51 protein-coding genes and 3 tRNA genes (2 of these 54 running past the window's edge) are annotated in these 55,206 nt (G+C 71.0%); 25 read left to right on the forward strand and 29 right to left on the reverse strand.

Going from position 1 to position 55,206, the window contains the following annotated elements; all coding sequences use genetic code 11:
* Positions 1 to 123, forward strand: the 3' end of a protein-coding gene (locus ACGFR9_RS19215; RefSeq protein ID WP_393209801.1) for a DUF6412 domain-containing protein. It extends 186 nt beyond the left edge of the window; 123 of the gene's 309 nt are visible here — the last part of the coding sequence; its start codon lies beyond the left edge, outside the window; it ends in the stop codon at positions 121 to 123.
* Positions 124 to 221: 98 nt separating this feature from the next.
* Positions 222 to 938: a YidC/Oxa1 family membrane protein insertase gene (locus ACGFR9_RS19220; RefSeq protein WP_393209804.1), complete on the forward strand. Its 717-nt coding sequence runs from the start codon at positions 222 to 224 to the stop codon at positions 936 to 938.
* 139 nt (positions 939 to 1,077) lie between these two features.
* On the opposite strand, the gene ACGFR9_RS19225 is transcribed toward ACGFR9_RS19220, so the two are convergent.
* Together ACGFR9_RS19225 and ACGFR9_RS19230 are read right to left on the reverse strand one after the other, a co-directional pair.
* Positions 1,078 to 1,557 (reverse strand): heme-degrading domain-containing protein, encoded by a 480-nt coding sequence (locus ACGFR9_RS19225; protein ID WP_393209807.1) that lies wholly within the window; start codon positions 1,555 to 1,557, stop codon positions 1,078 to 1,080.
* Positions 1,554 to 2,627: a Gfo/Idh/MocA family oxidoreductase gene (locus tag ACGFR9_RS19230; protein ID WP_393209810.1), complete on the reverse strand. Its 1,074-nt coding sequence runs from the start codon at positions 2,625 to 2,627 to the stop codon at positions 1,554 to 1,556. Before ACGFR9_RS19230 ends, ACGFR9_RS19225 begins: the two co-directional genes overlap by 4 nt.
* A 55-nt stretch (positions 2,628 to 2,682) precedes the next feature.
* Here ACGFR9_RS19230 and ACGFR9_RS19235 point away from each other — a divergent pair, with 55 nt between their 5' ends.
* Positions 2,683 to 3,846 carry an ROK family protein gene (locus ACGFR9_RS19235; protein ID WP_393209813.1) on the forward strand — a complete coding sequence of 388 codons (1,164 nt, stop codon included), beginning with the start codon at positions 2,683 to 2,685 and terminating at the stop codon, positions 3,844 to 3,846.
* A gap of 280 nt (positions 3,847 to 4,126) precedes the next feature.
* Here ACGFR9_RS19235 and ACGFR9_RS19240 read toward each other — a convergent pair whose 3' ends face one another.
* Positions 4,127 to 4,906 (reverse strand): HAD-IIA family hydrolase, encoded by a 780-nt coding sequence (locus ACGFR9_RS19240; protein ID WP_311645332.1) that lies wholly within the window; start codon positions 4,904 to 4,906, stop codon positions 4,127 to 4,129.
* A gap of 135 nt (positions 4,907 to 5,041) precedes the next feature.
* Here ACGFR9_RS19240 and ACGFR9_RS19245 point away from each other — a divergent pair, with 135 nt between their 5' ends.
* Positions 5,042 to 5,653, forward strand: coding sequence for a sortase domain-bontaining protein (locus ACGFR9_RS19245; RefSeq protein ID WP_393209816.1), 612 nt, complete (start codon positions 5,042 to 5,044; stop codon positions 5,651 to 5,653).
* Positions 5,654 to 6,040: 387 nt separating this feature from the next.
* Positions 6,041 to 7,042: a glycoside hydrolase family 6 protein gene (locus ACGFR9_RS19250; RefSeq protein WP_393209819.1), complete on the forward strand. Its 1,002-nt coding sequence runs from the start codon at positions 6,041 to 6,043 to the stop codon at positions 7,040 to 7,042.
* A 153-nt stretch (positions 7,043 to 7,195) separates the two neighbouring features.
* Here the strand turns inward: ACGFR9_RS19250 and ACGFR9_RS19255 are convergent, their stop codons facing one another.
* The 3 genes from ACGFR9_RS19255 to ACGFR9_RS19265 form a co-directional block, all read right to left on the reverse strand.
* Positions 7,196 to 9,136 (reverse strand): galactose oxidase-like domain-containing protein, encoded by a 1,941-nt coding sequence (locus ACGFR9_RS19255; RefSeq protein WP_393209822.1) that lies wholly within the window; start codon positions 9,134 to 9,136, stop codon positions 7,196 to 7,198.
* Positions 9,133 to 11,244 carry a glycosyltransferase family 2 protein gene (locus ACGFR9_RS19260; RefSeq protein ID WP_393209825.1) on the reverse strand — a complete coding sequence of 704 codons (2,112 nt, stop codon included), beginning with the start codon at positions 11,242 to 11,244 and terminating at the stop codon, positions 9,133 to 9,135. Before ACGFR9_RS19260 ends, ACGFR9_RS19255 begins: the two co-directional genes overlap by 4 nt.
* Before the next feature lie 464 nt (positions 11,245 to 11,708).
* Positions 11,709 to 11,782, reverse strand: a tRNA-Lys gene (locus ACGFR9_RS19265).
* A 206-nt stretch (positions 11,783 to 11,988) separates the two neighbouring features.
* Between ACGFR9_RS19265 and ACGFR9_RS19270 the strand changes: the two genes are divergently transcribed.
* From ACGFR9_RS19270 to ACGFR9_RS19280, 3 genes are all read left to right on the forward strand, one after another.
* Positions 11,989 to 13,302: a peptidoglycan-binding protein gene (locus tag ACGFR9_RS19270; protein WP_393209828.1), complete on the forward strand. Its 1,314-nt coding sequence runs from the start codon at positions 11,989 to 11,991 to the stop codon at positions 13,300 to 13,302.
* Positions 13,303 to 13,391: 89 nt separating this feature from the next.
* Positions 13,392 to 14,549, forward strand: coding sequence for an SPFH domain-containing protein (locus ACGFR9_RS19275; protein ID WP_393209831.1), 1,158 nt, complete (start codon positions 13,392 to 13,394; stop codon positions 14,547 to 14,549).
* 120 nt (positions 14,550 to 14,669) lie between these two features.
* A complete protein-coding gene (locus tag ACGFR9_RS19280) occupies positions 14,670 to 15,275 on the forward strand; it encodes a lytic polysaccharide monooxygenase (protein ID WP_393209834.1) in 606 nt (201 codons plus the stop codon).
* A 50-nt stretch (positions 15,276 to 15,325) separates the two neighbouring features.
* Here ACGFR9_RS19280 and ACGFR9_RS19285 read toward each other — a convergent pair.
* The 6 genes from ACGFR9_RS19285 to ehuB all read right to left on the reverse strand — a co-directional run bounded on the left by ACGFR9_RS19285 (position 15,326) and on the right by ehuB (position 19,496).
* Positions 15,326 to 15,399, reverse strand: a tRNA-Lys gene (locus tag ACGFR9_RS19285).
* A gap of 87 nt (positions 15,400 to 15,486) precedes the next feature.
* The gene (locus ACGFR9_RS19290; RefSeq protein WP_393209837.1) at positions 15,487 to 16,245 is read right to left on the reverse strand and encodes an IclR family transcriptional regulator; all 759 of its coding nucleotides are present in this window, start codon (positions 16,243 to 16,245) and stop codon (positions 15,487 to 15,489) included.
* Positions 16,246 to 16,440: 195 nt separating this feature from the next.
* The gene (gene ehuA / locus ACGFR9_RS19295; protein WP_393209840.1) at positions 16,441 to 17,232 is read right to left on the reverse strand and encodes an ectoine/hydroxyectoine ABC transporter ATP-binding protein EhuA; all 792 of its coding nucleotides are present in this window, start codon (positions 17,230 to 17,232) and stop codon (positions 16,441 to 16,443) included.
* Positions 17,222 to 17,872, reverse strand: a complete 651-nt coding sequence (ehuD, locus tag ACGFR9_RS19300; protein WP_030216979.1) for an ectoine/hydroxyectoine ABC transporter permease subunit EhuD — start codon at positions 17,870 to 17,872, stop codon at positions 17,222 to 17,224. Before ehuD ends, ehuA begins: the two co-directional genes overlap by 11 nt.
* Positions 17,869 to 18,585: an ectoine/hydroxyectoine ABC transporter permease subunit EhuC gene (ehuC, locus tag ACGFR9_RS19305; RefSeq protein ID WP_393209843.1), complete on the reverse strand. Its 717-nt coding sequence runs from the start codon at positions 18,583 to 18,585 to the stop codon at positions 17,869 to 17,871. Before ehuC ends, ehuD begins: the two co-directional genes overlap by 4 nt.
* Positions 18,582 to 19,496, reverse strand: a complete 915-nt coding sequence (gene ehuB, locus ACGFR9_RS19310) for an ectoine/hydroxyectoine ABC transporter substrate-binding protein EhuB (protein WP_393209846.1) — start codon at positions 19,494 to 19,496, stop codon at positions 18,582 to 18,584. The genes ehuC and ehuB overlap by 4 nt, the downstream gene beginning before the upstream one ends.
* A gap of 97 nt (positions 19,497 to 19,593) precedes the next feature.
* Between ehuB and ACGFR9_RS19315 the strand changes: the two genes are divergently transcribed.
* Positions 19,594 to 20,091, forward strand: coding sequence for a DUF3830 family protein (locus tag ACGFR9_RS19315; protein ID WP_393209849.1), 498 nt, complete (start codon positions 19,594 to 19,596; stop codon positions 20,089 to 20,091).
* A gap of 261 nt (positions 20,092 to 20,352) precedes the next feature.
* On the opposite strand, the gene ACGFR9_RS19320 is transcribed toward ACGFR9_RS19315, so the two are convergent.
* Complete coding sequence (locus tag ACGFR9_RS19320) at positions 20,353 to 21,735, reverse strand: amidase (RefSeq protein WP_393209852.1); 1,383 nt, start codon at positions 21,733 to 21,735, stop codon at positions 20,353 to 20,355.
* Between the two features lie 24 nt (positions 21,736 to 21,759).
* Complete coding sequence (locus ACGFR9_RS19325) at positions 21,760 to 22,707, reverse strand: D-2-hydroxyacid dehydrogenase (RefSeq protein WP_393209855.1); 948 nt, start codon at positions 22,705 to 22,707, stop codon at positions 21,760 to 21,762.
* Positions 22,708 to 22,868: 161 nt separating this feature from the next.
* On the opposite strand from ACGFR9_RS19325, the gene ACGFR9_RS19330 reads away from it, so the two are divergent.
* From ACGFR9_RS19330 to ACGFR9_RS19345, 4 genes are all read left to right on the forward strand, one after another.
* Positions 22,869 to 23,711 carry an aspartate/glutamate racemase family protein gene (locus ACGFR9_RS19330; protein ID WP_393210421.1) on the forward strand — a complete coding sequence of 281 codons (843 nt, stop codon included), beginning with the start codon at positions 22,869 to 22,871 and terminating at the stop codon, positions 23,709 to 23,711.
* The gene (locus ACGFR9_RS19335; protein WP_393209858.1) at positions 23,708 to 24,445 is read left to right on the forward strand and encodes an aspartate/glutamate racemase family protein; all 738 of its coding nucleotides are present in this window, start codon (positions 23,708 to 23,710) and stop codon (positions 24,443 to 24,445) included. The genes ACGFR9_RS19330 and ACGFR9_RS19335 overlap by 4 nt, the downstream gene beginning before the upstream one ends.
* A 102-nt stretch (positions 24,446 to 24,547) precedes the next feature.
* Positions 24,548 to 25,351 (forward strand): hypothetical protein, encoded by an 804-nt coding sequence (locus ACGFR9_RS19340; RefSeq protein WP_393209861.1) that lies wholly within the window; start codon positions 24,548 to 24,550, stop codon positions 25,349 to 25,351.
* Between the two features lie 458 nt (positions 25,352 to 25,809).
* Positions 25,810 to 26,901 carry an LLM class flavin-dependent oxidoreductase gene (locus ACGFR9_RS19345; protein WP_393209864.1) on the forward strand — a complete coding sequence of 364 codons (1,092 nt, stop codon included), beginning with the start codon at positions 25,810 to 25,812 and terminating at the stop codon, positions 26,899 to 26,901.
* Here ACGFR9_RS19345 and ACGFR9_RS19350 read toward each other — a convergent pair.
* Positions 26,877 to 28,805 carry a putative bifunctional diguanylate cyclase/phosphodiesterase gene (locus ACGFR9_RS19350; RefSeq protein ID WP_393209867.1) on the reverse strand — a complete coding sequence of 643 codons (1,929 nt, stop codon included), beginning with the start codon at positions 28,803 to 28,805 and terminating at the stop codon, positions 26,877 to 26,879. The two genes, ACGFR9_RS19345 and ACGFR9_RS19350, sit on opposite strands and share 25 nt — an antisense overlap.
* Before the next feature lie 556 nt (positions 28,806 to 29,361).
* Between ACGFR9_RS19350 and ACGFR9_RS19355 the strand changes: the two genes are divergently transcribed.
* Entirely contained in the window at positions 29,362 to 30,579 is a 1,218-nt protein-coding gene (locus ACGFR9_RS19355) for a M6 family metalloprotease domain-containing protein (protein WP_393209870.1), read from the forward strand.
* A gap of 46 nt (positions 30,580 to 30,625) precedes the next feature.
* On the opposite strand, the gene ACGFR9_RS19360 is transcribed toward ACGFR9_RS19355, so the two are convergent.
* From ACGFR9_RS19360 to ACGFR9_RS19385, 6 genes are all read right to left on the reverse strand, one after another.
* Positions 30,626 to 30,699 (reverse strand) — tRNA-Lys (locus ACGFR9_RS19360).
* Positions 30,690 to 31,268: a bifunctional DNA primase/polymerase gene (locus ACGFR9_RS19365; RefSeq protein ID WP_393209873.1), complete on the reverse strand. Its 579-nt coding sequence runs from the start codon at positions 31,266 to 31,268 to the stop codon at positions 30,690 to 30,692. Before ACGFR9_RS19365 ends, ACGFR9_RS19360 begins: the two co-directional genes overlap by 10 nt.
* A 107-nt stretch (positions 31,269 to 31,375) precedes the next feature.
* Positions 31,376 to 31,753: a hypothetical protein gene (locus tag ACGFR9_RS19370; RefSeq protein WP_393209876.1), complete on the reverse strand. Its 378-nt coding sequence runs from the start codon at positions 31,751 to 31,753 to the stop codon at positions 31,376 to 31,378.
* A 23-nt stretch (positions 31,754 to 31,776) separates the two neighbouring features.
* Positions 31,777 to 32,073, reverse strand: a complete 297-nt coding sequence (locus tag ACGFR9_RS19375; RefSeq protein WP_393209879.1) for a hypothetical protein — start codon at positions 32,071 to 32,073, stop codon at positions 31,777 to 31,779.
* Between the two features lie 49 nt (positions 32,074 to 32,122).
* On the reverse strand, positions 32,123 to 32,314 hold the full coding sequence (locus ACGFR9_RS19380) for a DUF397 domain-containing protein (protein ID WP_393209882.1): 192 nt from the start codon (positions 32,312 to 32,314) through the stop codon (positions 32,123 to 32,125).
* 7 nt (positions 32,315 to 32,321) lie between these two features.
* The gene (locus tag ACGFR9_RS19385; protein ID WP_393209885.1) at positions 32,322 to 33,173 is read right to left on the reverse strand and encodes a helix-turn-helix domain-containing protein; all 852 of its coding nucleotides are present in this window, start codon (positions 33,171 to 33,173) and stop codon (positions 32,322 to 32,324) included.
* Between the two features lie 223 nt (positions 33,174 to 33,396).
* Between ACGFR9_RS19385 and ACGFR9_RS19390 the strand changes: the two genes are divergently transcribed.
* The 5 genes from ACGFR9_RS19390 to ACGFR9_RS19410 all read left to right on the forward strand — a co-directional run bounded on the left by ACGFR9_RS19390 (position 33,397) and on the right by ACGFR9_RS19410 (position 38,308).
* On the forward strand, positions 33,397 to 33,831 hold the full coding sequence (locus ACGFR9_RS19390; RefSeq protein WP_393209887.1) for an ATP-binding protein: 435 nt from the start codon (positions 33,397 to 33,399) through the stop codon (positions 33,829 to 33,831).
* Between the two features lie 29 nt (positions 33,832 to 33,860).
* Complete coding sequence (locus ACGFR9_RS19395; RefSeq protein WP_393209889.1) at positions 33,861 to 36,779, forward strand: polymorphic toxin-type HINT domain-containing protein; 2,919 nt, start codon at positions 33,861 to 33,863, stop codon at positions 36,777 to 36,779.
* 4 nt (positions 36,780 to 36,783) lie between these two features.
* Positions 36,784 to 37,035 carry a hypothetical protein gene (locus ACGFR9_RS19400; protein WP_393209892.1) on the forward strand — a complete coding sequence of 84 codons (252 nt, stop codon included), beginning with the start codon at positions 36,784 to 36,786 and terminating at the stop codon, positions 37,033 to 37,035.
* 201 nt (positions 37,036 to 37,236) lie between these two features.
* Positions 37,237 to 37,752, forward strand: a complete 516-nt coding sequence (locus ACGFR9_RS19405; protein ID WP_393209895.1) for a winged helix-turn-helix domain-containing protein — start codon at positions 37,237 to 37,239, stop codon at positions 37,750 to 37,752.
* A gap of 49 nt (positions 37,753 to 37,801) precedes the next feature.
* Positions 37,802 to 38,308 carry a transposase gene (locus tag ACGFR9_RS19410; protein WP_393209897.1) on the forward strand — a complete coding sequence of 169 codons (507 nt, stop codon included), beginning with the start codon at positions 37,802 to 37,804 and terminating at the stop codon, positions 38,306 to 38,308.
* Positions 38,309 to 38,866: 558 nt separating this feature from the next.
* Here the strand turns inward: ACGFR9_RS19410 and ACGFR9_RS19415 are convergent.
* The 4 genes from ACGFR9_RS19415 to ACGFR9_RS19430 are packed head-to-tail and all read right to left on the reverse strand — an operon-like array spanning position 38,867 to position 43,854.
* A complete protein-coding gene (locus tag ACGFR9_RS19415; RefSeq protein ID WP_393209900.1) occupies positions 38,867 to 40,216 on the reverse strand; it encodes an AAA domain-containing protein in 1,350 nt (449 codons plus the stop codon).
* On the reverse strand, positions 40,213 to 41,814 hold the full coding sequence (locus ACGFR9_RS19420; protein ID WP_393209903.1) for a hypothetical protein: 1,602 nt from the start codon (positions 41,812 to 41,814) through the stop codon (positions 40,213 to 40,215). Before ACGFR9_RS19420 ends, ACGFR9_RS19415 begins: the two co-directional genes overlap by 4 nt.
* Complete coding sequence (locus tag ACGFR9_RS19425; RefSeq protein ID WP_393209906.1) at positions 41,805 to 42,944, reverse strand: hypothetical protein; 1,140 nt, start codon at positions 42,942 to 42,944, stop codon at positions 41,805 to 41,807. The genes ACGFR9_RS19420 and ACGFR9_RS19425 overlap by 10 nt, the downstream gene beginning before the upstream one ends.
* Positions 42,895 to 43,854 (reverse strand): phosphatase PAP2 family protein, encoded by a 960-nt coding sequence (locus tag ACGFR9_RS19430; protein ID WP_393209909.1) that lies wholly within the window; start codon positions 43,852 to 43,854, stop codon positions 42,895 to 42,897. The genes ACGFR9_RS19425 and ACGFR9_RS19430 overlap by 50 nt, the downstream gene beginning before the upstream one ends.
* Before the next feature lie 187 nt (positions 43,855 to 44,041).
* Here ACGFR9_RS19430 and ACGFR9_RS19435 point away from each other — a divergent pair, with 187 nt between their 5' ends.
* The gene (locus tag ACGFR9_RS19435) at positions 44,042 to 44,638 is read left to right on the forward strand and encodes a histidine phosphatase family protein (protein WP_393209912.1); all 597 of its coding nucleotides are present in this window, start codon (positions 44,042 to 44,044) and stop codon (positions 44,636 to 44,638) included.
* Between the two features lie 330 nt (positions 44,639 to 44,968).
* Here the strand turns inward: ACGFR9_RS19435 and ACGFR9_RS19440 are convergent, their stop codons facing one another.
* Positions 44,969 to 46,420, reverse strand: coding sequence for a hypothetical protein (locus ACGFR9_RS19440; RefSeq protein ID WP_393209915.1), 1,452 nt, complete (start codon positions 46,418 to 46,420; stop codon positions 44,969 to 44,971).
* 256 nt (positions 46,421 to 46,676) lie between these two features.
* Here ACGFR9_RS19440 and ACGFR9_RS19445 point away from each other — a divergent pair, with 256 nt between their 5' ends.
* Positions 46,677 to 47,063, forward strand: coding sequence for a hypothetical protein (locus tag ACGFR9_RS19445; protein ID WP_393209918.1), 387 nt, complete (start codon positions 46,677 to 46,679; stop codon positions 47,061 to 47,063).
* Positions 47,064 to 47,216: 153 nt separating this feature from the next.
* On the forward strand, positions 47,217 to 48,077 hold the full coding sequence (locus ACGFR9_RS19450) for a spermidine synthase (RefSeq protein ID WP_393209921.1): 861 nt from the start codon (positions 47,217 to 47,219) through the stop codon (positions 48,075 to 48,077).
* A gap of 195 nt (positions 48,078 to 48,272) precedes the next feature.
* Here ACGFR9_RS19450 and ACGFR9_RS19455 read toward each other — a convergent pair whose 3' ends face one another.
* Positions 48,273 to 48,824 (reverse strand): hypothetical protein, encoded by a 552-nt coding sequence (locus tag ACGFR9_RS19455; RefSeq protein ID WP_393209924.1) that lies wholly within the window; start codon positions 48,822 to 48,824, stop codon positions 48,273 to 48,275.
* Positions 48,825 to 48,933: 109 nt separating this feature from the next.
* Here ACGFR9_RS19455 and ACGFR9_RS19460 point away from each other — a divergent pair, with 109 nt between their 5' ends.
* From ACGFR9_RS19460 to ACGFR9_RS19470, 3 genes are all read left to right on the forward strand, one after another.
* A complete protein-coding gene (locus ACGFR9_RS19460; RefSeq protein WP_393209927.1) occupies positions 48,934 to 49,641 on the forward strand; it encodes a response regulator transcription factor in 708 nt (235 codons plus the stop codon).
* Complete coding sequence (locus ACGFR9_RS19465; protein ID WP_393209930.1) at positions 49,638 to 51,050, forward strand: sensor histidine kinase; 1,413 nt, start codon at positions 49,638 to 49,640, stop codon at positions 51,048 to 51,050. The genes ACGFR9_RS19460 and ACGFR9_RS19465 overlap by 4 nt, the downstream gene beginning before the upstream one ends.
* A gap of 109 nt (positions 51,051 to 51,159) precedes the next feature.
* Positions 51,160 to 52,614, forward strand: coding sequence for a cellulose binding domain-containing protein (locus ACGFR9_RS19470; RefSeq protein WP_393209933.1), 1,455 nt, complete (start codon positions 51,160 to 51,162; stop codon positions 52,612 to 52,614).
* 189 nt (positions 52,615 to 52,803) lie between these two features.
* On the opposite strand, the gene ACGFR9_RS19475 is transcribed toward ACGFR9_RS19470, so the two are convergent.
* Positions 52,804 to 54,243 (reverse strand): GH1 family beta-glucosidase, encoded by a 1,440-nt coding sequence (locus ACGFR9_RS19475; RefSeq protein WP_393209935.1) that lies wholly within the window; start codon positions 54,241 to 54,243, stop codon positions 52,804 to 52,806.
* 110 nt (positions 54,244 to 54,353) lie between these two features.
* Positions 54,354 to 55,206, reverse strand: the 3' portion of a protein-coding gene (locus ACGFR9_RS19480; RefSeq protein ID WP_393209938.1) for a carbohydrate ABC transporter permease. Its footprint extends 53 nt past the window's final position; the window shows 853 of its 906 coding nt (coding positions 54-906); its start codon lies off the right edge, out of view — the gene reads right to left on this strand; it ends in the stop codon at positions 54,354 to 54,356.

Below are 55,206 nucleotides of genomic sequence, written 5' to 3' on the forward strand. Positions count from 1 at the left end.
GTGCGTACCGCGATACGGGAGCGGGATCGGCGTACGGCCTTCCTGCCGCAGCGCGATCCCGATGCCAAGGGGCGGACGCGGCCCCGGGCGCCCGGACACGCCCTCCTGGCGACCGCCGCGTAGGGCATCTTCCTTTTCTCGTACGTTCACCGTGCCCCGCTGCGGGTCGTCATGCCGTTCTTCGTACTTCCGGCACGACGAGACCCTCGGAGGGCTCACCCATGTCCGTGTTCGCCAGCGTGGTCGGGCAACTGGCCGATCTGCTCCAGCCGTTGTTCGGTCTCTCCGCCGCAGCAGCGGCGATCGTGCTGTTCACCGCGTTCGTACGCCTTCTCGGCCACCCCCTCTCCCGGGCCGCCGCGCGTGGCCAGAAGGCCCGAGTCGCGCTCCAGCCGCGTATCGCGGAGCTGCGCCGCAAGCATGCACGCAACCCCGAGAAGCTCCAGAAGGCGGTGCTGGAACTGCACACCGAGGAGAAGGTGTCGCCGCTGTCCGGATGTCTGCCGAGCCTGCTCCAGCTGCCCGCGTTCTTCGTGCTGTACCACCTGTTCTCCAGCGAGACGATCGGCGGACGCGCCAACGAACTGCTCGCCCACCGGCTGTTCGAGGCGCCGCTCGGCGGCCGGTGGGCGGACGCGCTCGGCGACGGCGGGGTGTTCGGCGGGGCCGGGCTGGTGTACGTCGGCCTGTTCGCGGTCGTCACCGTGGTCGCCTGGTTCGGGTACCGGCTGTCCCGGCGGACGATGGCGGCTCAGCCTGTGCCGGGTGCGGGCGGTGAGGGGGAGCAGGTGCCGGGGCTGGCGGCTGTGACCAGGGTGATGCCGTTCATGTCCTTCCTCACCCTGGTCACCGTCGCCGTCATGCCGCTGGCGGCCGCGCTGTACGTGGTGACCAGTACGACGTGGAGCGTGGTGGAGCGGGCGGTGCTGTACCGGTGAGCAGGGGAGGGGCGGGAGTGTGCTTTTCGCCCCCGCCGCCCCTTCCCGTCCCTGGGGGCGCTGCCCCCAGACCCCCGTTCGCGCCCCGCGGCGGAGCGGCACGTCAGCTCAGCCCCGCGCCCCTGACGATGCGCGGTTCCTACGACAGCTTCAGGAAGCGCTCCAGGGCTTCCACCACCATGGCGTGGTCCTCCAGTTGGGGGAGGCCCGAGACCGTGACCGCGCCGATCACGCCCGCGCCCTCCACCGTGATCGGGAAGGAGCCGCCGTGGGCCGCGTACGTGTCGGGGTCCAGGCGGGAGGACGCCTCGAACGTGGTGCCCTTGGCCCGGTGGCGGGCGCCCACCAGGTAGGAGGCCGAGTTGTAGCGTTCGACCACCCGGCGCTTGCGGGCGATCCACGCGTCGTTGTCCGGGGCCGAGCCGGGGAGGGCCGCGTGGAAGAGCTGCTGGCCCGCGCGGTGGATGTCGATGGCGACCGGGGCCCGGCGTTCGCGGGCCATCTCCACCAGCAGGGAGCCGAGGGTCCAGGCGTCGTCGTGGGTGAAGCGGGGGAAGACCAGGCGGCGTTCCTGGGCTTCCAGCTCGGCCACGCTCGGGGTGGGTTCGGGGGTGGTCACAGTGTCACCGTCACCTTCTCCAGGGCCGAGCGGCGCGCGGCCTCCAGTACGTCCAGGGTGGCGGCCGCCTCCCGCGCGGTCACCGGGTTGGGGGCGCCGGCGAGGAGGGCCTTCGCCACGGCCGCGTAGTAGGCGGGGTAGTCGCCCGGGAGGGTCGGTACGGGGTTTCCGCCGCCCGTCACCGGGGATTCGCCCGCGCCGAGGCGGCCCCACAGGTCCTCCGGCTCCGTACCCCAGCCGGGGCCGGGACGCGCGCCGTCGCGCAGGGCGGCCTCCTGGGGGTCCAGGCCGTGCTTCACGTAACCGGCCTTCGAGCCCAGGACGCGGAAGCGCGGGCCCAGCTGGGCGGTGGTCGCCGAGACATAGAGGTGCGAGCGGACGCCGCTCGCGTGCGTCAGCGCGATGAACGTGTCGTCGTCCGTCCGCGCGCCGTCACGGCGGATGTCCGCCTCGGCGTAGACGGCCGTCACCGGGCCGAAGAGGACCAGCGCCTGGTCGACGACGTGGCTGCCGAGGTCGTAGAGCAGACCGCCGATCTCCGCCGGGTCGCCGGACTCCCGCCAGCCGCCCTTGAGCTGCGGGCGCCAGCGCTCGAAACGCGACTCGAAGCGGTAGACGTCGCCGAGCCCGCCCTCGTCGATCAGCTTCCGCAGGGTGAGGAAGTCGTTGTCCCAGCGGCGGTTCTGGAAGACGGAGAGAAGCAGACCGCGATCGTCCGCGAGGGCGGCCAGTTCGCGCGCCTCGGCCGCCGTCCCGGAGAGGGGCTTGTCGACGACCACCGGCAGACCGGCCTCGAGGGCGGCGGTGGCGAGCGGGACGTGCGTCCTGTTCGGGGACGCGATGACGATCAGGTCCAGTTCGCCGGCGCGGGCGAACAGCTCGTCCGGGGTCGCCGCGACGCGTACGTCCGGGAACCCGGCGCGGGCCTGCCGCTGCCGCTCGGGGTTGGAGGTGACCACCGTGTCGAGCGCGAGGCCCTCGGTCGCGGCGATCAGCGGGGCGTGGAACACGGAGCCCGCGAGGCCGTAGCCGACGAGTCCGACGCGGAGGGGAGTGCTGCTGCCAGTCATGGTCCTACTTTCGCAACGCTGTTGCCAAAGTGCAAGCAGAAGGGACAATGGGCGGGTGAACAGGACGTACGACGGTATCGGCGGGGCGCATGCGCGGGGGGTGGCACGCGGGGTGGCACGCGGGGTGAATCTGCCTGCCCTGCGGAGCCACAACGCCGCGCTCGTGCTCGAGCTGCTGCGGACCGCGGGGGCGGAGGGGATCAGCCGGCTGGAGCTCGCCGAGCGGACCGGGCTCACTCCGCAGGCGGTCAGCAAGATCACCGCCCGGCTGCGGGAGGACGGGCTCGCGGCGGAGGCGGGGCGGCGGGCGTCCACGGGGGGCAAGCCGCGGACCGTGCTGCGGCTGGTGCCGGAGGCGGGGCATGCGGTGGGGGTGCATCTGGACCGGGACGCGGTGCGGGTGGTCGTCGTCGACCTCGACGGGTGTGTGGTGGGGGAGCGACGGTCGGCGCTGGGGCTCGGGGCGGGGGCCGAGGCGGTCGTGGACGGGGTGGTGAACGTGCTTCGGAGGCTGGCGGCGGAGACGCTGCGGGCGCCGGGGGGCGTGCCGGCCCCGGCCCCCACTCTGCTCGGTCTCGGCGTCGCCCTGCCGGGGCCGCTTGATCATGCGCGGGGGGTGTTGCACCGGGTCACCGGGTTTCCGGGGTGGGACGGGTTTCCGCTGCGGGAGGCGTTGGAGGGGCGGCTCGGTGTGCCTGTCGTGGTGGACAAGGACACGAACGCGGCGGCGCTGGGGCTCGCGGTGCGGGGGGAGGGGGGTTCGGGGGGTTCCTTTGCCTATCTGCACCTTGGTACGGGGCTGGGGGCCGGGCTGGTGATCGGGGGGAGCGTGCATCGAGGGGTGCGGACGGGGGCGGGGGAGTTCGGGCATCAGGTGATTCAGCTGGACGGGCCGGTCTGCACCTGTGGTGGGCGGGGGTGCGTGGAGGCGTTGTGCCTAGCCGCTGTTGCTCGGGGGGAGCTTGGGGAGGCGGCGCGGGTGCTGGGGGCGGGGGCGGGGAATTTGGTGGGGCTGCTGGATATCGACCTGGTTCTGCTGGGTGGTCGTACGGTCGCCGGGGCGGCGTCGGTGTTCGTGGGTGGGGTGACGGCTGTCCTTGAGGACCGCGCTCGGCGGACGGGGGATGCGGTGGTGCCGGTGCGGGTTGCCGCGGGCGGGGTCGCGGAGGGGGCGGCTCAGCTGGTGCTGGCGCCGGTGTTCGGGCGGGGGGATGGGTAGGGGCGGGTGTTGTCGCGCCCGCCCGTGCGGGTGGGGTTGGGCGGTGGCCCGGTGTTGCTGCTGAGCGGGGGGTGTTCGCGCGGCCCGGCGCTTGCGGGGTGCCGTCGCGCCCGCCCGTGCGGCGGGGGTGGGCGGTGGCCCGGTGTTGGGGGCTGGGCGGGGGGTGTTCGCGCGGCCCGGCGCTTGCGGGGTGCCGTCGCGCCCACCCGTGCCGCCCTGCGGCACGATTGCCCGCGGATTGCGGATTGCGGATTGCGGATTGCGGGTGGGCGGAGGGGGGTCAGATCAGGTCGACCAGGTCTGCGATGGAGTTCACGACCCTGGTGGGGCGGTAGGGGTACTGGTTGATGTCCGCCTCCGTTGTGAGGCCGGTCAGGACCAGGAACGTCTCCATTCCTGCCTCCAGGCCCGCCAGGACGTCCGTGTCCATCCGGTCGCCGATCATGGCGCTGGACTCGGAGTGGGCGCCGATGACGTTCAGGCCCGTGCGCATCATCAGGGGGTTCGGCTTGCCGACGAAGTACGGGTCCTTGCCCGTGGCCTTCGTGATCAGGGCGGCGACGGAACCCGTCGCGGGCAGCGCGCCCTCAGGGGAGGGCCCGGTGTTGTCCGGGTTGGTGGCGATGAAGCGGGCGCCCGCGTTGATCAGGCGGATGGCCTTCGTCAGCGCCTCGAACGAGTACGTACGCGTCTCACCAAGGATCACGAAATCGGGATCGGCGTCGGTCATGACGTAGCCCGCGTCGTGCAGGGCCGTCGTCAGGCCGGCCTCGCCGATGACGTACGCGGTGCCGCCGGGGTGCTGGGTGTCCAGGAACTTCGCCGTGGCCAGCGCGGACGTCCAGATGTTCTCGACCGGCACCTCGAGGCCGATCCGGTTGAGGCGTGCGTGCAGGTCACGGGCCGTGTAGATCGAGTTGTTCGTCAGGACCAGGAACGGCCGCCCCGAGTCACGCAGCTTCTTGATGAAGGCGTCCGCGCCGGGTACCGGGACACCTTCGTGCATCAGTACCCCGTCCATGTCGGTGAGCCATGATTCGATGGGCTTGCGCTCAGTCATGGGTGCTGACTCCTGCCGTACGTGGGCCATGGGACGCCTCATGCTATGCATTCACCCGTACGGAGTAATCCCCGCACCTGCGAGGATGCGGCGCCGGGGCAGCCGCGGGACTCTCCAGATGTCTGGAGGTTCACGATGGGTTCCCCCTTCAACACACTCCGTACCGGCTTCCGGTCCGGCGTCGGACGTCTCCTCGCCGGTGTGGTCTGGGTGGTCCTGCTGCTCGGCCTGTGGCTGTGGGGCGGCGCACGGGCCGACGTACCCGCCGGGCTGTCCGGTACCGCGACCGGCGACATGGCGGCGGCCGGACGGCCGCCCAAGGTCGAGCTGCCGCCCGCGCACGACCCGTTGCCCGCCGCGGTACCGCGGCGCCTCGGCATCCCCGTCCTCGACATCGACCTGCCGGTGGCCGACACCGAGCGCGCGAAGCCGGACATGGTCGCCTGGTTCGCGGACGGGGTGACACCGGGCGAGTCCGGCATCGCGCTGATGGTGGCACCCGTCGCCCTTCCGCGCATGGAGACCCTCCAGCCCGGCCGCACCCTCCGGGTGGAGCGCGACGGCGACCGGACCGCCGAGTTCACCGTCGAGGACGTCCAGGTCGTCGCCCCCAGCGAACGGCCCGACGCCCAGCGGGCCCGCGCGTCACGTCGTGCCGAACTCCGGCTGATCGCCTGTGCCGACGACGCCTGCACGGGCGGCGTGCTCGTCTCGGCGTACCTCACCGGAGACGCCAGGACCCCCTGATCCCCGCCTGACCGACCGCGCGGGGTCCGGGCCGCGGGAGTGATCCGGTGACCGGCACGAGAGACGGAGACGGCCCGGTGGCGCGCACGGCTCGGGAGCGGAACCCGGTGGCGCGCACGGCTCGGGAGCGGAACCCGGTGGCGCGCACGGCTCGGGAGCGGAACCCGGTGGCGCGCACGACTCCGGAGCGAGAGCCGGGCCGGGAGCGGAGGTCGAATAACGCCAAGTTCCGCACCGGTCGCGGCCCGTGATCGCCGCAGGTCGCTCCGTGTCGGGCTCGCTGTGACCGCCTGTGGACAAGGGCCGGTTCGGCCTCGTGGGCCTCGCGGGACGTATGTCAGGATTGGGGCTCGGAGCACATGGAACAAGTGCGCCCAAGGGGGCTTGATGTACGGCAACAGGGGGGTCGGGGCGTCCGCGGCGGTGCTGGGGGCGGCGCTGCTGATGACCGGGTGTTCGTCCTCGGACGACAAGGGGAGCGGGGACGCGGGCGCGGGGATCACCCAACAGCCCAAGGGCGCCGACCCGTTCTGGGTCAACCCGGACGGCACCGCGGCTCGGCAGGTCGTGGCGCTGGAGAAGGACGGCAAGAAGGCGGAGGCCGACCACATCCGCCGGATCGCCGAGCAGCCCGTCGCCGAGTGGATCAGCCCGGAGAACCCGGAGGAGCAGGCCCGCGGTTTCACCGAGGGCGCCAAGGCGGCCGACCGGACCGCGCTGCTGGTGCTCTACAACATCCCGCACCGCGACTGTGACCAGTACTCGCGCGGCGGCGCCGCCGACGGCGACGCCTACCGCGACTTCGTGGACGGTGTCGCCAAGGGCATCGGGGACCGCGCGGCGACCGTGATCCTCGAACCCGACGCGGTACTCCACCTGGTGGACGGCTGCACGCCGGACGAGTTCCACGAGGAGCGCTACGACCTCCTCAAGGGCGCCATCGCCCAGCTGAAGGGCCTGAAGAACACCAAGGTCTACCTGGACGCGGGCAACGCGGGCTGGGGTGAGCCCGACCAGATCCACGAGCCCCTCAAGTGGGCCGGCGTCGACCAGGCCGACGGATTCTCGGTGAACGTCTCGAACTACTACTCCACCGAGGACTCCATCGCCTACGGCAAGCGGCTCTCCGCCAAGATCGGCGACAAGCACTTCGTCATCGACACCAGCCGTAACGGCAACGGCCCCTACACCGACGGCAACCCGGACGAGCGCTGGTGCAACCCCCCGGGCCGAGCCCTGGGGGAAACCCCGACCACGAAGACCGCCGACCCCCTGGTCGACGCCTACCTGTGGGTGAAACGCCCAGGTGAGTCGGACGGCGAATGCAAGGGCGGCCCCAAGGCGGGCGACTGGTGGCCCCAGTACGCCCTGAAGCTGGCCCAGGGGTAGCCCCGAAACCCGCGCAGGGGTTGGGGCAACCACCCGACAGGGCTGGGGGACAGCGCCCCTTGAGGGGCGCGGGGCTGTGACATGTGCGGCTACCGCCGCGCGGGCGCGACAAGCCACAGCGCGCCCGCGCCCACAACACAACCAGCGGAAGCGCTACGGCACCTGAACCCACTGTGCCTTACTGGGCACACCCGAACCATCGTTCACGAACAGCATGTACCACCCGGACTGGACCAGGTTCCTGTTCTTGGGCACCGTCACGGTGATCTCGTTCCCCTCCGCCTCGAAGTCCAGGGCGATGGACCGCTGATCCACGTCGGTGACATGCGTGGACGCGCTGGGCCGGATCAACCGCACGCTCTCCACCGAGGCCGCGTCCGCCGACGTGAACGTCGCCGACCCGCCCCGCTCGACGGTTTTGGGCCCGCCCGACAGCTCGGGCTGGCCCTCGTCCCCGTACAGATACGGCGGCGTGTAGATCTCGATCCGCTGCTCGAACTCCCCCGGCTTCGTGTTCGCCTTGTCCGCGTACAGGGAGTCGGAGCCGAAGAACATCAGGCGCCCGTCGGGCAGCAGGATCGACCCGGAGTGGTAGTTGCGGCCCACCAGTGGATCGGCGACCCGCTTGAACTCGTTCTTCTCCGTGTCGTAGATCCGCGCCTCGAGGATGTTGGAGTCGCCGCGGCCGCGGTAGCCCTCGGAGCCGCCGGAGACGAGCACGTCGTCGTTGGGCAGGACCGAGGCCTGAGGATAGCGCGTGCCCTTGTCCATGGACGGCCCGTCGGTGAACTCCGGGTCGTCGGCCTTGAGATCGACGATCCGGGTCTTCTCGCTGGCCTTCTCCGACTCGCCGACCCCGCCCCCGCCGATCACCATGTACTTCTCGTCCTGCGCGGGCGGCAGCAGCACCGTGCCGGACGTCTCCATCAGGTCCGCGTCGCTCAGCCCGGGGACCTTGGTGAACCGGTTGGTCTCCACGTCCCAGACACCCGGGTCGCGGCCCACGTCGTCCGGCCCGTAACCCGCGTTGGAACCCGAGTAGAAGACCTTGCCGTTCTGCATCAGGAACAGCGCCGGGTACGTCGGGAACTGGCGGACCTTGTCGGTGTAGGTCCACTCCTTGGTCTCGGGGTCGTAGATCTCGTTCTTGCCCGGGACCAGCTGGCCGATGTCGTCGAGGCCGGAGACGCTGAGGATCTTCCCGTCGCTCAGGGTGGTGAGCGTCGGGTACCAGCGGGCCTCGTTCATCGGGTCGACCTTGATGTACTTCTCGGCGACCGGGTCGAACTCGTAGGCGTCCCGGATGCCCTGGAAGTCCTTCTTGTCCAGGGCGAGTTTCTCCGCGATGCCGTACGTGTTGCGGCCCTCGGCGCCGCTCAGACCCTGCACCTTGTAGTTGTCCTGGGTGCCGGTCTCGTACTCGGCGCCCTCCTTCTGCGCCTCGACGTAGATACGGCCGACGCCCGCGCTGTTGCCGAGGTACTCGCCGCTGACCGGGTCGTACTCCTTCTTGGCGCGCGGTACGAGCACCGGGTCCTTCGAGACGAAGGTCTTGCCGTTCTCCTTGCCGGTGAACCTGGTGCCGGCCGGGAGCGTGATCGGCTTGTCCGGGTTCTCGTTGTGGACGAGCATCAGGCCGCCGGCCTTCTTCACGTCACCCTTGAGCTTCTCGTACCGCTTGGTGCCGCCCGCGATCAGCAGATTGCCGTTGGCGAGCTGCGTGTGCCCGGTGCAGAACAGGTCCGTGGGCGTCGGCACCTTCTTGATGGTCCCCTTGACCGGGTCCCAGATCCGGGTGTCGTACTTCTTCGCGTCGAAGTTGTCCTGGTCGTTGCCCGACCCGGCGACGAGCAGCACCTTGCCGGTGCGCAGCAGCGCGGCGTGAATGGTGTTCTGCCGGTACTCATCGGGGAACTCGACGATCTCCCACTTGCCGTTCGCGGCCTTGTACTCCGGCTGATCGATCTTGTACTGGTGATACTTCTCGGTGCTGAAGCGGTACAGCCACGGCCCGTTCATTCCGGCCAGCGCCAGCGCCACCGCCGTGCCTATCGCGACCCGACGGGCTCGACGGCGGCCTGCACGGTCCTTCATTCCTTACGTCCCCCAAGTCCACCAAGGGCGATCTGCATGGTCTGGTCGTCGCCGGGGTTGCCGCCCCCGGGTCCGCCCGGGCCTTCGGGGCCCCCTGTTCCGCCCGGCGCGCCGTGCGAACCGGCCCACTGGGGGCGGGTCTGCGACTGTTGCGGGGCGTACTGCTGCTGCGGCATCCGCGGCGGCAGCTGCCGTGTCCGGTCGTCCTGCGCCGGCGGCAGCTGCTGTGTCCGGTCGTCCTGTGCCGGCGGCTGCTGTGTCCGCGGTTCCCGCTCGGCGGCCGGCCGGCCGCCCGCGGCGTGGGCGCCGGTCTTCCTGCGGTCCTGCCGCATGCCGTGCCGCCAGGCGAACATCGGCGCGGCGGTGATGAGGAGGGCGAAGGTCGCCCAGATCACCATCGCCGGGTGCGAGTGCCCGTAGACGAAGCCCGCGGTGATCGAACCGGCGAAGATCAGAATGAAGTACCAGTGGTACCGGAAGGTGCCGAACCAGGTGTCGGGGCTGGCCGAGTCGCCCTTCGGGGTGACGACGAACTTGCTCTTCCTGCGCAGGACGGAGTCGATCAGCGCCTTCGCGTACAGCGGCGCCGACAGCGCGGACATCACCATGCCGGCCACACCGCCGGAGCCCTCCGGCTCGTGCGGCGACACGTTGTGCCGGCGGTTCCAGACGTACAGGCCGATCTGCAGAGCGGAGGCGTTGCCGTAGAGCATCAGCCAGATGGTGGGGTCGATGTTCACACCCGAGGCGCCCAGCCCCAGGAACAGCGCACAACTGAGCGCCGCCAGGATCCAGTTCAGGGCCGACATCGGATAGAAGATGATCATCATCGTGTAGTTGAAGAGCTTGCTCGGCGGCAGCGAGTAGAAGCCCTTCCAGTACTGCCCGATGATCGTCTCGTACGTACCGCGCGACCAGCGCATCTGCTGGGTGAAGAAGTCGGTCCAGGCGTTGGGGCCCTCACCGACGGCGAGCACGTCCGGGGTGTAGACCGAGCGCCACTTCTTCCCCGTCTCCGGGTTCCTGTGGCGGTGCATCTCGAAGCCGGTCGCCATGTCCTCGGTGATCGAGTCGTACAGACCGCCGATCTGCTTGAGCGCCTTGATGCGTACGGCGTTGGAGGTGCCCACGAACATCGGTGAGCCGTAGCGGTTGCCGGCCCGCTGGATCAGCGCGTGGAAGAGGAACTGCTGGGACTCGGCGGCCTTGGTGACGAAGTTGTCGTAGTTGCCGTACACCTGGGGGCCGATGACGAAGCCGACGTCCGGGTCGCGGAAGAAGCCGAGCATCCGCTCCAGGTAGTTGGGCAGCGGCACATGGTCGGTGTCGACGGAGGCGAAGTACTCGTAGTGGTCGCCGTGCGCGTCCAGCCAGGCGTTGTAGTTTCCGTGCTTGGTCTTCGCGCGGTGCGCGCCCTTCTTCTGGTTCCACTTCGCGACGCCCTTGCGGGAGAAGTGGTGCACACCGAGGCGGGCGCAGACCTGCTTCACCTCGGGGTCGTCGCCCTCGTCGAGCAGCCAGACGTGCATCAGGCCCCGGTGACGGATCTTCACGGCCGCCTCCAGGGTCTTCGTCACCATCTCCAGCGGCTCCTTGCCGGGCACGAAGGAGGTGAGGAAGGCGACCCGGGTGCCGGTCTCCGGCACCACCGGGACGGGGTCGCGGGCGACCAGGGTGGCGTGTGCGTTCGACAGCACGTTCATGCAGCGGAAGAACTCGATCAGACCGATCGAGACGAGCATCACGATGTCGAGGGCCGGCAGCCACTCGAACTCGACGTAGTCCCGCTCGGTCCAGTGCGACGGCTGCAGCAGCCAGAACAGCAGCACCAGCGACAGCACCGGGGCGGCGGCCAGCATCAGCCCGATCCGGATACGGTGCGGCTCCTGCCCGATCAGCGAGCGGTACTGCACCTTGTACGGCTTGTCCGGATCGGGCTGGGTGAGAGGGCCCGAGAGCCGGCTGTAGTGCTCGTAGTCGTACTTCGGCAGCGCCGTCCTGATCCGGCGGAACGTCCCCGTGTTCCAGTTCCGGTGGCCTGGCACCCGGAGCTGGGTGGTCTGGGACGGGTCGTCGTCCCGCTGGGCGCCCGTCGGCGTCGACGTCATGAGTAATCCCCCCAACACACGGCGGCCACCGCGTGTTTCGTCGCTTCTTTACGTGCGCTCGGCCCCCTCGACCGCCACAGACGTGTCAGTGGTCGACCACAGTCACCACGCCACCCACACCTTATAGACACGGCGCGGCGCTGTTCCGGTTGCATGATGCCCGCCCCGGCACCGCCCCAGGAAAGCGGGACCCCCCCTCCCGCATCATCAGTAACCGGTTTCTTGCCCGCCAACCACCATGAAGAATCCGGAACTCGAAGAATCCGGGTCCTACGGTGCTCATCGTGGTCGCACGCTGCGAAACACGGTGTTGTCCGGGCATACGGGTCCATGGTGAACAGGGGCGGAGGTCGCTGGGGGCCGCTGGTGCATACGTGCGCCGAGGGCGTCGCGTTCATCGGGCGCGCGGCTCTCCGGCCGAAAACCGACGGGCCCCCCGCTTGCGCGAGGAGCCCGTCCGTCGGTGCGCCGCCAGGGACTCGAACCCCGGACCCGCTGATTAAGAGTCAGCTGCTCTAACCAACTGAGCTAGCGGCGCGCGCTGACGGCGTCACTCTACAGGACCCCGGAGGGTGCTCCCGGCCCCGGCCCGCCCGGCCACCGTCCGGGCCACGTGTCCGGTACGGGCCGGGTTCATCGCCGTACATCATTCGGACCGTCAACATGCGTGCGCGGAGGACAGTTGTGAGAATGACCTTCGTGCACGCACGTGGTGAATTCGATCGGGAGTGTGAGGGGAATCGCATGGAGTCTCCGGTGTTCGAGGAGATCGAACCGGCGGACGACTGCGACTGCCCCGGCTGCGCGCATTGGCGGAATGTTCTGCCGCATTCCCGCACCGGCCGCTTCCCCGGCCATCCGGCCCGGCATCGGACTGCCGTCGTCGTGGCCGCCGTCACCTCGGCCGCGATCGGTGCCACCGCGGCCCCGGTGATCGCCGCACCGCATGCCGAGCAGCCCGCCGGTCCGGACGTTCTCGCAGGTGAGGATCCCGGAACTCCGCAGGGGGTACGGGCTCCGCTGTACGGCCCCGGTGGCCAGGCGGGTCCGCCCGCGAGCCCGGAGCCGTCCGCGCGGGTGCCCGCGATCACCCGCGCGGACATCATCGAGCGGGCCAGGAGCTGGGTCACCCGGAAGGTCCCGTACGGGGTGAGCTCGTACGGCTCCGACGGTTACCGGCAGGACTGTTCGGGTTATGTCTCGATGGCCTGGCGGCTGCCCGGGAACGAATGGACGGGCAGCCTCGGCGCATACGCCGAGAGAATCACCAAGGACGAACTCCAGCCGGGTGACATGCTGCTCCATCACAATGCGGCCGACCCGTACGGCGGATCCCATGTGGTCCTTTTCGGTGGCTGGGCGAACACCGCCCGATCGAAGTACGTCGCCTATGAACAGACCGTTCCGCACACCCGCCGCAAGACGACTCCTTACGCCTACTGGAACAACTCGGCGCGCTATGTCCCGTACCGCTACAAGGGGGTGAGCGACGGTGCGGCCGGCGCGGGGGCTTCCGTCGCGACGGGCCGGATCCCGTTCCCCGGCGTGGCCTATTTCGGCCCCGGCGCGGACAACACCTACGTCGCCGAACTGGGCCGGATGCTCGCCGCGCGCGGCGCCGGACACCTCTACCCCGCCGCCCCCGGACCGCGGTGGACGGACGCCGACCGCAGGGCGACCCGGGCGTTCCAGGAGGCTCAGGGGTGGCGGGGAGCGGCGGCGGACGGTCTGCCGGGGCCGTTGACCTGGGAACTGCTCATGACCGGCGGAGGCAGGGACGTCCAAAGCGGAGGTTCCGCTTCCGCCCCGGACGGTGTGCCGGGCTATCCCGGACGGGCGCTGCTGCGCCCCGGCGCCGTCAACGACCATGTCACGCGGCTCGGGAGGCAGCTGGTGCGGAAGGGGTTCGGCCGGTACTACACGAAGGGCCCGGGACCCCGCTGGACCGAGGCGGACCGCCGCAATGTGGAGGCCTTCCAGCGGGCCCAGGGCTGGCGCGGGGGAGCGGCGGACGGCTTCCCCGGCCCGGAGACCTGGAGGCGGCTCTTCCTCACCTGATCCACTCGGGCGTGCGGCGTCCCCCGACGCCCACGCCCTCCCTCGAAGTGACCGGTGTGACGCAGCCGGCGCGGAGGCTGGAGGCACGCATGACCACGACGGCATCGCCCGTCCCCGGGGACATCCCCGAGAACGTTCCCGACCACATCCCCGAACCGGGCGGTCCGGTGGACGCCGGCCCGCCGGACCCGGTGGCGGCGGCCGCCCGGCCGGTCCGGCTGATCCACACCGAGGCCACCACCGAGATCCCCGTCCATCTGCTGTTCCGCGACGCCCCCGAACCGGCGCCGGTACGGCTGAGCCCGGCCGTCGTCACCCGCCGCCCCGACGAGAGCGGCCGGAACACGGCGGAACGCCCCCGCCCGCCCGCCGTCCCCCGGATCGACCCCGAGCTGGTGGAGCGCCCCGCCCGGGTGCTGCCCGGCCTCGCGGGGGTGCTCGCCGGAATGTGCGGGGCGGCCGGCTGCGTCGCCACCTCGTGGTGGGCGGGCGTACTGCCCTCGCCGCTGCCCGGGACATTCGGTCCGGCGGGGCTCGGTCCCGCGCGGTGGGCGGCGTACGCCGGGGCCGGGGCGCTCGCGCTGTTCGGGTTCGGCGGGCTGGCCCGGGGGCGGACCGGGCGGGCCTGGGTGCTCGGCCTGTTCGGCCGTTACCGGGGCACGGTCCGGCGCACCGGACTGCTGTGGGTGAACCCGCTGCTGCTGCGCCGCCGGGTCGATGTACGGCTGCGGCACTGGCGCGGGGAGCCGATGCGGGCGGCCGACCGGAGCGGGGTGGCGCTGCGGGTGAGCGTCCTCGTGGTGTGGCGGGTGCGGGACACCGCGCGGGCGACGCTGAGTGTCGAGGACCACGAGGCGTATCTGCGCGCGTGCGTCGAGGCGGCGCTGGTACGGGTGCCGGTGGCGGCACCGGGCGCGGGCAAGGGCGCGGTGGACGCGGCGCAGGACGCGCTGACCCGGCTGGTGGCGGCGGACACCGCGCCGGTGGGGGTGGAGGTGTTCGCGGTGCGGCCGGTCCGGGTGGAGTACGCGCCCGAGGTGGCCGCCGCGATGCACCGGCGCCGGATCGCCGCGCTGGACGCCCAGCACCGGGCGAGCGTGCTGGGCTCGGTCGTGGATTCCGTGGAGGACACGGTCACCCGGCTGACCATGCGGGGGCTGGTGGAGCTGGACGACTACGAACGCAAGGTGCTGGTGAAGGATCTGACGGTGGCGTTCTGTGCGGGACGGACCGAGGCGGGTCCGTGAACAGCCGGGGAACAGGCCCTGTTATTGGTATGGACATGTTCAACGGACGGCAATAATCTGAACTTGGTCTAGACCTACCTGCACGGCTCACTGAAACCCCCACACTCCAGGAGCAGCAGCATGCGCACACGGACCCAGATGTACGCAGCCGCGGTGGGGCTGGCCACGACCGGAGCGCTCGTGCTCTCCTCCGGTGGTGCCAGCGGCCACGGCTACACCGATCTGCCGGTCAGCCGGCAGAAGCTCTGCCAGAACGGCTCGGTCGCCAACTGCGGATCCATCCAGTGGGAGCCGCAGAGCGTCGAGGGCCCGAAGGGTTTCCCCGCCTCCGGACCGGCCGACGGGCAGCTCTGTTCCGGCAACAACACCCGGTTCGCCCAGCTCGACAGCCCGAAGACCCCCTCGGGCGGCGCCTGGCCCACCACGAGCGTCTCGGGCGGCCAGAACTACACCTTCCGGTGGCAGTTCACGGCCATGCACGCCACCACCGACTTCAAGTACTACGTCACCAAGCCGGGCTGGAACCAGAACCACAACCTGTCCCGGTCCGACCTCAACCTCACGCCGTTCTTCACCGTGCCCTACAACGGCCAGCGTCCCCCGTCGACCCTCTCGCACACGGGCCGGCTGCCGTCCGGGCTCAGCGGACACCATGTGATCCTCGCGGTGTGGACGGTCGCCGACACGACCAACGCGTTCTACGCCTGCTCGGACGTCACGTTCTGAGGCCGACGTACGCAAAAGGGCCTCTCGCTCCCACGAGAGGCCCTTCGGTGTGCGCCGCCAGGGACTCGAACCCCGGACCCGCTGATTAAGAGTCAGCTGCTCTAACCAACTGAGCTAGCGGCGCATGACTCCCGCCGTCCGCTTCCGCGGTCGGCGACGAGGAAAATACTACCCGGTCCCCGACGGTGCTCCGCACCACCGCGGGCGCCCTCTAGATCGCCAGCGACAGCAGTACCGGGGCCGCGCTGCGGTTGAGGGTGTCGGCCGCCTCGCGCAGGCGGTGGGCGTGCTCCACCGGCAGGGAGAGGGCCAGACAGCCCACCGAGGAACCGGCCGTGATCGGGACCGCCGCGCAGACCGTGCCGACCGCGTACTCCTGGAGGTCGAGCACCGGCACCGTCGCCGGCTGCGACGCCAGCCGGGACAGCAGCAGCGTGTCACTGGTGATGGTGCGCGAGGTGAGCCGGGCCATCCTGTGGCGGGCGAGATGGTCGCGCCGGCCGTCGTGGTCCAGCTGGGTGAGCAGGCTCTTGCCCACCGCCGTCGCGTGCGCCGAGCAGCGGAAGTCCACCCACTCGTTGACCTTCGGGGCGGCCGGGCTGTCGGCGTACTGGGTGACCTTGACCTCGCCATCGACGTACCGGCTCATGTAGACGGCGGCGCCCACACGGTCGCGGAGCCGGTCCAGGAGGCGCTGCAGCTTCTCGCGCAGCGCCTCCTCGTGTCCCTCGGCGGCACCCAGGCGGGCGAAGGCCGCCCCGGTGACATACGCGCCGCCGGCGATCTGCTCGACGTAGGCCTCGCGGCGCAGCATCCGCAGAAGCGCGGTCAGCCGCTCACTGCCGAGTCCGGTCTCGCGCGCCAGTTGGGTGTCGGTGACTCCTGTGGTGTGCCGCGCCACCGTCTCCAGCACGCGCAGGGCGTCCTGGACCGAGTGGTACGACGCGGTCGGCTCGTGCCTCAGCGCCACGGTTTCCCCCTGCGCTCGTACTCGGGGCCGCAATCCGGTCAGCGAATCCCTTCCACGATAGCCGCGAAACGGGCCCCGGGAAGCGGGTGTTGACAAGATTGCGGCCCCCTCATCTGCGGCGCGGGCCTTCTGGCATATGCCAGAGGGATGCCCCATGTCATGGACCTCGGGCGTTGCCCTGTCGACGGTCCGTGGCTACAGGACGGCGCTGAGGAATTCCCGCGTACGGTCGTGCTCCGGCTCGCTGAAGATCTTCTCCGGGGCGCCCGCCTCGATGATCCGCCCCGAGTCGAACATCAGCACCTGGTCCGAGATGTCCCGGGCGAAGTTCATCTCGTGGGTCACACAGAGCATGGTGATGTCGGTGGAGCGCGCGATGTCCCGCAGCACGTCGAGGACGCCCGCGACCAGCTCCGGGTCGAGCGCCGAGGTCACCTCGTCCAGCAGCAGCACCTGCGGCCGCATCGCCAGCGCCCGCGCGATCGCCACCCGCTGCTGCTGACCGCCGGACAGCTGAGCGGGGTGCTTGCCGATGTGGTCGGTCAGGCCGACCATCTCCAGCAGCTCCCGCGCCCGCTCCTCCGCCTCGTCCTTGGACATGCCGAGCACGGTGACCGGAGCCTCCGTGATGTTCCGCAGCACCGTCATGTTCGGGAACAGGTTGAACTGCTGGAACACCATCCCGATCTTCTTGCGGACCTCGCGGACCTGCTTGTCGGGCGCCGGGAAAAGCTGCTCCCCGGCCACGGTGATCGTGCCCTCGTCGGGCTTCAGCAGCGTCATCAGCAGCCGCAGGATCGTCGTCTTGCCGGAACCGGACGGGCCGATCAGCGTGACGTGCTTGCCCGCGTCCACGGAGAAGTCCAGGTGGTCGAGGACCGTGTGGTCCCCGAACCGCTTGGTGACCTGCTCCAGGCGGATCAGCTCACCGCTGCCCGCCGGGGTCTCGGGCTTCTTGTCGAACGGGGCGTGGGTGTCAGTGGACAAGGCGTCGCTCCAGGGCTCGCAGGGCAAGGGAGGCCAGGTAGGAGATGACGATGAAGGCGAAGCCGATCACCGTCAGGGGCTCGGTGAACTGGAAGTTCTGCTGCGAGAACAGCCGCGCCTCACCGAGCATCTCCAGCACGGTGATGGCCATCAGCAGCGGTGTGTCCTTCAGCATCGAGATGACGTAGTTGCCGAGCGCGGGCACCACCCGGCGCACGGCCTGCGGCAGGATCACCGCGGTCCACGTCCGGCGCAGCGGCAGGTTCAGCGCCGTCGCCGCCTCCCACTGGCCCACCGGCACGGCCTCGATGCCCGCGCGGTAGACCTGCATCGTGTACGTCGAGTAGTGCAGCCCGATGGCGAAGACACCGGTGGTCAGCGCGGAGAAGGTCACGCCCCACTCGGGCAGCACGTAGAACAGGAAGAACAGCTGCACCAGCAGCGGTGTGTTGCGGACGAACTCCGTCACCGCGCCGACCGGCCAGGTCACCCAGCGTGTCGGCACCCGCATCAGCAGCGCCCACACCAGACCCAGCGCGAACGAGATCAGCGAGCCGAGCACCAGGATCTGCAGGGTGACCAGCAGACCGTCCCAGAAGTGCGGCATGAAGTCGGAGACCGCGCTCCAGTCCCACTTCATCGGACGGCACCTCCCGCGTTGGTCGTCTCGGGCCGCTTCAGCTCCACGTCCTTCTTGGGCGTGGGCGTCTTGCCGACCCCCGCCTTCAGCTTCTTCTCCAGACCGCGCATGGTCCGGGTGAGCAGGAAGGCGATCACGAAGTAGATGATCAGGATGTACGTGTAGATCTCCGCGCTCTCCTGCAGCGCCAGGCGGATCAGATTGCCGCTGAACGCCAGATCGCCCATGCCCATGATCGACACCAGGGCGGTGCCCTTGAGCAGCTCGATCAGCAGGTTGGAGAACGGCGGGATCATCTCCGGCACCGCCTGCGGCAGCAGGATCAGCTTCATCCGCTGCCAGGGCGTGAAGCTGAGCGCGATACCGCCCTCACGCTGGGCCGGGTCGACCGCGGCGAGCGCGCCGCGCACGATCTCCGAGCCGTACGCCCCGTAGGTCAGACCGAGTGCCAGCGTGCCCGCCCACAGCGGCACCAGCTGCCAGCCGAAGGCCGGGGGCAGCACGAAGAACACCCAGAAGATCATCACCAGCGCGGAGGTGCCGCGGAACACCTCGGTGTAGAAGCCCGCGAGGAAGCGGACGATCCACAGCCGGTGGGTGCGCGCGACGCCGACCACGAAGGAGACCGCGGTCGCCAGCAGCGAGCTGAGCACGAGCAGCTGGACGGTGACCCAGACGCCGCGCAGTACGAGTTCCCAGAGTCCCGATGTCATCCGCCGCAGAGCTCCTTCGCGGTCAGATCCGTCATCTCGTCCTCCGTGAAACCGAACGGCTTGAGGATGCGCAGCAGTTCGCCGCTCTCCTTCAGCTTGCGCAGTTCGGCGTTGAAGGCGTCCCGCAGGTTCGTCTCGGTCGGCCGGAAGGCGAAGGCGCCGCCGTCGACGTGCGGCTCGCCGCCGACGATCGGCTTGAAGGGCTCGGTGACCTCCGCCTTGCGCGACTTCTTCACCACCTCGCGGGTGGTGAGCGCGGTACCGGCGAAGACATCGGCGCGTCCGGCCTCGACGGCGTTCAGGCCGGCCACCTGATCGGGGACGATCAGGATGTCGCCCTCCTTGTACCCGGCCTCGACGGCGTACGCGATCTCCGCGTACCCGGTGCCGGTGGCGAACTTCGCCTTCTTCTCGACGACGTCCTGGTAGCTGCGCAGCCCCAGCGGGTTGCCCTTGCGCACGATGAACGAGTCGAGCATCTGATAGTCGGGATCGGAGAAGATGACCTGCTCACAGCGCTCGGGATTGACGTACATCCCGGCGGCCACGACATCGAACTGCTGCGAGTTCAGCCCGGGTATCAGCGAGCCGAACTCCGTGGGCACGGGCTGCACCCGGTCCACGCCGAGCCGCTTGAAGATGACCTTGGCCAGCTCCGGCGCCTCACCGGTCAGATCGCCGTTCCTGTCGATGTAACCGAACGGGATCTCGCCGGCTATCCCCAGCCGGACGACACCCGCCGCCTTGATCCGGGACAGCAGATCGCCGCCGCCCGTGGCCGCCGCCGTCGGTACGCGGGAACAGCCCGCGGCGCCCAGTGCGCCGAGCGCCGCGACCCCCGCGAGCAGCGATCGACGTGAGGGCCCGGAGGTCTCTCGGAATCGTCTGAGTGGTTGCAGTGGTGGAGCCATGGCGGCGCGGCTACCCGAAGCGATGCGAGTTATTCCGGCCAGTTTCGGCCCCGTTCGGCGGTCGGGCGGTCTTGACCGGCGCGGGACGATGGGCCACATGGCAGACCGATACCTTGAGATCTCCCTGGTCAAGCGCGGAATCTCCTGCACGGCCCGGCTGCTCGACGACAGGGCGCCGATCACCTGCGAAGCCGTCTGGAAATCCCTCCCGCTGTCCGGCGACGTCTACCACGCCAAGTACGCCCGCAACGAGATCTACGCCCTCTTCCCGCCCTTCGCGGACAGGGAACCCCCGCTGGAGAACCCGACGGTCACCCCCATCCCGGGCGACCTCTGCTACTTCTCCTTCGCGGGCGCGGAACTGGGCACCAAATCGTACGGCTACGACCGGGAGGTCCGCCCCGGGACGACGCTCGTGGACCTGGCCCTGTTCTACGAACGCAACAACCTCCTCCTGAACGGCGACGTGGGCTGGATCCCCGGCACGGTCTGGGCCGAGGTGGTGGAAGGCCTCCCCGCCATGGCCACAGCCTGCAACGACCTGTGGCGCACAGGCGCGGCCGGCGAATCCCTCACCTTCCGAAGGGCACCATAGCCACGCCGCAGCAACGACCAGACGCCCCGCAGCTGCGGGCAGTCGTGCCGCTGGGGCGGCACGGGTGGGCGATGGGGGTCCCCCCGCTCGAGCGCAGCCGAGAGTGGGGGAGGCACCCCGCAAGCGCCGGGCCGCGCAACACCCCCGCCCAGCCCCCACGCCGGGCCACTGCGCACCCCGCCCCCCCGGGCCACAACGCGACGCAACCCGCCCCCCGGGCCACAACGCGACGCACCCCGCCCCGCGCCCACGCCGGGCCGCTTACAAACCCGGCGCTTCGTACAGCGCCTGCGCAGCCCGCAGCACCAGATCATCCCGATGCCGCGCCCCCACCACCTGCAACCCGATCGGCAGCCCACCCCCGTCGACCCCCACCGGCACACTCGCCGCCGGCTGCTGCGTCATGTTGAAGGGATACGTGAACGGCGTCCACCCGGTCCACCGCCGGCACCCGGACCGCCGAGGCACCTCGACCCCCGCCTCGAACGCCGTGACCGGCACGGTGGGCGTGACCAGCAGGTCGTAGACCTCATGGAACCGCCCCATCCGCCGCCCCAGATCCATCCGCACATCCACCGCGGCCAGATAGTCCAGCGCCGAGTACCGGACCCCCACCCCACAGATCTCCCGCAACCCCGGATCCAGCAACTCCCGCTGCCCCCGCGTCAGATGCTGAATTACCCGAGCCGCCCCCGCGAACCACAGCGTGTGGAAGGCCTCCACCGGATCGCTGAAATCGGGATCGACCTCCTCGACGTACGCCCCCAGCCCCGCCAGCCGCTCCACCCCCCGCCGCACCGCGGAGGCGACCTCCGCGTCCACCCGCACCTGCCCACCGAGTGACGGCGAGTACGCCACCCGCAACCCCCGCACCCCACCCTCCAGCCCCGCCGAGAACGACCCGCCCCCCGGCCCCAGCGCGGACCAGTCCCGCGAGTCCGCCCCGGAGATCACATCCATCATCAACGCCGCATCCGCCACATCCCGGGTCAGCGGCCCCACATGCGCCAGCGTCCCGAACGCACTCGCCGGATACAGCGGGACCCGCCCATACGTGGGCTTCAGCCCGAAGACCCCGCAGAAGGCGGCGGGAATCCGCACACTCCCCCCGCCGTCCGTCCCCAGCGCCAGCGCCCCCGCCCCCAGCGCCACGGCCGCCGCCGCACCCCCACTGGACCCGCCCGCCGTACGCGCCGGATCACGCGGATTGCGGGTGACCCCGCTCAGCGGCGAGTCCGTCACCCCTTTCCAGCCGAACTCGGGAGTCGTCGTCTTGCCCAGGAACACCGCCCCGTGCTCCCGCAGCCGGGCCACCGCCGGCGCGTCCTCGTCCCAGCGGCCCGCCGCCGGGTCGATCGTCCGTGACCCCTTCAGGGTCGGCGCACCGCGCAGCAGCAGGATGTCCTTCACCGTGACCGGCACCCCGTCCAGCAGCCCGCACGGCTCCCCGCGCCGCCACCGCTCCTGCGACGCGGCGGCCCGCTCCAGCGCGTCTTCGGCGAGCAGCCGTACGAACGCGTTCACCTCCGGCTGCACCGCCTCCGCCCGCTCCAGCGCCGCCCGGGTCACCTCCACCGGGCCGAACTCGCCCCTGCGGTATCCGTCGAGGAGTCGTACCGCGGTCAGCTGGGTGAGCTCGGACATACGGCCTCCTGGAGACGTCGGACGTCAGTGACCCGGTACATACCCGCGCTGCTTGTCGACCACGTTCGGCAGCGGCCGGCCCGCCGCCCACAGCTCGTACAACTCCACGAACTGCTCCCCGAGTTCGTCCCGCCAGCCGACCGTGTCCCCGCTCATGTGCGGTGACACGATCAGCCCGGGAAGGTCCCACAGCGGACTGTCCGGGGCGAGCGGCTCGGTCTCGAACACGTCCAGTGCCGCGCCCGCGATCCAGCGCCGCCGCAGTGCCTCGGCGAGCTCCTCCTCCACGACGAGCTGCCCCCGCCCGACGTTGACGAAGTACGCGGACGGCTGCATCACCCCGAACCGCCGGGCGTCGAACATGCCGCGCGTCGACGACGTCAGCGGCGCCGCGGCGATCACCCAGTCCGCGCGGGCCAGCAGCCGGTCGAGATCGTCCGGCCCGTGCACACCGGCCCGCGCGGTACGGCCGACCAGGGCCGTTCTCATACCGAGCGCGGTGAGCGTGCCGGAGACCGCCCGCCCGATCGGCCCCGAGCCGACCACCACGGCACGGGTCCCGGCGACCTTGCGGGACTCCCGGTGCCGCCAGGTCCGCTCCCGCTGGAGGGCCAGCGTCCGCGGCAGGTCCTTGGCGACGGCGAGGACGAGGGCGGCGACGTACTCGGCGATCGGCCGGTCGAAGATCCCGCGCGCGTTGGTGACCACGGTGTCGGAGACGGCGAGTTCCGGACAGAGCAGATGATCCACACCCGCGCTCGCCGTGTGCACCCAGCGCGGCCGGGGCCCCTCGCCCGGCCACGCCTCACGCACCGCGTGCGAGGCGAAGTCCCACACCAGCAGCACGTCCGCGGCCGGCAGCAGCCCGGCGAGTGTCGAGTCGTCAGCGTGCTCCACCCGCACCCGGCCGGTGAGCCTGCCGAGCCGGGGGAGCGGATCGGCGTCGAGGACGAGGAGCGTGGGGAGGGTCATGAGCCGCCGTTTCTCCGGGTCGGCCGGGGTTCCCGGTAAAGGAATGGCCGGAGTCTGAGATGCGCGGATTGACCACGCTCGCACCCGAACCTACCGTCGTCAACACGGGCGTTCCCGCGATCCGTTGTGTGCTCGTCTCCCAGCGTGAGGCCGGTGCTGACATGGACGTCTCCTTTCTCGGCGGCCCCGGCCCGCAGCGCGGAGTCGGGGTCGTGGCCCCCTTCGACTTCGCGCTGGACCGCGAGCTGTGGCGCTGGGTCCCGGACGAGGTGTCCCTGCATCTGACCCGTACGCCGTACGTGCCGGTCGAGGTGAGTCTCGACCTCGCCAGGATGATCAGCGAGCACGAGACCCTCGGCGACGCGGTGCGCACCCTCACCGAGGTCACGCCCGAGGTCGTCGCCTACGCCTGTACGTCGGGCAGCTTCGTCGGCGGGATCATGGGCGAGCGCGCGATGTGCGAGGCGATGAGCAGGGCCGGCGCGGTCCCCGCCCTCACCACCTCCGGCGCGCTCCTCGAAGCCCTGGTGGAACTGGACGTACGCCGGGTCGCCCTGGTCACGCCGTACACGGTCTCGGTCACCCGTTCACTGGAGAACTACGTCGCACGGGCCGGGGTCACCGTCACCGGGTGCGCGTACATGGGCCTGACCCGGCGGATCTGGCAGGTCACCTACCGCGAGGTGGTCGACATGGCCCGGCGGGCGGCGGTCCGCGGCCGGCTCGGCACGGCAGACGCGCTGTTCCTCTCCTGCACCAATCTGCCGACGTACGACGTCATCCCGCAGCTCGAAGCCGAGCTGCGCATACCGGTCATCTCGGCCAACCAGGTGACCATGTGGGCGGCGCTGCGCCGATTGGGTACCCGGGCGGTGGGACCGTATCAGGCGCTGATCGACGCGTCGGCGCGCTCCGGGACCGTACTGCCGGGCCAGACGTCCGGCTCCGTACTGCCGGAAGTGCCGCGAGCATCGGAAGAGAAGCAGCAGGAAGGCTGGACATGACCGCACTGGGATTCCTCTACCCGGGCCACTCCGCGGAGGACGACTATCCGCGTATCGAGCAGTTGCTGGGCAGCGACATCCGCGTGGATCTGGTGCACACGGACATCGGTGAGGACGCGCACCGGGTGGACGCGCTGCGGGAGATGGGCTCGCCCGAGCGGCTGGCGGCCGGGCTCCAGCAGTTGCGGCTGTCGGGCGCGGAGGCGGTGGTGTGGGCCTGCACCAGCGGCAGTTTCGTCCACGGCTGGGAGGGCGCGCACGAGCAGGTGCGGAACCTGGCGCGGGCGGCCGGCATGCCCGCGTCGTCCACGTCCTTCGCCTTCGTGCACGCGCTGCGGGAGGTGGGCGCGCGCCGGGTCGCCGTCGGTGCGACCTACCCGGACGACGTGGCCGAACTCTTCGCCGGTTTCCTGCGGGCCGGCGGCGTGGAGGTGGCCGGGGTGCGCGGCGCCGGGATCATCACGGCGGCGGAGGTGGGCACCTGGGGCGAGGAGGAGGTGTTCGCGCTGGCCCGCGCGGCGGACACCCCCGACGCGGACGTGCTGCTGCTGCCGGACACGGCCCTGCACACGGTCGCCCACCTCCCCGCCCTGGAGAAGGAGCTGGGCAAGCCGGTCCTCACCGCCAACCAGGTCACGGTCTGGGAGGGCCTGCGGCTGGCGGACCGCAGGGTGAACGCACCCGGGCTGGGGGCGCTGTTCACGCGGGAACCGATCGTCCAGGTACGGACCTGAGTACAACCTTGATCGACTTTCGGTGGTCTCACATCTGTGAGCCCCGTGCCGCGTCTCGGCGCAGGGGCGTCGGAATCTCGGATCCAGGGAGTCGTCATCACTGTGAGAGCCACCGTCGTCCGCCGTACCGCCCTGTCCGCCTCGGCGGTCACCCTCGCCCTGCTGGCCACCGCGTGCGGCGGCGGTGACGAGAAGGGCGGGAGCGACGGGGACAAGGCGGCGAAGGGGGACACCGCGGCCGGTGCTCCGGCCGCGAAGGCGCTGACCGCCGCCGAGCTGGAGAAGCTCGTGATCGCCGCGGCCGACCTCAAGGACCACAAGGTCACCGAGCCGGGCAAGGACGAGGTCTCCGACCCCGGCACCCTCTCCGTCGAGCAGGCCGAGTGCGAGCCCGTCGCGCAGGCGCTGTCGTCCGTGCCGACGGGCAAGCCGGCGGCGAGCGTGCAGCGGCTCGTCACCCTGGAGTCCGAGGCGGCCAAGAAGGGCATGCCGGACCTCGACGGGCTGTCGGAGAAGGAGGCCGAGGAGGCGATGATCGACTCGCTCGACATCACCAAGACGATGGCCTCCCTGCGGTCCTACGACGCCGACGGCGCGAAGGAGACCCTCGCCGCGCTGCGGGAGGCCGGCAAGAAGTGCGCCGGGGGCTTCACCATGTCGGCCGACGGTGAGAAGCAGCAGGTCACCAAGGTGTCTGAGGAGAAGCTCGCGGCCGGCGAGGAGGCGGTCGCCTGGACGGTGGGCACCAAGCTGGACGACACCACCGCCGAGACGAAGGTCGTCGTCCTCCGCCAGGGCACCACGCTCGCCGGATTCTCGTCGTTCAACATCGCGGCGGTCACCCGGGGCGAGACGTTCGAGCAGCCGACGGCCGTCATCGAGGCGCAGGAGGCGAAGCTCGGCTGACCCCCGAGGTGGACCGGGCTCTTCCGGCCCGGTCCACCGTGGGCTGCCGCGCATACGAGAGAACCCCGGTCCCGCTTCCGCGGGCCGGGGTTCTTCTCTCTGGAGCGCCGGGCAGGCCTTGCACCTGCATTTCCCCGCAGGAAGCGGGGCGTCTTTCCTTGGACCACCAACGCATGTTCACTTTCGGGGGCGACCCCCTCAGCAAGCAAGATGATCGTATCGCATGATCGCCCACCCCGCACACCGCCGCACACCTCCGCCCTCCGTATTCCGCGGGCAGTCGTGCCGCAGGGCGGCACGGGTGGGCGCGACGGCACCTCGCCAGCGCCGAGCGGCGCAACCCACCCCCGGCCCGCACCAACGCCGGGCACGCCCCCGAGCACCGGGAGGGAATAACCGGGGACTGTCCCCTGTTACGTCGCGCAGCGACCGTCACACCCCACAGGAGGCACTCCACCATGCCCGCAGACGAAATCCGAGGCACCACCCTCGGCACCGCCCCCGTCCCGCTCTCCGTGCTGGACCTGGTGACCGTCGGCGCGGGCCGGACCGCGAGCGACGCCCTGCGGACCAGCGTGGACATCTCCCGCCTCGCCGAGTCCCGCGGCTACCACCGCTACTGGGTGGCCGAGCACCACTCCATGCCCGGGGTCGCCTCCTCCTCGCCCGCCGTGATCCTGGCCCACCTCGCCGCCCACACCGAGCGCATCCGCCTCGGCTCCGGCGGGGTGATGCTGCCCAACCACGCCCCGCTGGTGATCGCCGAACAGTTCGGCACCCTGGAGGCCATGGCCCCCGGCCGTATCGACCTCGGCCTCGGCCGCGCCCCCGGCACCGACGGCGCCACGGCGGCCGCCCTGCGCCGCAGCGACCGGCTGAACGAGGGCGCCGACGACTTCCCCCAACAGCTCTCCGAGCTCACCCGCTTCCTCGACGACGACTTCCCCGACGGCCACCCCTACGCCCGCATCCACGCCGTCCCCGGCCCGGTGCAGGCCACCTCACCCGGCGGCGTGCAGTCCCCGCACCGCCCGCCCGTCTGGCTGCTCGGCTCCTCCGGCTTCAGCGCCCGGCTGGCCGGCATGCTCGGCCTGCCCTTCGCCTTCGCCCACCACTTCTCGGCGCAGAACACCGTCCCCGCCCTGGACCTCTACCGCGAGACCTTCCGCCCCAGCGAGGTCCTCGACGCGCCCTACGCCCTCATCGGCGTCTCCGCGCTCGCCACGGACGACGAGAAGGAGGCCCGCCGCCAGGTGCTGGCCGCCGCGCTCAACATGGTCCGGCTGCGCACCGGCCGCCCCGGCCTCGTCCCCACCCCCCAGGAGGCGGAGGCGTACGAATTCAGCCCGATGGAGCGGGAGTTCGTCGACACCTGGAACGCCAACGTCATCCACGGCACCGCCGACGAGGTACGTAGCGGTCTCGACGAGCTGCAGAAGCGCACCGGCGCCGACGAGTTGATGCTCACCGCCAACGCCCACGGCGGCGACGTACGCCTGCGTTCCTACGAACTGATCGCCGACGCCTACGGTTTGCCCACGCCCGCCTGAACCCCGGGGCCGCCCAGCAGCTCGGAGATGCGGTCCGGCGACACCGGGCGGGAGTACAGCCAGCCCTGACCGGTGTCGCACCCGATCCGGCGCAGCCGGGTGGCCTGCGCCGACGTCTCCACGCACTCCGCGGTGACGGTCAGCCCGAGCCGGTGGGCGAGCTGCACCATCGCCTCGACGATGACCTCGTCCGCCGGGTTCGGCGGGGCGGCGGCCCGCTCCTCGTACTGGAAGCCCCGTACGAAGGAGCCGTCCAGCTTGAGCACCGACACCGGGAGCCGACTGAGGTAGGCCAGGTTCGAGTAGCCGGTGCCGAAGTCGTCGATGGCGATGCGTACGCCCATGTCGCTGAGCGCCTTCAGGGTCTGGATCGGCCGCCCGGAGGAGCCCATCACGGCCGACTCGGTCAGCTCCAGCTGCAACAGCCCCGGCTCCAGGCCCGTCTCCTCGAGCGTGTCGGCGACGTCCGCCACCAGGTCGGAGTCCCACACCTGCCGGACGGCCACGTTCACACTGACGAAGATCGGCGGCTCGCCGGGATGCTGCAGCTGCCAGTCGCGGGCCTGCCGGCAGGCGGTGCGCAGCACCCAGCGGCCGAGGGGGACGATCGAGCCGTCCTCCTCCGCGAGCGAGATGAACCGATTCGGCGTCAGCGTGCCGAACCGGGGGTGGTTCCAGCGGATCAGCGCCTCCACGCCGTGCACCCGGTCGTCCTCCATGCCCACCAGCGGCTGGTACTCCAGCGCGAACTCGCCCCGGTCGATGGCGGGACGGAGCGTGGAGGCGAGGGCCTGGCGGGTCACCCGTGAGGCGTTGCGCTCCGGGTCGAACAGCGTCCAGCGGGCCTTGCCGTCGGCCTTGGCCCAGTACAGCGTGGTGTCGGCGGCCTGCATCAGGGCGGTGGGCGTGGTCCCGGCGGCATGCCGCTCGACCACCCCGATCGACGCCGACACCGACAACAGCCGCCCGGAGAGGTCGAAGGGGGCCTGGATCGCGTCGAGCAGCGACTCGGCGAGGTCGGCGAGCTGTTCGGTACCGGTGGAGTCCTCGACCAGCAGCGCGAACTCGTCCCCGCCGAGCCGGGCGACCAGCGGCGTACCGGTCCTGGCCGCGTCCTTCGCGCACCGGTTGAGCCGCTCGGCCACGGCGGACAGCAGCTCGTCCCCGACCCGATGGCCGAGGGTGTCGTTGATGGCCTTGAACCCGTCCAGGTCGAGGTAGCACAGCCCGATCCGGCCCGTGCCGCTCTCCTCGTACGAGTCCGCGTCCAGCGCGGCCGTCAGCCGCTCGAAGAACAGGGTGCGGTTGGGCAGCCGGGTCACCGGGTCGTGCATCCGTACATGCCGCAGCTGTGCCTGGAGTTCGCGGTGGTCGCCGATGTCGGCGACCGACAGCAGCACGCCCCCGTCGTCGGCGGGCAGCGGGGAGACCGTCACCCGCACCCAGAGCGCGTGCCCCTCCGGGTGCTTCAGCCGGCGCGTCCGGCGCAGCCGGGCCCGCTTGCCGCGCAGCAGCTCGCGGTACGCGTGCCAGGTGCGGGCGTCGGAGGCGAGGTCCACCAGATCGGCGGCGACGGCGCCGGGCAGGGACTGCGGGTCGCGGCCCAGCAGCCCGGCGAAGGCCGCGTTGGCGCCGGTGATCAGACCCTCACGGTCGACCACGGCCATGGCGAGCGGCGCGGCGGTGAAGACGGAACGGTACGACGGGGTGGGTGGAGCGGCGGACGACGGGGTGGGTGGAGCGGCGGACGACGGGGTGGGTGGAGCGGCGGACGACGGGGTGGGTGGAGCGGCGGACTCCGCAGGTCCGGATCCCGTACGGGGAGAGGTGTTGATCTCACTCTCCGTGACGGTCGGGGGGTCGAGTTCTGTCGCGGGTGCCGACCCTTCGGACGTTCCTCTCACCGCTGCTCCCGCAGTGCACTAGATGGCTGTCCGTGCAGAAAGTCTCAGAAAAATACAGGAAAGTGTGCCGATCATAGAGGCCCGGGTCGGGGCCTTCCAGTCACTGTCCGGTCTTCTGTGCGGATCCGCATCTCCGCCCGATCGTTTCTGCTCAGGGGTGGACGGCTTCTGCGGGCCTCCGACCGGTTGTGACGTTCCGTGAGTGCGGGCGGTGTTGATGGCGCAGGGTCCCGCTCCGATAGCCACGTTCCTCACTCGTCCGATGCAACCGAACAGGGCGTAGTACGACAAACCAACACAGTCTGGGTGCGGTGTCCCGTGAACCGTCTCCCGGAGGTCCCCCGTGCCGCGTCAGCTCACCCCGAGAGGACTCGGCCGTGAGACGCTGCGGCGGAGGCTCGGACGACTGAGCCGATCGGGTGGACCGGAGGCATCGGGTGCATCGGGGGCACCGGGTGGTGCGGACGGGGGCGCGCCGGTCGGCCCCGACGCGCTGGAAGGCCCCGATACGCCGGGCCTCGCCGGCGTCCGTCCCCGGCTGCGCAGTACCGCCGCGATGTGCACCACGATGTCGGCGCTCGCGGCGACCTCCATGGTGAGCGTCCCGTCCGTCGCCGAACCCTTCTCCCCGAAGCCCTGCGCCCTCACCCGCACCACCGCCCACCACTCCGAGGGCCTGGACACCTGGAACACCGCCTATCCGCGCCCCACCCGGAGCATGGACGCGGTGATGGTGTTCCTCTCCTTCCCCGACTCCCACCCCCTGACCACGCCGGCCGAGCTCACGGCCGACCACTTCCCCGCCACCAGCCGCTTCTTCCAGCGCGCCTCCTACGGCAGGTTCACCCTCCGCCCGCACCCGCTCCGCCAGTGGATCCGCATGCCGCGCCCTTCGACGTCGTACGCCATAGAGCGCGACTGGACCGTCGCGCACCGCGGCGCCTATCTGCGCGACGCGCTGGCCGCGGCCGATCCGCACGTCGACTTCTCGCGCTACGACATCGTGTACTTCGTCGCCGACCCGGACGCGCCGGGCGTGGACTCCGACGCCACGAAGGTCGTGAACCTGGACCGTCCGCTGCGCGCCGACGGCACCGACATCCGCCGGGTCGTCACGGTCTTCGAGAACCACCCCCCGGACCGCCTGGTCCTCGCCCACGAGACCGGGCACGTCTTCGATCTGCCCGACCTCTACCACCGGCCCGTGGACGGCAAGGGCGACTGGGACACCCATGTGGGTGACTGGGACCTGATGGGCAGCCAGTTCGCGCTCGCACCGGATCTCTTCGGCTGGCACAAGTGGAAGCTGGGCTGGCTGGACTCCCGGCAGGTGCGGTGCGTACAGGAGGCGGGGCCGGTACGGCTGACGCTGGAGCCGCTGGGGGCGGGCCCGGGGACCCCGGTGACGGGTGCGGCGGGGGCGCCGAGCTTCGGGCTCGGGCGGGGGACCAAGCTGGCGGTCGTACGCACCGGCCCGGACAGTGTGCTGGCCTTCGAGGCCCGGGGCCCGGTCGGCAACGACCGCGCGGCCTGCCGGCAGGGGGTGCTGGTGTACCGGGTGAGCGGCGGTACCCGCTCCGGGCGCGGCCCCATCGAGGTCGTGGACGCCCATCCGCACACGGAGGCCTGCTGGGCGGACTCCGTCTACCCACCCCTTGCCGACGCCCCGGTCGCCCTCGGCGAGAGCTTCACCGTGCCGGGGGAGTCCGTACGGGTCGAGGTGGAGGACCGTACGGCGTCCGGCGCCTGGACGGTGCGGATCACCACCGGATAGATGCGACGAAGGCCCCTCGCTTCCGCGAGGGGCCTTCGTCGTGTCGTGCGCCGCCAGGGACTCGAACCCCGGACCCGCTGATTAAGAGTCAGCTGCTCTAACCAACTGAGCTAGCGGCGCCTGCTGACGTCGTAGACATTAGCATCACGGTCCGCGGGAGGAAAAATCGATATCCGCACGGCCGCGCGAGCCGCCCGCACGGCCGCCCACAGCAGCACCTCCGGGCCCGGCAGCCAGGGGTGACGCGCGTCGGGCGCGACGAGCCAGCGGGCCCCGGAGCAGGGAGTGGGCGCGGGCACGGTGACGGCGTCGCCGGTGCCGTGACAGAGCAGGGGCGGCACCCCGTCGGTGCGCGTGCCCCGCGCGGCGGCCCACTCCTCCCACTCCATGAGCGCGGGGAGCCGCTGCGCCGTACCGGGCGCGGCGAACAGCAGCATCCGCCCCCGGAACTCGGCGACCGGCCCCGATCCCGGGCCGTCCTCCCACAGCCGGTCCAGCATCCGCCGCCCGAAGATCGCGGGCGCGCTGACCACGTCGAAGACCACACCGCAGGGCAGTACGACCGGGGCGTCCGGCCGCTCCGCCCAGTGCGAGAGCGTGCTGCGCGGATACGTCCCCGCCGAGGCGAGCCAGGAGACACCCTCGGGGGTGACGCCACTGGCGTCGGAGTCATTCCGTGGACTGCTCATACCGAAAGATCTACCTGCTGTGAGGGAACGGTTCCGCAGAGTTGCCGAAACCGACGATGCGAAGGCGCGGGGAGGGGTATCGTGCCCACCCTGCCGCTGCCTTCTCGCTACACGGACTCGACGCCCCCGAGACCGCCGGCGCCACCGTCCGTGCCCCGCAGCAGATCCCGCCCGAACTCGACCATCTTCTTCGCGTAGTCCTCGGTCCACTCGGCACGCTCGGCGATGTCCGCCGGCGTCAGCCGGTCGAAGCGCCGGGGATCGGCCAGCTGGGCCGCCGCCATCGCCTGGAACTCCGTCGCCCGGTCCGCCGCGGCCCGGAACGCGAGCGTCAGCTCCGTCGACCGCTCCAGCAGCTCACGCGGATCCTCGACCGACTCCAGGTCGAAGAAGTGCTCGGGATCCGAGGCCGCCTCCGCGGGCTCGAACAGCAGGGGCGCGGGGCGTAGCCGCGGCTGCTCCCGGCGCGGCGTGTGCTCCGCCATGACTTCTCCTCCATACGTCGCGATCACCCCTCCCCGGCGGGGCGGGCCACCGTCCATTGTCCCGCGCCCCCGCAAGAGGCCCCGGGGCCCACCGCGAAAATGGCTTCCCAGCGGGCGGGACGGTATGCGTCGCCGGTGGGATTCAGAGCGTGCCCTCCGGCGAGGGCCCGCTCGATGTCGACGTCGACGCAGAGCAGCCCGACGACGGCCTCCGGCGCCACCTCGTGCACGGCCGCCTCGATCCCCCTCTTGAACTCCGGCTCCCGGTGCCGGACCCCCGAGACGATGGCGGGGTAGCGCCCGGTACTCCCCAGCACCATGTACACCCCGTCGTATTCCGTTTCCGGACGTCCAGCTCGATGCGAAGGTTCACAGAGGCTGGAGGGTGCCGAGGTGGGCGGTGAAGGCGGCGAAGGCGTGCGCGGGGAAGGTGAGCACGGCCCGCTCCGGGGCCTTGGAGTCGCGGATGGCCATGCGGGGGTGGCGGTGGGCGACCTCTACGCAGGCATCCCCCTGCCCACCGCCGGAGTAGGACGACTTCTTCCAGATGTCCGGGGTCATCGTGCCCTCACAGCTCCTTCGTCAGCCCTTGGATGAAGTCACGCGAACGCTCAGGATCGAGTGACACCGCTTCCACCCTACGGAAAAGCGTTCGATAGCGGTTCAACTGAGCCTCGGCGTCGATGAACACCGGACCGTTGGGTCCGTCACGAACCACGGTGTCCAGCTCGGGGACGACGGAGCCCGCGTACACCATGACGCTCCCGGCCCCGCCGAACCCGTCCACATCGAAAGGGATGACGCGCACGCTGATATGGCTGATCTCGGACATGACCAGCACGCGCGCGAGTTGTCGCCGTGCCGCGGCTCGGTCTCCGACCCGAATGCGCAGCGCCCCCTCATGGATCACGGCTTCGTACGTGACCGGATCGGCACGCTCGATGATGACCTTGCGCCGCATCCGGTGCTCCACCCAGCGCTCCACCTCGTCCTCGGGGAACTCGGGATTCACATACGAGAAAAGCGCCCGGGAGTACTCCTCGGTCTGCAGAAGACCCGGGACATGCAGAAAGTCCACGTCCCGCCGGTAGCGGGCATGATGCTCCAACTCGGAGAGATCCAGGAACTGCGTGGGCAGATCTCCTCGGTACTCCTCCCACCACCCAGACGTCCGGTCGCTCGCCATGCCCACCAGCGCGGCGATCAACTTTTCGTTCGCGCAGGAGTAGTGGGCGGCCAGGCGGCGAATGCGTGCCTCGCTCACTCCCGAGATCCCGGACTCGATCTGACTCATCTGTACCGAGTCGGCTCCGAGTAGCGCGGCTGCCTCGCGTGCCTTGAGTCCTGCGGCCTCGCGAAGTTTCCGCAGCTCAAGCCCCAGCCGCATCTGTCGTGCGGTGGGCTGCTGGCGACGCGCCATGACTCTTTCCCCGCCCTCAACTGCCATGAAGGGATGCCTCTTTCGAGGGCAACTTTACGACAGCGGCTTGCGCGGACCTAAATTTAGGTCCTACTTTGAGTGACGCGACGCGCACTGTGTGTGTCGGCGATGTGCCGGAAGTGCACCGCTCCGTCCTGTCATGACGGACGCGCCAACGACACCGGCCTCTACCTCGACCCCTCTGATGCTGGAAGGAATCCGCATGCCCGAAAACGACCCGTGGGAGTACTGCCTCTCCATCCCCAACGACCCCCGTGCGGTCACCATCTGCCGCCGCACCCTCCGCCTGATCCTCACCATGCACGGTCTGATCCGCCTGGTCGACGTGGCCGAACTCCTGGCCACGGAACTGGTGTCGAACGCCGTACGCCACACCAAGGGGCCGGCCGCCCTGCGCGTCCGCTGGTCGGGCACGGGTGTCCTGCGGATCGGAGCCTGGGACGCCGACCCCCTCCCGCCGCAACCGCCCCAGCCACTGGCCCTCACCGTCGACCAGGAGGACGGCCGGGGACTGGCCCTGGTCCGCGCCTGCGCCGACGTATGGGGATGGCAACCGCTGACGAGGGAGGGCAGCCGGGGCAAGTACGTCTGGTGCGAACTTGGTGAGCAACCGGAGCCCGCGAGACGTACAGCCTGACTGGGTGACGTCGGGCCGATCGCGGCCGCATGGCCCCTCCGGCCGCAGGGCGCGTCCTTCCTCGGCGGGGCAGGCTCACTTCCACGGTCGACGCCCGCGACACCACCCTCGTCAACGTCTACGACGGTCTCGGCCGCAAGACGGAGCTGCGCTCCGGCTCCACCACCGGCCCGCTACGCGCCAAGTGGACCTATGACACGGTCAGCGGCGCCAAGGGACACCTTGCCCAGTCCACCCGCTACGCGGACGGCGGTCTGGCCTACACCTCCGAGGTGGTGGCCTACGACCGGCTGTACCGGCCACTGCGTACCTCGGTGACGATCCCGGAGTCCGACGCCAACACCGGACTGTCCGGCACGTACCTCTCGGGCACCTCGTACAAGGGGTCCGGACTGGTTGCCGCAGTGGGCTTGCCCAAGGCGGGCTCTCTGGCCGCGTCCTCTGTGGCCTTCGAGTACGAGGACGACACACTGCGGCCCATAGCCGTGGACGGCCGCGAAGGCCTCAAGGCCACGGCGTCGTACAGCCTGACCGGCAAACCGTTGCAGTACGAACTGTCGGACAGCGGCGGGAAGAAGGCTTGGGGCACCAACGAGTACGAACCCGGTACCCAGCGGCTGTCGTTCACCCGGGTCGACCGTCAGGACGTCGCGGGCGTCGACCAGGCCTCCACCTTCCGCTACGACGAGGCCGGCAATGTCCTGGCCGTCTCCGACACCTCCCGCTCCGGCACGGACACCCAGTGCTTCACCTATGACCACCTGCGTCGCATGACGGAGGCCTGGACCCAGCCCACCGCCGCCTGCGCGAGCACACCCGACGCCTCGGTACTGGGCGGCCCGGTCCCATACTGGACCTCCTACGGCTACGACAAGACCGGCAACCGCAGCACCGAGGTCCAGCACGACACCACTGGTGACACCACGAAGAACGTCACCAGCACTTACGACTACCCGGCCCCGGGCGCGACCGCGGTCCGCCCGCACGGCCTGGAGACGGTCACCCGCACCGGACCCGGCGTCACCGCCGGCGACTCCTACACCTACGACGCCACCGGCAACACCGACACCCGCACCCTGGGCAACGGCACCACGCAGAAACTCGACTGGGACGCCGAAGGCCGGCTCACCAAGGTCACCGAGCCCGTCGAAGGCGGCTCTTCCAAGGTCACGGAGTACGTCCACGACGCCGACGGAAACCGGCTGATCGCCCGGACACCCACCGAGACCACCCTCTACCTCGGCGCCACCGAGGTCACCGTCGCCAACGGCAGTACCACGGCGAAGGGCACCCGGTACATCGACCTCGGCGGCGGCCACACGGCCGTCCAGGAGGACGACGGTAGCGTCTCCTTCACCACCGCCGACCACCACGGCACGGCACTGCTCGCCATCGACGCGGCGACGCAGAAACTGACTCAGCGCCGCACCAGCCCCTTCGGGGGGACCCGGGGCGAGGAGCCGGCCGACTGGCCCGGAACCAAGGGCTTCGTCGGCGGCACGCAGGACGTCTCCACCGGCCTGACCCACCTGGGCGCGCGGGAGTACGACCCGTCCACGGGCCGCTTCCTCTCGGTCGACCCGATCATGGACTTGACCGACCCGCAGCAGATCAACGGCTACACCTACAGCAACAACAACCCGCTGACCTTCTCCGACCCATCGGGCTTGTACTGCGACGGATGCAGCGCGAACAACCCGGACTCTGTCTGGGCCCCGAGTAAAGGCAACGGGCCGGGCTGCACGACATACACCTGCTATGACCACGACGGCAACGTCGACTATCGGGTGGGCAGGTCCGGGACGTCCAAGCAGTCCACCAGCTCGCCGGCGGTGACGGTCAAGGTCACCGAGAAAGAGGGCGGGATCTTCATCGAGAACATCCGTGTGCCGACTGCTCGCGAGTTGGCGGCGATGTTCCCGCAGTACGAGGGCGAGAAGCAGCTCGAGGCGTGGGCGGAACGCAAGTGCTTCCAGATGGACGCCGGTCTCGACGCGTTCTGCGGCGCGGCTGAGGCGCTCGGCATCATCAACTACGAGCAGACCCTGTTCGAGAAGATCGTCGTGTCCCTGGTGGTTCCCGACTTCGACGCCTGGAAGAGCTGTCTGAGCGGCGACAGCCTCACGGCGTGCGGCTGGGCGGCGACGGATCTGCCCTGGGCGCGGGTGTTCAAGGGGCTGAAGGTCGTCAAGGCGTGTAACCCCAACAGTTTTGTCCCCGGCACCGAAGTTCTGATGGCGGATGGCACAACGAAGCCCATCGAGGACGTCGAAATTGGCGACAAGGTCCTGGCGACGGATCCGATAACGGGGAGAACCGAGACCGAGACGGTCACCGCCGAGATCCTTGGCGAAGGCCCCAAGGCTCTGGTGACGCTCACTCTCACGATCGATGGTGAGCAAGTGGGCGTGACCGCGACCGATGGCCACCCGTTCTGGGTGCCAGGTCTCGATTCGTGGGTCGACGCGGGCGAACTCACCATCGGACAGGAATTGCGTACCGCGGAGGGACAGCGGGTCGCGATCGCCGACATTGACCGCTGGTCGCAGCCGGCGAGAGTGCACAACCTGACGGTCACGGATTCCCACACGTACTATGTACTCGCTGGTCAGACGCCAGTCCTCGTTCACAACAGCAACTGTGATCCTCGCTTCTCGGTCGACTCCAAGGGGAACGCCACCGATCTCACCAATCCGGGCGGCAGGGTCGGCGTTCCGAAACTTGAAGGTGGCACCCTGCAAGAAGTGGGCGGGCGTGTCTGGGGTTCTGGAGATCCCTCTCACCTCATAGGAACACGCTCTCCGGCTGAATTGAGAGGGTTGGCGAGCAGGGGGGACGCCGAGAAATTGCAGGACTTCTACCAGAGTGCAGCGCTTGCAGGGAAGGGTGGAAAGACTGCACCGGCGCGCGTGGTGCTGACTCAGGAGATCATCGATGCTTGGAGATAGTCACGTGGGCAAGGAAGAGCAGGTCGTAGACCTAAAATTTGCGGCGGCGCAAGGGGAAAGCGTCGAGGTGTGCTTCGAGCCGGTAGGAACCACCTTCTCCCTGAGCGACGGTGAGGCGGTCTTTCTCCGGACCGCAATCTCAAACGTGGCCTCGCTTGAGATTGTCTCGTGGCCTAATGGGATTGGGGTTTGGGTCCCCTATCCCGGCGACTACGCGATCATTGACTCAAACGGGAACGAAATCGATACGCTCTGATCCTCTCTCGTAAGAGAGGGGGGCACCTCGGATGCGTTGTGACGCCTCGGTGATGATGCCCAATCAGCGGCACCGGGAGTGAATCCACGGGTGCAAATCTGAAGCCCCGCCAGGTGTCACCTGGCGGGGCTTCAGCGTGGTCTGACGCTGAGGTTGCAAGGGTGGGGTGACAGCGGGCGTTGGTGGTGCTGCATCCTCGTCATGAGGTACGCGGATGGCGGCGGTCTGACCGCTGCGGGGCGGGCGAAGCGTGAAGTGGTGCGTTTCGGGGCCGCGGAGATGTTCGAGCAGGGGGTGCGGCCGCCGGAGGTGGCCCGCCGGTTACGGGTGTCGCGGAAGTCGGCGTACGCCTGGCACGCTGCCTGGCGCAAGGGCGGCAGAGCGGCTCTGGTGTCCAAGGGGGCCGGCGGCTTTCCGTGTCAGCTCAGTGATGGCCAGGCGGAACGCCTGCAGGTCGAGTTGGAGGCCGGCCCGGCCGCGCACGGCTGGATGGAGGATCAGCGGTGGACCCTTGCCAGGGTCGCGGAGCTGATCCATAGCCTGTTCGGCTACCGGTACACCCCGCGTGGGGTGTCGTATCTGCTGCACCGGCTGGGCTGGTCGCCGCAGGTGCCCGCGCACCGGGCGGTCGAACGCGACGAGCAAGCGGTCGCGCGGTGGCGGGCGGAGCAGTGGTCGCGGGTAAGAGGACGGCCCAGCTCCTGGGCGTGTGGATAGTCTTCGAGGACGAGGCCGGGCAGGACCTGAAGCCTGCGAAGGGCCGTACGTGGTCCCGGCGTGGCCGGACTCCGGTGATCAAGGTGACGGGGAGGGGCTCGGGCCGGGTCCTGATGGCCGGGATGATCTGCCTCAGACCGGGCCGCGAGACCCGTCTGATCTACCGGACGCAGACATACCGGGGCCGTACGGGCGAGAGAAGGGCTTCAGGGCTCGCGAGTTCGCCGCCCTTCTCACCGATACGTACCGACGACTCGGGGCGCCGCTGATCGTGGTGTGGGACAACGCCAGCACCCACCACGCCAAGGCCCTGCGGGAGTTCTGCGACCGCAACAGCGACTGGCTCACCATCGTCAAGCTCCCGCCCTACGCGCCCGACCTCAATCCCGTCGAAGGTGTCTGGGCCCATGTGAAGAAGTCCCTGGCCAATCTTGCACCCCGCGCGATCGAAGACCTCACTCCGCTCGTGAAGAACCGCCTACGCGGTATCCAACGTCGGCCTGAGGTCCTCGACGGATTTATCGCCGAGACCGGACTGGCGCTGGAGCCCCCGTAACCCAGTCACCCCACCCTTTCAACGTCAGCGGCAACGTTGGCGGACGTCTACCGCGGCAGGTGGCTTGTCGGGGGTCGTCGTTGACAGGACCGAGGGCGCTGGTCAGGGCGTCGATGGCCGGGCGTTGGAGGCGCAGCCTTGCGTGGGTGCGGGCGCCCGCCACAGTAAGTGACCGTCCATGGAGGCGGACAGCGCGTACGTCCCACCACTCGCCGCTCCTGATTCGGTGGCGCCGCTTCTCGATTCGGGCGATCTCGTCCCACCGGATACTTCTGCGACCGGTGAGGGTGTGGAGCTACACCCCTGGGCGTGAGGAGCGTCCGTCCGTAGCCACGGTTGGCGATGTGGAAGAACGCGGTCAGCCAGAAGGCCCTGACGCCGCCAACCCACCACCATCGGTTTGTGGCCTGCGTGGGCAGTGCCGTGGTTGGCGCCGCACCGGCCCAGACGAGCGTCAGGAAGCCGGTCCACCACCAGTCACTTTGCCGGGCACGGGCTTCGAGGCCGATCCATATGCCGGGCACAGCCGCGATGCTGCAGACCTCTGGTGAGTCCTGGTCAGGTTCGCCACTCCACCCGGTGTTCCGCCAGGTGGGCCAGTACCGCGTGGTTCGCCTCCCAGCCGTCCGGGAATTTGACCAGGGTTCCGAGCTGGACCGGTTCCGTGGACGGGTAGTCGTCGAGCAGGTCCGTTACTCCCTCTCGGCAGACCACGATGCAGGCGTGGCGGTGGCGGGAGGTCAGGACGCAGAGGCGGCCGGTTTCCAGGTGGAAGGCCGTGGCGTCGGGGCGGCCGGAGAGGGGGTGGAGGACGACCGTGACGTCGTATTCGCGGCCCTGGAGGCGGTTCGCCGTGTCCACCGTGACGTCTGTTACGGCCAGTTCCGTGAGGGCTGAACGGATTGCCGCCGCCTGGTCTCTGTGGGCTGTGCCCACCGCGATGCGGTCCGCCGTGAGGGGGGTCGGGTCAGAGGAGCGTTCGGAGGTCGCCGCGCCGCCGCGGTCCAGGAGGCGGCGGACCAGCAGGGCGACCGCGTGGATCGCCTCCGGGTCCGTGCGGGGGGTGTGGCGGGCGGGGAGCTGCAGGAGGGACCAGCCCGACGCCGCCGCCTCGTCGATCACCCGGTCCGGGGGCGTGCCGTCCGACGGGACCGAGAACGAGAGCGCGCGGTCATCGTGCGTCGTGCCGCTGCGGAACGGGGTGAACGGGTAGAACGCGTCCGACACCAGGGGCGCCGCCGAGGCCGGGAGGCGCCAGGAGACCGGGAGGCGGTGCTGGGGCAGGTCGGGGTTATGGGCCAGGAGGGTCGTGACCGCGGAGGCCGAGGGGTCGTACGACAGGCCCGCCCACTGTTCGCTGCCCACGATCGAGAACGGGTCCAGCTGGCCCGGGTCGCCGACGAACAGGGCCCGCTCGAACAGGCCCGCCACGGCGAGCAGCGCGTCCGAGCGCATCTGGTACGCCTCGTCGACGATCGCGTGCTCCCACGGCTCCACGCCCTTGACGTGCGCCCACTTCGCCGCCGTGGAGATCACCACGGGCAGACCGGTGAGATCGCCCGCCTTCGCCGACTTGCGGACGTTGTCCAGCGCGTCGAGGGCCTTGTCGTAGGGGTCCGTGTCGCTGCTGTGGAGGCGGCCCACCGGCAGGTCCGGGTTCTTCTCGGCGAGACGCAGGACCAGGTCGTCGACCTGGGCGTTGGTCTGCGCCACCACCATCAGCGGGCGGCCCGCCTCCGCCAGCTCCAGCGCCGCGCGCACCACCAGCGTGGACTTGCCGGCGCCCGGCGGGGAGTCCACGACGACACCTCGCGCGGTGCCGCGCAACGTGTCGCGGAGGATCGCGTCGGTGGCGCGGGTCGCCTCCGCGCCCGGATCGAACACGGCCTGCTGGGCGGGGGCGGTCACAGAACGTCCTCCTCGGTCACCGGGTCGGCGGGCTCCGGTACGGTCTCCTCACCGGGCGGGCCGCCATGGGTCCACGGGGTCTCCTCCGGGTCGGGCAGCTTCGCCCCGCCGCGCGGTTCGTGCTCGAACAGCGTGAAGCACACGCGGTCGCCCTTCTCCGGGACCGAACCCTCCTCCGGCTCCTTGCCCCGGCCCATCTTGTCCATGACACGCAGGACCAGCAGACCGCCGTCCGGGCCGTCCTCGTAGCCCACGAACTCCGCCGCCTGCGGTTTCCCGCCCAGCGAGCGGTACGCCCGCACCCGCTCACCGAGGTGCGGGCGGTCGTCCGTGCGGACGGTGACCAGCGGGCGCGGGCTCGGACGCTTGCTCTCGCTGTACGCCATCACCACATCGACCACCTCGCCCGCGAACGCCTCCCCGGACAGCCGCCGGGCCGCCATCGCCAGCGGGTCGTCGAGCGCCTCCTGGGCCTCGAGGCGGGCCTGCTCCCGCTCGCGCGTGGCGAGCTTGTTCGCCGCCGTGACCGCGTCGTCGCGGCGCGGCTGCGGCGGCTCGCCCGCCGTCACACGGTCCCGGTGGCCGGTGAACGACCAGCGGTCACGCGTCCAGCGCTCCTCCACGCGCGCGCCCTCCGGAAGCCCCGCCAGCAGATCGAGGCCCCTCCACACCGCGTCCCAGGTCGGCCTCGTACGGCTCTCCACCAGCGCGCGGATCTCCCGCTCGGCCCCGGTCAGCGCGCCCAGGCGGTCGTCGGCCTCCAGGCCGTCCTCCGCCGCCGCGAACGCCGTACGCGCGCGGTCGTAGCGCTCGATCGCCGGAGCGAGCAGCCTGTTGTCGAACGCCGGGTCGGTCGCCGGGCCCGCGGGCGGGCACAGCAACTGGCCGTCGGCGTCCCGCGCGAGCTCCGCCTCCTGCGCGGCCTCCGCGCCCGAACGGCCCTCGGGCGGGTCGATCCAGGCGAGCAGCGCCCCCAGGTGCTGGTCCTCCAGGGAGGACTGACCGGTCGCCCAGTGCCGCGACAGTACGTCCGTCATGGCGAGCAGCAGGGACGATCCCGGCACCCGGGACCGCTCCCCGAAGTGCGTCAGCCACCGCCCGAGCAGCGGCACGTGCGGCGGCGCAGGGAACGGGGCCTCCGGGTCCTGCTCCGCCGTACGCCTGAAACGCGTCGACCGGCCGAGCAGCCGTACGAGGTCGATGCCGGCCCGGGACGGAACGATCAGCTGGGGCGCGTCCGCGCACAGCTCGACCTCGACCTTGACCCGCTTGCCGGTCTCCGGGTCGGTCTCCGAGCGTTCGGCGGCCTCCACCAGGTCCGCGAAACCGTCCAGATACGGCAGCACCACGTCGGCCAGCTCGGCCAGGAACGCGAACCGCAGGTCGCGGTCGCGCGGCTGCGGTACGGCCAGCAGGCGGGGCGCGTCCCGGTCGGTGCCCACCAGCGCGCCGAGCGGGGCGCCCGCCTCACCGGCGGTGATGAGCGGCACGAACACCAGAGGGCGCTCGGACAGATGCCGGTGCCTGACGGTGGCCGCGGGCTGGGCGCGGCCGGTGCTGACGGCCTCGAGGCGGGCGAGGGTGGCGATCAGGGACAAGGGGCCACCTCCGGGGCGGCCGTCGCCAGCGCCTCCGCGCGCAGGGCCGCCGCGCGCCGCAATGCCGCCACCGCCGGATCGCCGGGGTCACCGGCCTCACCGCGGGCGGCCGCCAGCACGTCCCCGATCGTCGTCAGCCCGCCCAGCTCCGCCCGCACCGGACGGCCCAGACGGGTCACCATGTCCTCGGCGCGGGAACGGTCTCGGCAGTGGAAGGCCAGCTCGCACGCGGACAGGCACTCCGGCGCGTAGGCCGCCGGGACCGACTCCACCGCCTCCGCCAGCTGTTCGGCGGGCAGCTCCGGAGAGAAGCACGTGCCCTCAGGGAGCGTGTCGGCGATCTCCTCGATCCTGGTCAGCCGGTCCAGCTGCCGGGAGGTCACCGCCCGCTGCTTGCGCACGTCCACGGCGGACGCGGTGGGCAGGTTGGAGAAGTCCTTCGGGCACACCAGCAGGATCCGGTGCCGTACGCGCGGGGCGGACTCGAATCGCGTGGCGACCTGCTCGAGCGCCAGCACGTACACCGCCGCCTGGCGGGCCGCCGCGCCGACTTTCGCCGGGTCCGCGGCGCCGTCCAGCATCGGGAACGACTTGATCTCCACGACCGTCCAGCTGCCGTCCGGGTGCACCACCACCGCGTCCGGCTCCAGGAAGGCGGGGGACCCGGCCACGTCCAGCGCGAGCATCGGGTGGTCGAGCAACGTCCAGACGCCGGGCGACTCGGTGGCCTCGCGCAGCGCCAGCTCCGTACGGGCCGTACGCCCCTGGGGGCCCTGCGCGGCGAGGTCGGGCACACGGGCGCCGGCGGGCGGTTCGGCCGCGCGGTCCAGCTTCTCGTGAGCCAGGCGCAGCAGCTCCGTACCGCCGTCCGCCTTGACCTTCGCCTCGAACGCGTTGCCCCGCACGAACGCGAACTGGGACTGGCCGAAGACCGACGGCGAGCCCAGTGCGTCCGCCAGCACCGCCTTGTTCACCCCGGCGCCGTCGAGGATCGCGCGCCGTCTGCACCCCGGGTTGGCGGCGAGGGCGGCCAGGGCGCGCGCGTCCAGCGCCTTGGCCTGCACCTCCGGGCCGCGCAGCTCAGCGAGCCGGTGCCGCAGCGCCTTCTCCCGCGTCCGAGGGGGAGGCACCCGGTTCGGATCCTGATCCGTACCGCGACTCGGGGTACCGCTGCCGTGGAAATCGCTCACCCGGGGAAGTCTGGCATCCGGCACTGACAATCGGGGAAGGAGCGCCCTCGGAGTCCGCCGGGACGGGCGTGGCGCCGGGCAGGAAGCGGGCCTTCAGCCGGTCCGCGCCCCGCGTCACGAACGGGGCCAGCAGCAGACCGGCACCCATGACGGCGGCGCCCGCGGCCGCGTCGAGGAAGTAGTGGTTCGCGGTGCCCATCACCACGATCGTCGTCACCAGCGGATAGACCACGGCGGCCGTCTTCGTCAGCCGCGTACGGCCGTACCGCCACAGGATCACTCCGCACCACAGCGCCCAGCCCACATGGAGGCTCGGCATCGCCGCGTACTGGTTCGTCATACCGCCCAGCCCGCGCGGGGCGCTCGCCTCGCCGCCCCACCAGCCGTACGAGCTGTAGTGCGCCATCGTGTCCACGAAGCCGTAACTCGCGTCGAGCAGCCGGGGCGGGCACGTCGGCAGCAGGGTGAAACCGATCAGGCCGATGAACGTCGACGTCATCAGCCACGTCCGCGCGGCCCGGTAGCGCACCGCGTGGGAGCGGAACAGCCAGATGAGGACCGCCGGGGTCACCAGGTAGTGCAGTGACGCGTACCAGAAGTCGGCGGGTATGCCGATCCATGGCTCACGCGTGAAGAGGCGGTTCAGCGGGTGCTCGGCGTTGAGGTACAGCGCCTTCTCTATGCGCAGGATCGCCAGGCCGTGGTCGACGGCGTCGGAGACGTCCCCGCGGACGACGAGCCGGCCGGCCGAGTAGCAGGCGTACACCAGGACGATGAGCGGCAGCTCCGTCCACCAGCGCAGCCGGGTCGCCGGGGCAGCCTCGGTGCCTGGTGTCTCGGTGTGCGGCATCCGATCGCTCCCCCTTCTTCGTTCTTGTGGCGCCCCGGTCGGCGGCCAGCCACTCTACGGTGTGGACGCGTCCCACGTGACATGCCCTCGGCCCTGAGAGACGCGGAGATCGCCCCTCGGGTTGCCCCTGACCAGCGTGCGCGATGATGGATGCGTTCCGCCTGCGATTTTTCCCGGAAGGTCTCCTATGGCACCGCGCATCCTGCTGGCCCGGCACGGACAGACCGCATGGTCACTGTCCGGCAAGCACACCGGCAGGACCGATGTGCCGCTCCTCGACGAGGGCCGGCAGGGGGCCAAGCTGCTCGGCGAGCGGCTGCGGCGGGCGCCGTACGACGGGCTGGCCGGGGTCGAGGTGCGGACCAGTCCGCTGGTGCGCGCGCGGGAGACGTGTGAGCTGGCGGGGTTCGGTGAGCGGGCGGACGTGTGGGACACGCTCATGGAGTGGGACTACGGGGCGTACGAGGGGCTGACGCCGGCGGAGATACAGGTTGTGCGTCCGGGGTGGCTGATCTGGCGGGACGGGGTGCCGGAGGGGGAGACGCTCGCGGAGGTGACCGCGCGGGCGGATGAGGTGGTCGCCTGGGCGCGGGGGGCTTCGCGGGATGTGCTGGTCTTCGCGCATGGGCATGTGCTTCGGGCGATCGGGGCTCGGTGGTTGGGGCTGCCGCTGTCGTTCGCGGCGCGGATTCGTTTGAATCCGACGTCGCTGTCCGTGCTGGGGTGGGCGTACGGGGAGCCGGCGATCGAGTCGTGGAACGAGACCGGGCATCTGGCGGGCTGAGCTTCGGTTGTGGCCGGCGTTCACGGGTGCGCCGCGGGGGAGCTGGGCGGGGGTGTTGCGCGGCCCGGCGTTTGCGGGGTGCCGCTGCGCCCACCCGTGCCGCCATAGCGGCACGATTGCCCGCTGTTACGCGGTGCGGGCATCCGCGTGGGAGCTGGGCGGGGGTGTTGCGCGGCCCGGCGTTTGCGGGGTGCCGCTGCGCCCACCCGTGCCGCCGTAGCGGCACGATTGCCCGCAGTTACGCGGTGCGGGCCCACCCACGATTGCCCGCAGTTACGCGGTGCGGGCCCACCCACGATTGCCCGCAGCTGCGGAGGCGGTGCAGTTGGCCTATACCGCGCGGGGTAGGGAGGCGTGGCGGTCCAGGAAGGTGGAGACCTCGGCTGCTCGGCGGTGGGGGAGGAGGACTCGGGACGTGCCTGCCAGCATCGTGCGGACGCGGGAGGACTGGACCTCGTTGAGGAGGTCCAGGACGCGCATGCCCGCCGTGGCCGCCTCGTCGGGGCGGCCGCCCCGGGCCAGGTCGTCGGCCAGTTCCGCCGTGTACAGGGCGATGTTGCGGGTGAAGTGCGGATCCTGGAGTTCCGCCGCCCTGCGCGCGTGCCGTGCCGCGCGCGGCCAGTCGCCCAGCGTCGACCAGCACTGCGCCTCCAGGCCCTCCAGCTCCGCCTCGCCGTAGAAGCTCATCCACTCGGGGTCCGCCTCCGCCGGACCGCGGTCGAAGTACGCCTGCGCGCGTGCCAGTGCCTGCTCGCAGCCCGTGCGGTCGGCGAGCCCCGCCCAGCCGCCCGCCTCCCGCAGCGCCAGCAGCGACATCAGCCGTGGCGAGCCCAGCGGACGCGCCGCCCGCTGGGCGGCCTGCGCCGCCCGTACCGCCTCCCGCGGCCGGCCCGTGTCCCGCGCGAGGAAGGCCGTATTGCAGAAGGCGTGCGCCTCGACACCCGGATCCCCCGTCACCCGCGCGGTCGCCAGCGCCTCCGCGTAGTGCGAACGCGCGTCGTCGAAACGGCCCGAGTCGTGCGCCAGCCAGCCCACCGAGATGGCCAGCTCACCGGCGCCCGCGTACAGCCGGTCGGCCGTGCGCTGCCGGGTCGTCCCGGCGTCCAGCAGCGCGTAGGCGGCCCGCAAGGGGGCCGCCGCCCGGCGGTACAGCCCGTCGGCCCCGTGCCGGTCGTCCAGCAGCCGGATCCGGCGTACGGCCTCCTCCAGCGCGCCCGCGTCGCTCGCCCCCGGGCGGCGCACGGCGCGCTGCGCCGCCGAGGCGTCCGGGGCGAATCCGTACGGGCCCAGCGAGGCGGCCGCCATCGTGGCGCCCCCTCCGGTCATGAATGCGCGACGCAGCACGTCGCTCTCCTCGTGGTCGTGCGTGTCGTACGTGTCGTACCGGTCCTGCGTCTCATACGGCTCGTACGCCCCGCTGTTCTCAGTCGTGGCGTTCGCCGGGTTCTCGGTGCGGGCCGGGAGCCGGTCGTCCCCCGCGGCCCGCGTTCCGCGCCCGCGCACCGACGAGCGGGGCGCGAAGCCCAGGTCGGTCAGTGTGCGGCCGGGGAACATGTGCAGGAACACCCGCTCATAGGCGTAGTTCGGGCAGCGGATCTCACCCGCCTCGACGCGGTGCACATACCGAGCGTCACAGCTGACCCGCTCGCCGATCTCGCGGGCGGCCCGCCGGACCACCGCGGCGAACTCGGCCGGCGAGCGCGCTCCGCGCAGTCGCCGGAAGACGAGATTCGGCCGTGGGGGCCGTGGGGGCTGGGACGAGGGCACCGTTGACGACGCCATGGCCGGGTCCTCTCTGCGAACCGTCGAACCATGCCGGAATCAGGACGAGTTGTCCGAGTGCTGCCCTGTTTCCGGCGGGCTAGAACGTACCTGCTGTGACGGAGTCACTACGCGAAGTTTGGCAACAATCCGGATATGTCATCCGTGATCTGCCATGAACTGCCATCCTTTGCGGCGGACTTTCGCCGTAGCCGTTGACGTATCGGCTCGTTGTGCCTTTCGTACCGAGGGCCCTGTGTGCGTGGTGGAGGCCGGGATGATGACCAGTCGGAGCAACGATCCGTTGGAGCTGCCGAACACGGAGTGTGACGTGGTCACGGTTCCGGCGCGACAGGGTCTGGAGGCGGTCGACATCCTGCGGAGGGGGGCGGGGGACGCGGTGGGGCCTGTGCTGCATGACGACGGGTGCGACACGTTGGGGTTTCTGGTGCCACCGGGGACGGCCGCGGGGTGGGACGTGCCGGGGAGTACGTGTACGGATACCGACGGGTGCGGGCTGAGCGTGGTGCCGACGGCGTCTGCGGAGGGGTCGGAGTGGCTGCTGCCGCCGGGGGAGGTCGAGCCGGCGACGGATCCCGCGATGCTGCGGGAGGCGTTGGACGAGGCCCAGCGGTTGATCGAGGCCGCGGACGGGTGTGCGTGAGATTTTCGGCCGGGGGAGGGGTTTTCGCCCCCGCCGCCCCTACCCGTTCCCGTCCTCACCAGGGGCGCTGCCCCTGGACCCCGCTCCTCAAGCGCCGGAGGGGCTGGGGGTAGTGCCGGAGGGGCTCGAAGCGTTGCCTGGGACAATGGCGGGATGGGCAGGGCAAGGGGTAAGCAGGCCGGTGGTGACGGTGTTGTCGAGCGGGTCGATGGTGGGGTCGCCCGGCTTGTCGCTGATCGGGACCGGGGGCGTGGGTGGACGTTGTTGATCGACGACGCGCCTCAGTCGCATGTCGATCTCGATGACCCCGCGTATCTGTCCTTCGAGTACCAGCGGCGGTTCGGGCATGTCGTCGATCTCGTCGCCCCGCCCGGTAAGCCCCTGCGGGCCGTGCATCTCGGCGGTGGTGCCCTCACCCTCGCGCGGTACGTCGCCGCCACCCGCCCCCGTTCCACCCAGCAGGTCGTCGAGCGGGACGCGGCGCTGGTGTCACTGGTCCGGCGTGAACTGCCACTGGACCCGCAGGCCCGCATCCGGGTGCGTTCGGTGGACGCCCGGGAAGGGCTCGCCAAGGTGCCGGACGGCTGGGCCGGGCTCGTCGTCGCCGACGTCTTCAGCGGGGCCCGTACGCCCGCCCACCTGACCTCGGCCGAGTTCCTCGACGACGTCCGTCGAGCCCTCGCCCCCGGCGGGGTCTACGCCGCCAACCTCGCCGACGGGCCGCCGCTCACGCATCTGCGCGGCCAGATCGCCACCGCGGCCGCCCGGTTCGCCGAACTCGCGCTGATCGCCGACCCCGCGATGCTGCGCGGCAAACGCTTCGGCAACGCCGTCCTGGTCGCCTCCGACGCGCCCCTGCCCCTCGCCGAACTGACCCGACGGGCCGCCTCCGACCCCCACCCGGGCCGCGTCCAACACGGCCGCGAACTGGTCGACTTCACCGGCGGAGCCGCCCCCGTGACCGACACGACGGCGGTCGCCTCACCGGCACCACCGGCTTCCGTGTTCCAGTGACCGGGTGGGCCCCGGGCCTCGATCTCCCGGTGAGCAGGGGCCCTTGGGCGGACGCTTCACCGGTGCCGGCACCGATCGGGCGGGCCGGATGCGCGGGCTTCCGGGTGGTGGTGGGCACAGGGCGGCACGGTCGCGTGCCGGGTGCCCGCCGCTTCCCGGCCCGGAGACGGGTCCGACACCCCGTGGCGGAGCCCCTCAGTACGTCTGGATCTCCACCCGGGGCGGGCCGTCGTGCCAGGTGCAGAACACCGTCACCCGGTCCGCGCCCGAGCTGAACTCCACCCGGATCCAGGTCTCCGTCTTCCACACCTGCATCGACCAGCCAGCCCCCGGAGTCGCCGACACCAGCGACGCGGACGTGTCGCCGAGGTCGAACACCGCCCGGCCGCCCCTGGTGTCGTAGCCCTTCACCTCACCGGAGGCGGCGGGAGCCGCGGGGGAGGAGGCGGCGGGCGGGGGCGTCGTGGCCTGGGGGGTGGTCGGGGCCGGTGCCGGGGCCGACGGTGCGGCGGGCTTCTCCGACTGCTTCGGCGGCTGCGTGTCCGGCTTCGACGGCTGCGGTCCCGACGGCCGGTGCGTCGACGACGACACCGCCTGAGACTGCTCGTGCGCCGCCGCGATGGGCAGGGCGCGGGGCGGATCGTAGGCGGTGCCCGTCATCACCGTGCTGACGCCCCACCACGACAGCGTGACCGCCGCGCCCGTGGCCAGCAGCCAGGCCAGTACATGTACGAGTCCTCTGCGCATCGTGCGCCCATACTGCCCCATCCACCTCAGGAGTGTCGCGGCTGCGGAGGTTTCCGGAGTTGTCCACAGGCCCGTACGAGGCTGCCCGGCATGGCGTACGGTGCGGCGCATGGCAAGTGTTCTCGTGGTCGAGGACGACCAGTTCGTACGCTCCGCGCTGATCCGGCAGCTCACCGACGCCTCGCACACCGTGCGCAGCGTGGGCACGGCGCTGGAGGCGCTGCGCGAGGTCGCCCACTTCCGTTTCGACGTGGTCGTCCTGGACCTCGGGCTGCCCGATCTCGACGGCTCCGAGGCACTGAAGATGCTGCGTGGCATCACCGACGTACCGGTGATCATCGCGACCGCCCGGGACGACGAGACGGAGATCGTACGACTGCTCAACGCGGGCGCGGACGACTATCTGACCAAACCTTTCTCGGTGGAGCACCTGTCGGCCCGGATGGCGGCCGTACTCCGCCGGGCCCGCTCCGGCGGAGGCGAGGCGGCGCCCTCCCCCGTGATCCGCGTCGGCGGCCTGACCGTCGACCCCCTGCGCCGCCAGGCCGAACTGGACGGCGTGCGACTCGACCTGACCCGACGTGAGTTCGACCTGCTCGCCTTCCTCGCCCGCCGGCCCGGAGTGGTCGTCCCCCGCAAAGAGCTCCTCGCCGAGGTGTGGCAGCAGTCCTACGGCGACGACCAGACCATAGACGTCCATCTGTCCTGGCTGCGCCGCAAGTTGGGGGAGACCGCCGCGCGGCCCCGCTATCTGCACACCCTGCGGGGCGTCGGCGTGAAGCTGGAGCCCCCGGCCGGAGCGGAGCAGCCGCGATGAGATGGGCCCTGGTGAAGGTGTCGCTGGCGGTGACCGCGATGGTCGTGGTCGCGTTCGCGGTGCCGCTCGGACTGGTCATCCGGGAGATGGCCCGCGACCGCGCCTTCTCCAACGCGGAGCGGGAGGCGGCGGCCGTCGCCCCCGCGCTGTCCATCACCACCGACCGCGAAGAGCTCGAACGCGTCGTCGCCTCCGCCGGCTCCGACGCCGCGATGGCCGTGCACATCCCGGCCGGCCAGGGCGGCGAGCCCCTCGGCATAGGGCAACGACGGGCCACCGAGGAGGACATCGAGGCGGTACGGAAACTGGGGCGCGCCTCCACGGCCACGGTGACCGGAGGTTCCACGCTGCTCCAGCCGGTTGCGCTCAGCAGCGGCGAGATCGCCATCGTCGAGGTGTTCGTCCCCGAGGCCGAGGTCACCAACGGGGTCGGCACGGCCTGGGCGGTGCTCGCCGGAGTCGGCGTCGCCCTGATCCTCGGCTCGGTCGCGGTCGCCGACCGGCTGGGCGTACGGATGGTGCGGCCCGCACAGCGGCTGGTGGAGGGGGCGCACGAGCTGGGAGAGGGCAAGCTGGGCGCCCGCGTGCCGGAGGAGGGGCCGACCGAACTGCGCCTCGCGGCGGTCGCGTTCAACTCCATGGCCGACCAGGTCGTCCAACTCCTCGCCAACGAGCGGGAGCTGGCCGCCGACCTGTCCCACCGGCTGCGTACCCCGCTGACCGTGCTGCGGCTCAACGCCGCCTCGCTGGGAGACGGTCCGGCCGCCGAGCAGACCCGGGCGGCGGTCGAGCAGCTGGAGCGGGAGGTCGACACCATCATCCGCACCGCCCGGGACGCCAAGCCGCAGACCGCCGCCGCCGGACCGGGCGCCGGCTGCGACGCGGCCGAAGTGGTGCGGGAGCGGATGTCGTTCTGGTCGGCGCTCGCCGAGGACGAGGGCCGCAAATGGCGGATGGCCGGCGCCGACCGGCCGGTGCGGATACCCGTGGCCCGTACGGACCTGGCCGCCGCCCTCGACGCGCTGCTCGGCAATGTCTTCCGGCACACCGCCGAGGGCACCGCCTTCGCGGTCGACGTGCACAACGGCGAGGACGCGGTGATCGTGCTGGTCTCCGACGCGGGCCCCGGCATACCCGACCCGGAGACGGCGATGGCGCGCGGCCGGGGCTCCGGCAGCGACGGCTCGACCGGGCTCGGCCTGGACATCGTGCGCCGGCTCGCCGAGTCCACCGGCGGGGACGTACGGATCGGCTCGTCGGTGCTCGGCGGGACAGAGGTGCGGATCTGGCTCCAGCTCGACGGACGCGAGCGGGCACCCCGGCGGCGCGGACACCGGGGGACCGTGCGCCGCCGTCGCGGACCCGGCAGGCTGGTCCCCTCCTTTAACCGCTCCCGATCCCTTCCTTAAGCGCACCCTAAGATCCGCAACCGCCTCCCGGGTCAGGCGTTTTGTCCGATTCAAGCTCGCTAGCGTGCTGCCGCACACCCCCTCGAACGGCAACGAAGGCAGGCACGCGATGAGCACGCACCGGCGCAGGGTCAGTGGCAGGAACAAGGCGATCGGCGCGGTGGTCGCGGCGGCCGTGGCCGGCGGCGGGGCGTTCCTGTTCACCAGCACCGCCCAGGCGGCCGGTGTCGGCGCCGCGTACACCAGGACCAGCGAGTGGACGACCGGGTACACCGCCCAGTACGTGGTCACCAACAACAGCGGCGAGCGGAACCAGGACTGGAAGCTCGAGTTCGACCTGCCCGCCGGCACCGAGCTCGGCTCGCTGTGGAACGCCGAGTCCAGCGTCAGCGGCCGGCACGTCACCGTGCGGTCCGCGAAGTGGGACACCGACGGCCTGGCCGCCGGCGAGTCCGTCACCGTCGGCTTCGTCGCCAAGGGCACCGGCGACCCGAGCGGCTGTCTCGTCGACGGCGCCTCCTGCGGTGCGGAGACCGCCCCCACGCCCGAGCCCAGCGGCCGTCCCACCGACGCCCCGACCCCCACCGAGGAGCCCACCCCCACCGAGGAGCCGACGAAGACCGAGGAGCCGACTGCCGAACCCACCCAGAGCACCGGCACCGGCACCGAGGCCGGCGCGGGCTTCGCGCCCTACGTCGACACCTCCCTCTTCCCCGCCTTCGACCTGGTCGCGACCGCCGAGGCGACCGGTGTGAAGAACTACAACCTCGCCTTCATCACCGACGGCGGCGGCTGCACCCCCAAGTGGGGCGGCGTGAGCGACCTCGGCGGCAACGCGGTCGCCGACCAGATCGGCGCCCTGCGCGCCAAGGGCGGCGACGTCCGGGTCTCCTTCGGCGGCGCCACCGGCTCCGAACTCGGCACCACCTGCACCTCGGCGGACGCGCTGGCCGCCGCCTACACCAAGGTCGTCGACACCTACCGGCTCACCAAGGTCGACTTCGACGTCGAGGGCAGCGCGCTGCCCGACACGGCCGCCAACACCCGCCGCGCCCAGGCCATCGCCAAGCTCCAGAAGAGCCACCCGGACCTGGACGTCTCCTTCACCCTCCCGGTGATGCCGGAGGGCCTCACCCAGGACGGCGTGAACCTGCTCGCCGACGCCAAGAGGAACGGCGTACGGATCGACGCCGTCAACATCATGGCGATGGACTACGGGCCGGCGTACAGCGACGACATGGGCACCTACGCCGAGCAGGCCGCCACCGCCACCCAGGCCCAGATCAAGAGTGTTCTCGGGCTCAGCGAGGCCGACGCCTGGAAGACGGTCGCCGTCACCCCGATGATCGGCGTCAACGACGTCGTCACCGAGATCTTCAAGGTCGAGGACGCCTCGCAGCTGGTGGACTTCGCCAAGTCCAGGGGCCTCGGCTGGCTGTCCATGTGGTCCGGCACCCGTGACCAGCAGTGCGCCGGCGGCACCAAGCCGTCCGCCGACCCCACCTGCAGCTCGATCCTCCAGGACCGGTTCGCCTTCTCGAAGGCGTTCGCCGCCTACAACTGACCCGCACCACGACAAGCCACCACGGGAAACGGGGAAGCGCGTGCCCCGGCCGGTCCACCCCCCCACCCGGCCGGGGCACCCGCACGTCCGGTGGCAGCCGGACACGCGAACGGGGCGCGGCACCCCCCAGGGCACCGCGCCCCGCCCCCCGTACCCCGCGTCCCCCGTTACCCGGAGCCCGAAAGCAGGTCAGATGCTCTCGGGCTCCGGGAGTACTCCCGACTTCGCCGCCCGCGCGTACCACAGGGCGCTGGACTTCGGGGTCCGCTGCTGGGTCGCGTAGTCGACGTACACCGCGCCGAAGCGCTTGTCGTAGCCGTACGCCCACTCGAAGTTGTCCATCAGGGACCACAGGTAGTAGCCGCGCACGTCCGCGCCGTCGGCGATGGCCCGGCGCACCGCCGACAGGTGGCCGTGCAGATAGGCGACGCGCTCGGGGTCGTGGACCTTGCCGTCGGCGTCGGGCTTGTCGTCGTAGGCCGCGCCGTTCTCGGTGATGTACAGCGGCAGTCCGGGCGACTCGCGGTTGTAGCGCATGATCAGCTCGTGCAGGCCGGTCGGGTCGACGGACCAGCCCATCTCGGTCTGCTCGCCCGGCGACTGGTGGAAGGCGACGTCGTCCGCGGCGGGCCACGGCGAGTGCTCGCTCGCCCCGTGACCGTCCGCCCGCGGCCCCTTGGCGTCCGGGTCCGCCGCCGAAACGAGCGTGGGCGTGTAGTAGTTGAGGCCGAGCGCGTCCAGCGGCTGGTGGATCAGGTCCAGGTCGCCGTCGAGGACGTACGACCAGTCGGTGAGCGACGAGGTCGCCTCCAGCAGCGTCTGGGGGTAGGCGCCGTGCAGGATGGGGCCGTGGAAGACGCCGCTCGACAGGTCGTCGATCTTGCGGGCCGCCGCCACGTCCGCCGGGTCGTCCGGCGACAGCGGGCGCACCACGGAGGAGTTGAGGCTGAGCGCGACCGAGTTGCGGGCCGGCATCACCGAACGCAGCGCCTTGGCGCCCAGGCCGTGCGCCAGGTTCAGGTGGTGGGCGGCCTTCAGCGAGGCCGCCGGGTCGGTACGGCCGGGGGCGTGCACCCCGGAGGCGTAGCCCAGGAAGGCGCTGCACCACGGCTCGTTGAGGGTGATCCAGTTCTCCACGCGGTCGCCGAGCGCCTCGCCCACGATCTGCGCGTACTCGGCGAAGCGGTAGGCGGTGTCGCGCTCGGGCCAGCCGCCCGCGTCCTCCAGCTCCTGCGGCAGATCCCAGTGGTAGAGGGTGACGGCCGGCTTGATGCCCTTGGCCAGCAGCTCGTCGACGAGGCGGCGGTAGAAGTCCAGACCGCGCTGCACGGCCGGGCCGCGGCCGGTCGGCTGGACCCGCGACCAGGAGACGGAGAAGCGGTAGGCGCCCAGATTCAGGCCCGCCATCATCGCCACGTCGTCGCGGTAGCGGTGGTAGTGGTCGTTGGCGATGTCACCGGTCTCGCCGCCGGCCGTCTTGCCCGGCGTGTGACTGAAGGTGTCCCAGATGGAAGGCGTACGCCCGTCCTCCCGCACCGCCCCCTCGATCTGGTACGCGGAGGTCGCGGCGCCCCAGAGGAAGGCGGGAGGAAAGGTCACCGGGGTCGCCGGCGTTGCGGAGTCAGACATGGAAGCGCTCCCATAGGAGGTCGTGGAAGACCGACGAGTACGAGGAACAAGGGGGTAAGGGGCCGGAGCGGTGGTGACCCGGCCCCCAGGGGTACGAAGCGAACGCGGGGTCAGCCCTTGACGGCGCCCTGCATGATGCCGCCCACGATCTGCTTGCCGAAGATCGCGAAGACCAGGAGCAGGGGCAGCGTACCCAGCAGCGCACCCGCCATGATCAGGGACTGGTCCGGGGTGTACCCGCGGCCGAGCCCCGCGACCGCCACCTGCACGGTCGGGTTGCCGGTCTGGGTCAGCACCAGGAACGGCCACAGGAAGTCGTTCCAGGCCTGTACGAACATCAGCATGCCGAGCACGGCCATCGCCGGGCGCGCGGCCGGGAACACCACGTGCCAGATCACCCGCCAGCTGCCCGCGCCGTCCACCCGCGCGGCCTCGATCACCTCGTCCGGCAGCGCCTGGAGCAGGTACTGCCGCATGAAGAACACGCCGAACGCGCTCACCAGCGACGGGAAGATGACCGCCTGCAGCTGGTCGGTCCAGTCGAGCTTGGCGACCATCATGTACAGCGGGATGATGCTGAGCTGCGGCGGGATCATCATCGTGCCGATGACGATCAGCATCAGCATGTTGCGGCCCTTGAAGCGCACCTTGGCGAAGGCGAACCCGGCGATCGTCGACAGCACGACGATGGTCACCGCCGAGACACCCGCCACGATCGTGGTGTTGAGGAACGCCTCACCGAGGTTGGCCTCGGTCCAGGCGATCTCCAGGTTCTTGAACAGGTTGGAGCCGAACCAGAACGGCGGCGGGGTCTCCGCCAGGCGCTGGTTGTCCCGGGACGCGGCGACCGCGGTCCAGAACAGCGGGAACAGCGATACGAGCGTGAACACGATCAGGATCACGTACGCGATCGGACCGCCGTGCAGCGTGCCGCCCGCCCGCGCGGACTTCGGCAGACGCGAA

This window comes from Streptomyces sp. NPDC048584 (assembly GCF_043199595.1).
Classification (GTDB): domain Bacteria; phylum Actinomycetota; class Actinomycetes; order Streptomycetales; family Streptomycetaceae; genus Streptomyces; species Streptomyces edwardsiae.

Bases quoted from the DNA above. Each gene is read 5' to 3' on its own strand.
- ACGFR9_RS19220 (WP_393209804.1), top strand. From the start codon at position 222: ATGTCCGTGTTCGCCAGCGTGGTCGGGCAACTGGCCGATCTGCTCCAG.
- ACGFR9_RS19230 (WP_393209810.1), bottom strand. From the start codon at position 2,627: ATGACTGGCAGCAGCACTCCCCTCCGCGTCGGACTCGTCGGCTACGGC.
- ACGFR9_RS19240 (WP_311645332.1), bottom strand. From the start codon at position 4,906: ATGACTGAGCGCAAGCCCATCGAATCATGGCTCACCGACATGGACGGG.
- ACGFR9_RS19245 (WP_393209816.1), top strand. From the start codon at position 5,042: ATGGGTTCCCCCTTCAACACACTCCGTACCGGCTTCCGGTCCGGCGTC.
- ACGFR9_RS19250 (WP_393209819.1), top strand. From the start codon at position 6,041: ATGTACGGCAACAGGGGGGTCGGGGCGTCCGCGGCGGTGCTGGGGGCG.
- ACGFR9_RS19255 (WP_393209822.1), bottom strand. From the start codon at position 9,136: ATGAAGGACCGTGCAGGCCGCCGTCGAGCCCGTCGGGTCGCGATAGGC.
- ACGFR9_RS19260 (WP_393209825.1), bottom strand. From the start codon at position 11,244: ATGACGTCGACGCCGACGGGCGCCCAGCGGGACGACGACCCGTCCCAG.
- ACGFR9_RS19270 (WP_393209828.1), top strand. From the start codon at position 11,989: ATGGAGTCTCCGGTGTTCGAGGAGATCGAACCGGCGGACGACTGCGAC.
- ACGFR9_RS19275 (WP_393209831.1), top strand. From the start codon at position 13,392: ATGACCACGACGGCATCGCCCGTCCCCGGGGACATCCCCGAGAACGTT.
- ACGFR9_RS19280 (WP_393209834.1), top strand. From the start codon at position 14,670: ATGCGCACACGGACCCAGATGTACGCAGCCGCGGTGGGGCTGGCCACG.
- ehuD (WP_030216979.1), bottom strand. From the start codon at position 17,872: ATGAAGTGGGACTGGAGCGCGGTCTCCGACTTCATGCCGCACTTCTGG.
- ehuC (WP_393209843.1), bottom strand. From the start codon at position 18,585: ATGACATCGGGACTCTGGGAACTCGTACTGCGCGGCGTCTGGGTCACC.
- ehuB (WP_393209846.1), bottom strand. From the start codon at position 19,496: ATGGCTCCACCACTGCAACCACTCAGACGATTCCGAGAGACCTCCGGG.
- ACGFR9_RS19315 (WP_393209849.1), top strand. From the start codon at position 19,594: ATGGCAGACCGATACCTTGAGATCTCCCTGGTCAAGCGCGGAATCTCC.
- ACGFR9_RS19320 (WP_393209852.1), bottom strand. From the start codon at position 21,735: ATGTCCGAGCTCACCCAGCTGACCGCGGTACGACTCCTCGACGGATAC.
- ACGFR9_RS19325 (WP_393209855.1), bottom strand. From the start codon at position 22,707: ATGACCCTCCCCACGCTCCTCGTCCTCGACGCCGATCCGCTCCCCCGG.
- ACGFR9_RS19330 (WP_393210421.1), top strand. From the start codon at position 22,869: ATGGACGTCTCCTTTCTCGGCGGCCCCGGCCCGCAGCGCGGAGTCGGG.
- ACGFR9_RS19335 (WP_393209858.1), top strand. From the start codon at position 23,708: ATGACCGCACTGGGATTCCTCTACCCGGGCCACTCCGCGGAGGACGAC.
- ACGFR9_RS19345 (WP_393209864.1), top strand. From the start codon at position 25,810: ATGCCCGCAGACGAAATCCGAGGCACCACCCTCGGCACCGCCCCCGTC.
- ACGFR9_RS19355 (WP_393209870.1), top strand. From the start codon at position 29,362: ATGTGCACCACGATGTCGGCGCTCGCGGCGACCTCCATGGTGAGCGTC.
- ACGFR9_RS19365 (WP_393209873.1), bottom strand. From the start codon at position 31,268: ATGAGCAGTCCACGGAATGACTCCGACGCCAGTGGCGTCACCCCCGAG.
- ACGFR9_RS19370 (WP_393209876.1), bottom strand. From the start codon at position 31,753: ATGGCGGAGCACACGCCGCGCCGGGAGCAGCCGCGGCTACGCCCCGCG.
- ACGFR9_RS19375 (WP_393209879.1), bottom strand. From the start codon at position 32,073: ATGGTGCTGGGGAGTACCGGGCGCTACCCCGCCATCGTCTCGGGGGTC.
- ACGFR9_RS19380 (WP_393209882.1), bottom strand. From the start codon at position 32,314: ATGACCCCGGACATCTGGAAGAAGTCGTCCTACTCCGGCGGTGGGCAG.
- ACGFR9_RS19385 (WP_393209885.1), bottom strand. From the start codon at position 33,173: ATGGCGCGTCGCCAGCAGCCCACCGCACGACAGATGCGGCTGGGGCTT.
- ACGFR9_RS19390 (WP_393209887.1), top strand. From the start codon at position 33,397: ATGCCCGAAAACGACCCGTGGGAGTACTGCCTCTCCATCCCCAACGAC.
- ACGFR9_RS19395 (WP_393209889.1), top strand. From the start codon at position 33,861: ATGGCCCCTCCGGCCGCAGGGCGCGTCCTTCCTCGGCGGGGCAGGCTC.
- ACGFR9_RS19405 (WP_393209895.1), top strand. From the start codon at position 37,237: ATGAGGTACGCGGATGGCGGCGGTCTGACCGCTGCGGGGCGGGCGAAG.
- ACGFR9_RS19430 (WP_393209909.1), bottom strand. From the start codon at position 43,854: ATGCCGCACACCGAGACACCAGGCACCGAGGCTGCCCCGGCGACCCGG.
- ACGFR9_RS19435 (WP_393209912.1), top strand. From the start codon at position 44,042: ATGGCACCGCGCATCCTGCTGGCCCGGCACGGACAGACCGCATGGTCA.
- ACGFR9_RS19440 (WP_393209915.1), bottom strand. From the start codon at position 46,420: ATGGCGTCGTCAACGGTGCCCTCGTCCCAGCCCCCACGGCCCCCACGG.
- ACGFR9_RS19445 (WP_393209918.1), top strand. From the start codon at position 46,677: ATGATGACCAGTCGGAGCAACGATCCGTTGGAGCTGCCGAACACGGAG.
- ACGFR9_RS19450 (WP_393209921.1), top strand. From the start codon at position 47,217: ATGGGCAGGGCAAGGGGTAAGCAGGCCGGTGGTGACGGTGTTGTCGAG.
- ACGFR9_RS19455 (WP_393209924.1), bottom strand. From the start codon at position 48,824: ATGCGCAGAGGACTCGTACATGTACTGGCCTGGCTGCTGGCCACGGGC.
- ACGFR9_RS19460 (WP_393209927.1), top strand. From the start codon at position 48,934: ATGGCAAGTGTTCTCGTGGTCGAGGACGACCAGTTCGTACGCTCCGCG.
- ACGFR9_RS19465 (WP_393209930.1), top strand. From the start codon at position 49,638: ATGAGATGGGCCCTGGTGAAGGTGTCGCTGGCGGTGACCGCGATGGTC.
- ACGFR9_RS19470 (WP_393209933.1), top strand. From the start codon at position 51,160: ATGAGCACGCACCGGCGCAGGGTCAGTGGCAGGAACAAGGCGATCGGC.
- ACGFR9_RS19475 (WP_393209935.1), bottom strand. From the start codon at position 54,243: ATGTCTGACTCCGCAACGCCGGCGACCCCGGTGACCTTTCCTCCCGCC.